Origin of the sequence: Muriventricola aceti, assembly GCF_025567565.1 — a bacterium.
Taxonomy (GTDB): domain Bacteria; phylum Bacillota; class Clostridia; order Oscillospirales; family Oscillospiraceae; genus Lawsonibacter; species Lawsonibacter aceti.
Genome location: NZ_JAOQKF010000010.1, coordinates 30719 through 88389 on the forward strand (window position 1 = coordinate 30719; position 57671 = coordinate 88389).

At 56.0% G+C, this 57671-nt stretch carries 53 protein-coding genes and 2 pseudogenes (1 of these 55 cut by a window edge); 36 read left to right on the plus strand and 19 right to left on the minus strand.

The genetic code is table 11. The features are described from left to right. The 23 genes from OCV64_RS11375 to OCV64_RS11485 all read left to right on the plus strand — a co-directional run. Positions 1-459: hypothetical protein (locus OCV64_RS11375; RefSeq protein WP_262670073.1), on the plus strand; the 459-nt coding region annotated here is incomplete at its 5' end. Between the two features lie 14 nt (positions 460-473). After that, positions 474-884 carry a DUF6966 domain-containing protein gene (locus OCV64_RS11380; RefSeq protein WP_262670074.1) on the plus strand — a complete coding sequence of 137 codons (411 nt, stop codon included), beginning with the start codon at positions 474-476 and terminating at the stop codon, positions 882-884. An 11-nt stretch (positions 885-895) separates the two neighbouring features. After that, a complete protein-coding gene (locus OCV64_RS11385) occupies positions 896-1192 on the plus strand; it encodes a hypothetical protein (RefSeq protein WP_243201020.1) in 297 nt (98 codons plus the stop codon). 672 nt (positions 1193-1864) lie between these two features. Then, a complete protein-coding gene (locus OCV64_RS16205) occupies positions 1865-2839 on the plus strand; it encodes a hypothetical protein (RefSeq protein WP_394803836.1) in 975 nt (324 codons plus the stop codon). A 15-nt stretch (positions 2840-2854) separates the two neighbouring features. Then, the gene (locus OCV64_RS11395; RefSeq protein ID WP_240287984.1) at positions 2855-3223 is read left to right on the plus strand and encodes a hypothetical protein; all 369 of its coding nucleotides are present in this window, start codon (positions 2855-2857) and stop codon (positions 3221-3223) included. A 13-nt stretch (positions 3224-3236) separates the two neighbouring features. Beyond that, complete coding sequence (locus OCV64_RS11400; protein ID WP_262670076.1) at positions 3237-4085, plus strand: hypothetical protein; 849 nt, start codon at positions 3237-3239, stop codon at positions 4083-4085. Between the two features lie 25 nt (positions 4086-4110). After that, positions 4111-4461, plus strand: coding sequence for a DUF6547 family protein (locus OCV64_RS11405; protein ID WP_186853066.1), 351 nt, complete (start codon positions 4111-4113; stop codon positions 4459-4461). Between the two features lie 15 nt (positions 4462-4476). Then, a complete protein-coding gene (locus tag OCV64_RS11410) occupies positions 4477-11703 on the plus strand; it encodes an immunity protein Imm33 domain-containing protein (protein ID WP_262670077.1) in 7227 nt (2408 codons plus the stop codon). Between the two features lie 45 nt (positions 11704-11748). Beyond that, positions 11749-12522: a hypothetical protein gene (locus OCV64_RS11415; RefSeq protein WP_262670078.1), complete on the plus strand. Its 774-nt coding sequence runs from the start codon at positions 11749-11751 to the stop codon at positions 12520-12522. A 73-nt stretch (positions 12523-12595) separates the two neighbouring features. Beyond that, positions 12596-13459 carry a CbrC family protein gene (locus OCV64_RS11420; protein ID WP_262670079.1) on the plus strand — a complete coding sequence of 288 codons (864 nt, stop codon included), beginning with the start codon at positions 12596-12598 and terminating at the stop codon, positions 13457-13459. A 28-nt stretch (positions 13460-13487) separates the two neighbouring features. Beyond that, positions 13488-13766: an Imm32 family immunity protein gene (locus tag OCV64_RS11425; protein WP_262670080.1), complete on the plus strand. Its 279-nt coding sequence runs from the start codon at positions 13488-13490 to the stop codon at positions 13764-13766. Further along, positions 13763-14875 (plus strand): hypothetical protein, encoded by a 1113-nt coding sequence (locus OCV64_RS11430; protein WP_262670081.1) that lies wholly within the window; start codon positions 13763-13765, stop codon positions 14873-14875. Before OCV64_RS11425 ends, OCV64_RS11430 begins: the two co-directional genes overlap by 4 nt. Positions 14876-14891: 16 nt before the next feature. Then, positions 14892-15326 carry a hypothetical protein gene (locus tag OCV64_RS11435; protein ID WP_147571326.1) on the plus strand — a complete coding sequence of 145 codons (435 nt, stop codon included), beginning with the start codon at positions 14892-14894 and terminating at the stop codon, positions 15324-15326. Positions 15327-15351: 25 nt separating this feature from the next. Beyond that, entirely contained in the window at positions 15352-16101 is a 750-nt protein-coding gene (locus tag OCV64_RS11440) for an SMI1/KNR4 family protein (RefSeq protein WP_262670082.1), read from the plus strand. 53 nt (positions 16102-16154) lie between these two features. Beyond that, positions 16155-16505 carry a hypothetical protein gene (locus tag OCV64_RS11445; protein ID WP_147571328.1) on the plus strand — a complete coding sequence of 117 codons (351 nt, stop codon included), beginning with the start codon at positions 16155-16157 and terminating at the stop codon, positions 16503-16505. Between the two features lie 66 nt (positions 16506-16571). Further along, positions 16572-17087: an SF0329 family protein gene (locus OCV64_RS11450; protein ID WP_262670083.1), complete on the plus strand. Its 516-nt coding sequence runs from the start codon at positions 16572-16574 to the stop codon at positions 17085-17087. Between the two features lie 18 nt (positions 17088-17105). Further along, positions 17106-17465 (plus strand): hypothetical protein, encoded by a 360-nt coding sequence (locus OCV64_RS11455; protein ID WP_262670084.1) that lies wholly within the window; start codon positions 17106-17108, stop codon positions 17463-17465. Positions 17466-17516: 51 nt separating this feature from the next. After that, positions 17517-17867, plus strand: a complete 351-nt coding sequence (locus tag OCV64_RS11460) for a hypothetical protein (RefSeq protein WP_147571331.1) — start codon at positions 17517-17519, stop codon at positions 17865-17867. After that, positions 17858-18163 (plus strand): barstar family protein, encoded by a 306-nt coding sequence (locus OCV64_RS11465; protein ID WP_147571332.1) that lies wholly within the window; start codon positions 17858-17860, stop codon positions 18161-18163. The genes OCV64_RS11460 and OCV64_RS11465 overlap by 10 nt, the downstream gene beginning before the upstream one ends. A gap of 24 nt (positions 18164-18187) precedes the next feature. Then, positions 18188-18967 carry a hypothetical protein gene (locus tag OCV64_RS11470; protein WP_262670085.1) on the plus strand — a complete coding sequence of 260 codons (780 nt, stop codon included), beginning with the start codon at positions 18188-18190 and terminating at the stop codon, positions 18965-18967. A gap of 10 nt (positions 18968-18977) precedes the next feature. Then, the gene (locus OCV64_RS11475) at positions 18978-19691 is read left to right on the plus strand and encodes a hypothetical protein (RefSeq protein WP_186853075.1); all 714 of its coding nucleotides are present in this window, start codon (positions 18978-18980) and stop codon (positions 19689-19691) included. Between the two features lie 185 nt (positions 19692-19876). After that, positions 19877-20752: a spondin gene (locus tag OCV64_RS11480; protein ID WP_262670086.1), complete on the plus strand. Its 876-nt coding sequence runs from the start codon at positions 19877-19879 to the stop codon at positions 20750-20752. Continuing rightward, positions 20749-21630 carry a DUF4261 domain-containing protein gene (locus OCV64_RS11485; protein ID WP_262670087.1) on the plus strand — a complete coding sequence of 294 codons (882 nt, stop codon included), beginning with the start codon at positions 20749-20751 and terminating at the stop codon, positions 21628-21630. The genes OCV64_RS11480 and OCV64_RS11485 overlap by 4 nt, the downstream gene beginning before the upstream one ends. 418 nt (positions 21631-22048) lie before the next feature. On the opposite strand, the pseudogene OCV64_RS11490 reads toward OCV64_RS11485, so the two are convergent. Further along, a pseudogene (locus tag OCV64_RS11490) lies at positions 22049-22564 on the minus strand (O-acetyl-ADP-ribose deacetylase); the annotation flags it as partial. A gap of 260 nt (positions 22565-22824) precedes the next feature. Between OCV64_RS11490 and OCV64_RS11495 the strand changes: the two are divergent. From OCV64_RS11495 to OCV64_RS11515, 5 genes are all read left to right on the plus strand, one after another. Then, positions 22825-23493 (plus strand): response regulator transcription factor, encoded by a 669-nt coding sequence (locus tag OCV64_RS11495; protein WP_262670088.1) that lies wholly within the window; start codon positions 22825-22827, stop codon positions 23491-23493. After that, positions 23471-24973: a sensor histidine kinase gene (locus OCV64_RS11500; RefSeq protein WP_262670089.1), complete on the plus strand. Its 1503-nt coding sequence runs from the start codon at positions 23471-23473 to the stop codon at positions 24971-24973. Before OCV64_RS11495 ends, OCV64_RS11500 begins: the two co-directional genes overlap by 23 nt. 393 nt (positions 24974-25366) lie before the next feature. Beyond that, a complete protein-coding gene (locus OCV64_RS16210) occupies positions 25367-26227 on the plus strand; it encodes an ATP-binding cassette domain-containing protein (RefSeq protein WP_394803835.1) in 861 nt (286 codons plus the stop codon). Continuing rightward, positions 26224-28413 carry a M1 aminopeptidase family protein gene (locus tag OCV64_RS11510; protein WP_262670090.1) on the plus strand — a complete coding sequence of 730 codons (2190 nt, stop codon included), beginning with the start codon at positions 26224-26226 and terminating at the stop codon, positions 28411-28413. The genes OCV64_RS16210 and OCV64_RS11510 overlap by 4 nt, the downstream gene beginning before the upstream one ends. Then, the gene (locus OCV64_RS11515) at positions 28406-29119 is read left to right on the plus strand and encodes a hypothetical protein (RefSeq protein WP_262670092.1); all 714 of its coding nucleotides are present in this window, start codon (positions 28406-28408) and stop codon (positions 29117-29119) included. The genes OCV64_RS11510 and OCV64_RS11515 overlap by 8 nt, the downstream gene beginning before the upstream one ends. A gap of 176 nt (positions 29120-29295) precedes the next feature. Here OCV64_RS11515 and purF read toward each other — a convergent pair whose 3' ends face one another. The 8 genes from purF to OCV64_RS11555 form a co-directional block, all read right to left on the minus strand. Beyond that, on the minus strand, positions 29296-30708 hold the full coding sequence (gene purF, locus OCV64_RS11520) for an amidophosphoribosyltransferase (protein ID WP_262670093.1): 1413 nt from the start codon (positions 30706-30708) through the stop codon (positions 29296-29298). A gap of 223 nt (positions 30709-30931) precedes the next feature. Further along, complete coding sequence (locus OCV64_RS11525) at positions 30932-32536, minus strand: CTP synthase (protein ID WP_262670094.1); 1605 nt, start codon at positions 32534-32536, stop codon at positions 30932-30934. A 36-nt stretch (positions 32537-32572) separates the two neighbouring features. Then, a complete protein-coding gene (gene purB, locus OCV64_RS11530; protein WP_262670095.1) occupies positions 32573-33988 on the minus strand; it encodes an adenylosuccinate lyase in 1416 nt (471 codons plus the stop codon). A gap of 12 nt (positions 33989-34000) precedes the next feature. After that, positions 34001-35275: an adenylosuccinate synthase gene (locus tag OCV64_RS11535; protein ID WP_262670096.1), complete on the minus strand. Its 1275-nt coding sequence runs from the start codon at positions 35273-35275 to the stop codon at positions 34001-34003. Between the two features lie 14 nt (positions 35276-35289). Continuing rightward, on the minus strand, positions 35290-36015 hold the full coding sequence (gene purC / locus OCV64_RS11540; RefSeq protein WP_262670097.1) for a phosphoribosylaminoimidazolesuccinocarboxamide synthase: 726 nt from the start codon (positions 36013-36015) through the stop codon (positions 35290-35292). Then, complete coding sequence (locus OCV64_RS11545; RefSeq protein WP_240288911.1) at positions 36008-37096, minus strand: carbamoyl phosphate synthase small subunit; 1089 nt, start codon at positions 37094-37096, stop codon at positions 36008-36010. The genes purC and OCV64_RS11545 overlap by 8 nt, the downstream gene beginning before the upstream one ends. 29 nt (positions 37097-37125) lie before the next feature. Continuing rightward, positions 37126-38709 carry an asparagine synthase B gene (gene asnB / locus OCV64_RS11550; protein ID WP_262670098.1) on the minus strand — a complete coding sequence of 528 codons (1584 nt, stop codon included), beginning with the start codon at positions 38707-38709 and terminating at the stop codon, positions 37126-37128. 67 nt (positions 38710-38776) lie between these two features. Continuing rightward, the gene (locus tag OCV64_RS11555) at positions 38777-40873 is read right to left on the minus strand and encodes a glutamine synthetase III family protein (RefSeq protein ID WP_262670099.1); all 2097 of its coding nucleotides are present in this window, start codon (positions 40871-40873) and stop codon (positions 38777-38779) included. A gap of 357 nt (positions 40874-41230) precedes the next feature. On the opposite strand from OCV64_RS11555, the gene OCV64_RS11560 reads away from it, so the two are divergent. The 4 genes from OCV64_RS11560 (at position 41231) to OCV64_RS11575 (ending at position 46171) form a co-directional block, all read left to right on the plus strand. Next, entirely contained in the window at positions 41231-42445 is a 1215-nt protein-coding gene (locus OCV64_RS11560) for a glutamine synthetase family protein (protein WP_262670100.1), read from the plus strand. A 36-nt stretch (positions 42446-42481) separates the two neighbouring features. Further along, positions 42482-43066, plus strand: a complete 585-nt coding sequence (locus OCV64_RS11565; protein ID WP_147571351.1) for an ANTAR domain-containing response regulator — start codon at positions 42482-42484, stop codon at positions 43064-43066. Between the two features lie 147 nt (positions 43067-43213). After that, positions 43214-44344 carry a DUF362 domain-containing protein gene (locus tag OCV64_RS11570; protein ID WP_262670101.1) on the plus strand — a complete coding sequence of 377 codons (1131 nt, stop codon included), beginning with the start codon at positions 43214-43216 and terminating at the stop codon, positions 44342-44344. A 156-nt stretch (positions 44345-44500) separates the two neighbouring features. Then, a complete protein-coding gene (locus OCV64_RS11575) occupies positions 44501-46171 on the plus strand; it encodes a nucleoside kinase (protein WP_262670102.1) in 1671 nt (556 codons plus the stop codon). 84 nt (positions 46172-46255) lie between these two features. Here the strand turns inward: OCV64_RS11575 and OCV64_RS16215 are convergent. The 9 genes and pseudogenes from OCV64_RS16215 to OCV64_RS11620 form a co-directional block, all read right to left on the minus strand. Continuing rightward, a pseudogene (locus OCV64_RS16215) lies at positions 46256-46399 on the minus strand (thioredoxin family protein); the annotation flags it as partial. 426 nt (positions 46400-46825) lie between these two features. After that, positions 46826-47170, minus strand: coding sequence for a thioredoxin family protein (locus tag OCV64_RS11585; RefSeq protein WP_262670104.1), 345 nt, complete (start codon positions 47168-47170; stop codon positions 46826-46828). A 21-nt stretch (positions 47171-47191) separates the two neighbouring features. Then, entirely contained in the window at positions 47192-48193 is a 1002-nt protein-coding gene (locus OCV64_RS11590; protein WP_262670105.1) for a permease, read from the minus strand. Positions 48194-48311: 118 nt separating this feature from the next. Beyond that, entirely contained in the window at positions 48312-48599 is a 288-nt protein-coding gene (locus OCV64_RS11595; protein ID WP_040646287.1) for an ArsR/SmtB family transcription factor, read from the minus strand. 89 nt (positions 48600-48688) lie between these two features. Beyond that, entirely contained in the window at positions 48689-49852 is a 1164-nt protein-coding gene (locus OCV64_RS11600) for a plasmid recombination protein (RefSeq protein WP_262670150.1), read from the minus strand. A 457-nt stretch (positions 49853-50309) separates the two neighbouring features. After that, positions 50310-51467 carry a helicase RepA family protein gene (locus OCV64_RS11605; RefSeq protein WP_262670106.1) on the minus strand — a complete coding sequence of 386 codons (1158 nt, stop codon included), beginning with the start codon at positions 51465-51467 and terminating at the stop codon, positions 50310-50312. 7 nt (positions 51468-51474) lie between these two features. Further along, positions 51475-51795: a plasmid mobilization protein gene (locus OCV64_RS11610; protein ID WP_262670107.1), complete on the minus strand. Its 321-nt coding sequence runs from the start codon at positions 51793-51795 to the stop codon at positions 51475-51477. After that, on the minus strand, positions 51795-52871 hold the full coding sequence (locus tag OCV64_RS11615) for a site-specific integrase (protein WP_262670108.1): 1077 nt from the start codon (positions 52869-52871) through the stop codon (positions 51795-51797). Before OCV64_RS11615 ends, OCV64_RS11610 begins: the two co-directional genes overlap by 1 nt. Continuing rightward, entirely contained in the window at positions 52858-53061 is a 204-nt protein-coding gene (locus tag OCV64_RS11620; RefSeq protein WP_262670109.1) for a helix-turn-helix transcriptional regulator, read from the minus strand. Before OCV64_RS11620 ends, OCV64_RS11615 begins: the two co-directional genes overlap by 14 nt. 190 nt (positions 53062-53251) lie before the next feature. Between OCV64_RS11620 and OCV64_RS11625 the strand changes: the two genes are divergently transcribed. After that, positions 53252-53782, plus strand: a complete 531-nt coding sequence (locus OCV64_RS11625; protein WP_071428866.1) for a helix-turn-helix domain-containing protein — start codon at positions 53252-53254, stop codon at positions 53780-53782. Positions 53783-53996: 214 nt separating this feature from the next. On the opposite strand, the gene guaA is transcribed toward OCV64_RS11625, so the two are convergent. Continuing rightward, positions 53997-55286: a glutamine-hydrolyzing GMP synthase gene (guaA, locus tag OCV64_RS11630; RefSeq protein WP_262670110.1), complete on the minus strand. Its 1290-nt coding sequence runs from the start codon at positions 55284-55286 to the stop codon at positions 53997-53999. Positions 55287-55502: 216 nt separating this feature from the next. Here guaA and OCV64_RS11635 point away from each other — a divergent pair, with 216 nt between their 5' ends. From OCV64_RS11635 to OCV64_RS11645, 3 genes are all read left to right on the plus strand, one after another. After that, complete coding sequence (locus OCV64_RS11635) at positions 55503-56132, plus strand: ECF transporter S component (protein WP_262670111.1); 630 nt, start codon at positions 55503-55505, stop codon at positions 56130-56132. 13 nt (positions 56133-56145) lie between these two features. Continuing rightward, entirely contained in the window at positions 56146-57108 is a 963-nt protein-coding gene (locus tag OCV64_RS11640) for a P1 family peptidase (RefSeq protein WP_262670112.1), read from the plus strand. Between the two features lie 468 nt (positions 57109-57576). Next, positions 57577-57671, plus strand: partial view of a sugar diacid recognition domain-containing protein gene (locus OCV64_RS11645; RefSeq protein ID WP_262670113.1) — the 5' portion only. The gene runs 1033 nt beyond the window's last position; the window shows 95 of its 1128 coding nt (coding positions 1-95); the start codon lies at positions 57577-57579; its stop codon lies off the right edge, out of view.

The window sequence follows — 57671 nt, forward strand, 5'->3', positions numbered from 1 at the left end:
CCGTACAACGGGCCGCTTCGGGAAGGCGTCAAGCCGGACAGCGCAAATGGATGGTATCCCCGTGAGGACTTTGCAGACGCTGAGGAACGCACCACCTGGTTCTCTCCTGATAAAATCTGGACAAACTGCGGCAACAAAGTTCTGGATGTCAATATTGACGCTGCCAATGTAAGCGAGAGCATCACCCCCAGAGAATACGCAAACTTGCTGTTCGATGGGATTGGGGCAGCATTGGTGTTTAACTTCAAAAGGCTCAAGCGCGAGGAGTTTGATGGGCTGAAACCCAAGATCGACTGGAGCATGGTAGAAAGCTTCCCCTTCCCTGCATCCTTTGAGGAGCAGCAGTACATTGGGGACGAAGGCAAAATTCATGTGTATACCTGGGATGACAGACAGGAAACAACCCTTGTAGGCCCTTATTCCGTGCGGGAATTGTATCTGGAACATTTCGGAAAATAGTTGGGAGGAATCTGATGAAACAGACAGATATTTATACCGAAGCTCTGATCTGTCTGCACTCCATCCTTCTGGCAGATCATCCGGAATTCAAAAACTGGATTGACTGGCTGGAGCGGGATATTGAGGACTGGACCCAGCGGCGGGAGGTCGCCCACCATCTTCAGGCATACGGCGGCATGGGTTCCTTCAACGACCTGCCCAGTATGCGTGGAAATCATGACTATATTTTCGACTTTCTCAAGTCCGTGTGCTATGCCTTCGGCCATCTTTATGGCAAACGGGAAGGCATTTCTCCAGAAGCGTTGATGAAAGAATGTGTCCATGATGCCGAACAAGCATCTTATCACCCCCGTAAAGAGCTGAACCAAGCCATTGCCCAGCACTTGATGCAGGGCGATTTGCAAGAGAATCTGGATCGGATGTAGGAGGACAAACGATGGTTCAAGCGTGGCGCAAGGTGAATTTTGGCACTGGAACAGTCACCTTTTTGGATGACACACAAAAAGAAGATATGCTGCAAGTGGAATATCCAAACGGATTTTTGTTGGATATGGGCTGGTATCAGGACAGATACATCATTTCCATCATTCATAATTTTGATTGGACGCATCCAGTCAAGCGGTATGAAGCGGCAGATAGGGATCAACTTCCTGCGCTGTTGACAGAGGCGGCTCACAGTGTAGAACGGGCATCTCAAAATGACAAAGTGGAGAAATGGCGCAAAGAATCGTGAGGTAAGCATATGGCAAAGGACATCAGGGAGTGCCTGCTGGAGCAGGCAAGAAAATTTCATCAGTGGCAGGAAATCACTTATCCCGGAAAAACCACCGAGGAGATCGGCGGTGCATGGGAGGTCGATTACCCTGCGTGGAATGATATATTTGATGCCTTTTGCCATGTGTTGACCCAAATGGATGCAGAAACAGCAGACAGCGTCCTACTGGATGAGATGGTCTATCTGATCGCCAGGGACAACGAAGCGGAGGGGTTTATACAGGAGACCACTTCCCATCCCCAATGGTTCGAGCGCCTCTGCCGCAGGGTCGCAGCCTCCAATGAGAATGAGGCCAAGTGGCAGTTTGCCGCCTATCTGCCGGAATGTCTATGCAGCCAGGAAGTCAAAGACATGATCCTGGACTTTGCAAAGGACACCAATGAATATGTGAGCCGTCGGGCGCTTTTGGCGATGCCCGCTCTGCGTCCTGACTGTGTGAAACAGTTCGCTCCGCTGTTTTGGGAGCGGAACTGTTACTCTCCTGAACTTCAGGAATACCAGCGGATCGCCGTTCTGGTCTCGCTGGACGCCATCCATTCCGACCTGCTTCCACAATACTTGGAACAGGCCAAGCAGGATGGTCGGCGCTATCTGCTGGAACACGCAAAACGAATCGAAGGAGGACTTGCTATGAACGAAAAACTGTCCCGTCCCCAATTCAATCAAATGAAAACCACCGAGAAGCAGGCGCTGATGGAAAGCCTGGCTGCTCGTTATACTATGACCTTTCTCGGTCTACATACTTTTGACCGCTGGGGCCAGAGCTGCACCACCGGTATCTTCGAGAAAGATGGCCGGGAGTTCGTCTTTGTCCCCGGCGACACCGTCACCCTGGGCTGGGAGCAGTTTGCCGAGGGACTGAATCAGGAGAGCCGGGAGGAATTGGAGTATCTGTTTCGGGAATGGGAAATGGAACCGCAGAACCCGGAGGAGATGATCCGGGAAAGCATGGCCCCTGTTCGGCAGGCGGCCATTGGCCCCATGCTGGTGGGCCGGGAGCTGGAGGAACTCTGCTGGGAGCCGGTCAAGATAGACGATCCCAGACTGACCGCCCACCCTGACTGGCTGAAGGAGTTCCGTGAGTTTGCCTGGAGTGACAGCAGCAGTCTTACCTTGCATCAGTCGGCTCGCATAGAACGGACAGAAGATGGATTTCAGGCCTGGATCTATAACCGCACAGACTACGATGCGCTTCTTGCCGGGCTGGAACAGCAGGGGCTTTCGCTGCCCACGGCGGACGAGTGGGCCTACCTGTGTGGCGGCGGGTGCCGCACCCTGTTCCCCTGGGGGGATGGAATGGACTACTCCATGCACCTGCACCACTTTGAAAGCCCAGAGGATGAGGACAAACCCTTCGATATGGAGGAACCCAACTTCTTCGGAGTGTCCATCGCCTACGATCCCTATATGCGGGAGGTCGTGAAGGCCGAGCAGTTTACCACCTGCGGCGGTGACGGCGGGCGCAGCGTCTGCGGCGGACTTGGAATCTTTCTCGGTTTCCTGCCCTGTTCTCCCCACTGTAAGCCGGAAGTGCAGGAGGACAATGAACTAAACGGAGATTATGACTTTTATCGGCCCATTATCCGGGTGGAGTTTGATGGATAGACCGGAGTGATACGAATGGAAAAAGAGAATCTTGTTTGCCCCTCCTGTGGTCAGTTGGCGGCACAGATGAAGGAGGACGGCAGCATCTCCCACCGCCAATATGACCAACTTCTCCAGAAACTCATGGAACTGGAGCGGCAAGGTGACATGGAACTGTTCGCCGGTGACTGCCCACTGGAGGATACCGGCGCGGTGCTGGACGCTGAACAGCACTATACCGCCTGCCACTATATGCAGTGCCGCAGCTGCGGAGCCCTCTACTTTGTGGGAGCCTGTATCCGGGGTGCGCCGGTCTTTCGGCAGGTGGCAGACATCAGAAAGGAAAAACTGGACACCCGGCTGTGGGGCCGATGTGGAACCTACTACTTACAGAAAAAAGACTGAAGGAGGTATCAACATGGATGTCGTGAAACTTCCCAAGAAAGTCCGCATGGTCTGCTATGAGATCATGGATGGCAAAGAAGGGGCCTTGGACACTCTGGAATCCTTTGCGGATAAATACCCCCATCAGATAGCGGCGGTCAAGGCCGAGGTCGCCTATTTCAACATGGACTATGAAAAGGCGCTGGCTTTGGATCTGACCATCCTTCCCTGGCTGGAGGAGTGGTATTACAGTAATGTGAGCGATGAACACATGATCGCCATGACGGTGGCCGCCATCCAGCTCCACCGGGAGCAGGAGCTGATCGAGGCGCTGACGAAGGAACAGGCGCGCATCCGGGCTGAGAACGGCCTTCCCCAGCGGGTTCGGTTCTGTGACATCCTGATGGATTACCTCAAGCGGGGCGTTATGCCCTTTGCAGACAACGACAAGAACTACCCCTACCATGAACCGGAGGAACCACAGACAAAGGAGCAGCTCTGGGCAAAGCTGGCGGAGCAGCATAAAAAGCTCTCGCCGGACGATCCCGATGCCAGGCGGAAGCTCTATAACTACTGCTGTATGTTCGGAACCGCCAGGGATGCCGTAGATTTCTTTGAGGAGATTCAGGGCGTGCCCCTGGCTGACTCCTCCTATCGGGACGCAATCGCCCGCTATCTCTATCTGGGCGAACGGGAGAAGGCGGTCCAGACAGCGGAGCGGTTGGCAACATCGCGGCTGTGGGCGGTTGCCGGGCCGACCCAGGTGCGTCCTATGTCTTTCTTTGAGGACCCGAACTTGCGGGAGTTCTTGCTGGAACCGGAATCCCTCCGGCGCATCCGGGAGGCTGCAATCATTGATGACGGGAACTTAATCCGAAAGTAAATTACTTGGGAATGGAGGATTTAACATGAGTAAGGAACTTGAACTATATAAAGCATTTATCGACGGTCTTGTGGAGCGGAAGGATAGCATAACGGCCCGGTGGGTCAAGGGGGATGGCTTTCCCAAGACGGAGGACAATAAGACGAAAAACGATTTTTTAGCCACACTGACCCCAGAACAGAAAGGTATAATAACCGAGATGCTTCAGGACGAACATATTGCGGGTATCCACAATACCCTTGCATATATCAATGAGATGATGGATCTGGAGGGGCTGGAGCTTCATCAGGACGGTGAATCCTATCCCAACGACTATTTTGAGAGCCTGCACTATGACTTCATCAGCCGTTGCGACGGCGATGAGTGGCCGGAATAATAGGAGGTGTGACAAATGTATATCAAAAAATACTGGGGCAGCTTTATTGGCGGTTCCGATGACAGTCTGAACCTTGTGGCATTTTTAGAGGACCAGAAAAAGGAGGAGATCCCCCTCAGCGAGATTTTTGCGAAGATCGGTCTGGACAAACAGAACTGGGACTTCCGCCAGACCTTGGAGTATCTGGAGTTCACCCACTCCAATGGCGTAGAGATGGACTTTCACTTCGCCATTGATGTAGTCACCGATCTGGCCGCCGTCCTGCTGGAGTGCAGCATCAGCGGCGGCGTAGACCTCCACGACCTGGATTCGTACCACACCCCCCATCGCCGCATCCGCGTCACCGCCACGCCGGAGGAGCACGACGCCATGAACAAGGCCCTGGCGGATTTTGCGCAGAACCCGCTGGAATATGACCTCAGTGAGATGATGGACGACGAGGAAATCCAGGAGATGGCTCGGGATGTGGAGGCCCTGCGGAAGGAGCTGTATGAGTCCGCCGGCCGCAACCGCAGCTACCATGTGAAAGCGGAGGATGTGAAACATCTGCTTCCCGACTGGGAGGGCGCCGATGGCTGCATCGCCACCAACCGTATCACGGTGGAGGGCTGCAAGGTTGGCTACTGCTACCGTGAGGAGCCGGACGGCGACTGGGACAGCGGCTGGCGCTTCACCGCTGGTGACGAGAGCGAGGCGTACATGGACGACCCCAACAATGCCGGGATCTACAAGCTGAATACGATCTGCAACGACGATCCCGACATCATCCCTCTGCTGAACACCCCCGCTCCCTGCGCCTTTGAGCGGGATGAGCATGGTGTGTTCCAGCAGATCAAAGACTGGAAACCGGATGAGGACAAGGAGGACCCTGATATGGACATTTTGAAGCAGTGCCAGAAGTGGCATGAGGAGGACAAACACCAGAAAATCGTTGACGCGCTGGAGGCCATTCCTGCCGAGGATCGTACCCCGGAAATCGATATGGAGCTGGCGCGAGCCTACAACAATCTGGCGGACCACAGCAAGCCGGAGGGCAGAAAGCTGCTGCAAAAGGCATTGGAACTGATGCGATCCCACGAGGAGGAACTGGGAGATACTTATTCCTGGAATTTCCGCATGGGCTATGCCTATTATTATCTGGATCAGGAGGGCCGTGCTCTGCGGTATTTTGAAAAAGCGCTGGAACTGCATCCCGGTGATGATCCGAAACTCAACACCCGACAGGACATGGAGGAACTGATCAACTCGTGCAAGAAGGGCATCTCTCTGCCGCAGTTTTGGGAGTGCTTCCGGGAGCGGACAGAGGACTGGTGGGAAACCTTTGCCGAGATGGAAGCAGAATTGCGCCAGATGATGGACGAGGACAAAGACCATACCCGCGGCGCAGAACTCGTGGCCCAAATGCAGGAAACCCTGAATTTGGTTTTTGACGAGATTTCCTTCGAGATGGGCTTCAACGGCGAAAAGCATGAGCTGATCCTCACCCCGGAGGGGGATAAGGTCAAGCTGTTTGAGCTGGTCTATTTCCAGAAGCACGCCCCCAAGGAGGTGCTGGAGCACTGGAATATCCTTGTGGGCCGTCAGCCCTTCCAGAACATCGGCCTGCGCACCGAGGATGGCTGGGAGATTTCCGGAGAGGATGTGCAGATCTGGCTGGAGGAGCAGGGTGAAAACAGCTTCGCCATCTCCGCCTACTGTGAAAAGCTGCTGCCTATGCTTCGGGAGGAGGAAGGCCGGGCCTGGTGGATGCTCACCACTCTCACCGATCAGGTGCTGGGCGAGATCCCCCACATGAGATACATAGACAGCTTTGATGTGCTGGAGGAACCCAAGGCAGAGCCGTCCTTCCTCCTGTCCCAGCTGCCCGACAAACTGCGGGAGCAGGGCCTGGAGCTCTCCACCGATCCGGAAGCCTATCTGGAGAGCTATCTTGGCTACGAAATGAAACCCAAGCAGGACCCGGACGCTGACTGGCGGCTGGATGTGATGGCCGGTTCCACCTGCTGTGTGCCCCTGATCAACGGCTATCTGAATGCCGACAATGATTTTATGGACGATCTCCATGCCGACGGCGCGGTGGCGGGCTTCTTCTGCTATCCTCTGGATACCCTGCGGGAGGAGGAAGGAACGGAGAAGATCTTCGACTTCCGGGACAAGCTGGAGGAAGTGCTCACCGCCGGGGACGGCCCGGAGGTGCTCACCCTCACCGGCGGAGCCACCGGCCTCTACTGCGGCTATGTGGACTTCATCGCCTGGGACATCCGAGAGGCACTGAACATGGCGAAAGCGTTCTTTGAGGACAGCGACATCCCCTGGGCCAGCTTCCACACCTTCCGCCGTGAGGCAGGTACAGTGAGCCTGAAAACGCCGCCCGAGGAGCCGGATGACAAGGAAGAGGAGGACGAATTGGACGAAACCCTGACAGGCATGGACTATATCCCTTACACCCCCCAGAACGCCGAAGCATTCTTCACTCAGCTGGAGCAGTGGAACGATGAGGACGAGTACACCCGCTGTATTCAGGCATTGAATGCCATCCCGAAGGACTGGCGGAACTACCGCACCGCCTACGCCCTGGCCCGGGCGCTGGAAAACTATGCCATCATCGGGGACCATGACGAGGGCACCCCCAACTACAAGGGGGACAAGGCCCTGCTGCGGGCCATCGAAGTATTGGAGTCCGTCCGGGAGGAGGGCCAGGACAAGGCGGAGTGGAATATGCGGATGGCCTATGGCTATCAGTATCTCCACGCGTGTGAGGAAAAGGCCATCCCCTACGCCCAGCGTTGGGCGGAGCTGGACCCAGAGGACGAAAATGCCCCGGCGGTGATCCGGGAGTGTAAGGCAGAGATTCGGAAACGCCAGCGCAGCCGGAACAAGAAGGCCAAATTCGTGCCTGGTGATACTCCATTTGAGGGCTTCGACCTCACCAACTTCTGGGATGATAATTGGTATGCACTGAAAGAATATGTCAGTGACCCGCCTTCCGATGAGCTGATTGCCAGCGTGGAGGAGGAACTGGGCTACAAGCTGCCCGCCGCCTACATCTGGCTGATGAAGCAGCACAACGGCGGCATCCCAGTGAACACCTGCTATCCCTGCGATGAGCCCACCTGCTGGGCAGATGACCATGTGGCCATCACCGGCATTTTCGGCATCGGGCGTGAAAAGAGCTGCTCCCTCTGCGGAGAGCTGGGCAGCCAGTTTATGATCGATGAGTGGGAGTATCCCGCCATCGGCGTGGCCATCTGCGACTGTCCCAGCGCCGGACACGATATGATTTTTCTGGACTACCGGGCCTGCGGCCCCCAGGGAGAGCCTGCGGTGGTCCATGTAGATCAGGAAAATGACTATAAAATCACCCATCTGGCAGACAGCTTTGAGGAATTTATCCGGGGCCTGGAACATGAATCCCTGTATGATCCGGATAAAGAAGATACAGACGATCTCGACGAGGAAGATGACGCTGACGGGGAGGAAAACAGCCACACAGGCGTCTTCACCGGCTTTGTCCTCCTGTCCAAGGCAGAATGGGATAAAGAGCAGTTCATCCGGGACATGAAGGAAAAGTGGGACATCACCGTGGATGAATACGACGCCAGCGAGGAAAAGGACGATGACGCCCTGGTGTTTGAAGTAGGCGATATGCTGGCCGCCGTCAGCCTGGCCTCCTCTCCTATCCCCGGTGGTGAGGCTGAGGTAAATGCGGAAAACAACTATATGTGGGAGGATGCAGTCCAAGTGGCCAAGGAACACCGTGGCCACATCATGGTAGCGGTTCTGGGCAAGGAGGAGAAAGTTCTGGAGAAGGGCAAGCTGTTCACCAAGATGGTGGCCGCCTGCTGCCGCCAGAAATATGCCACCGGCATCTACACCAGCGGCGTGGTATTTGAGCCCCGGTTCTATGAGGGTTTTGCCGATATGCTCAAAGAGGACGAACTGCCCATCTTCAACTGGGTCTGGTTCGGTCTGTACCAGAGCGAGGGCGGCTTGAACGGCTACACCTACGGTATGGATGTGTTCGGCAAGGAGGAGATGGAGGTGCTGAATGCCGACGCTGAGCCGGGGGATCTGCGGGACTTTTTGGCCAGCCTTGCCTCCTATGTGCTGGCGTGTGATGTCACGCTGAAGGATGGCGAAACCATCGGCTTTTCCGCGGATGATAAGCACACCATCACCCGCAGCCCCGGAGTCTCTCTGCCGGAGGAGCAGATGACCCTGAAAATCAGCTGGGAGCCGCTGGATGACGGCCCGGATGATGACGGCGGGGACGGTCCGGAGGGTGAAGGACCTCAGGATGAGGAGCCCGGCCAGCCCGAGACAGGTTCCCTCCTTTCAGCGGAGGATATCGAAGTTTTGGAGTCCTTTGATGACGGTGCATCGGGCTATTTCGGGAAAATGATTCAGTGGCTGGATAACTTTATTGAACAAGGCATTCAGGAAGGAAGATTTACAGAACAACAGGCCCGTCAGGATCTTCAAATCGCCCTGTGGTACTCCTTCGCTTACAACAATCTGGACTCCTACCGCTGCTACTGCAAGGCAGCGGAGTGGATGAAGGACTCGGAACAGAACGCCAAAGGCTGTGCCACTTGGTACTACCGCTACTCTGTGGCCCTCATGTTCTGCGGAAGGCTGGAAGAAGCCATGGAATATGCTGAAAAAGGCGCTCGGGAGGAACCAGACTACCCCTGGGTGTGGCTTCAGGTGGGCAAGCTGCGGGCCCACTTTGGAGATAAAGCCGGGGCTTTGGAGGCGGTGGAGCGGGGCCTTGCCATAGAACCCGGAGACCACGAATTTACCGTCTTACGGGAAGAGATCGAAACCGGTGCCACCCTGGAACAGATGGAGTATCACTGGATCAACCCGGATCTGGATCGGAAACTCCAGATGGGGTTGGATGAGGACGCTGATGACAAGCAGCGCTCCATTTCCTGCATCACGGTCAGTCAGAAGGGGCTGGAGGACTTCTGGAAGATATTCGGCCCTAAGCCGGAGGAATACGAACCAAATAATCCCTTCACCCATTTCCCTTACAAGAATATGGATCTGGTATTCCAGATGAACGAGGGCGGCATGTCCAAACTGAGCCCAGAATGGCTGTGGAAACTAAAAGGTTGGCTGGATAGCGGGGACTGGCTGGAGCGAAAACACCCGGACGGCAGGGTTGCCCGCCTGGACACAGTATTGGTTGGGCTGGACTGCCGCATCGGTCTTCTTTACAAGTTGACGGATCAGGAGGAATACTTCCAAATTTTTATCAATCCAGATGGCACGGAGCAGACAGACACCCTCTGGTCCTCGGAAGGAGGCAGCCAGCCCGAGGTCTACACCGAGGAGGAGATGGAGGCCGTCGAGGGGCACATCCAGCAGTATTTCGGCAAGTTCGAGAATGTGTTCCACGAGCTGGTTTCCCCCGACATCCATGTGGACATCTGCGTGGTGCCGCCCTCTGAGGAGCGGGATTACTACACCCTGGTCACCATGGGCATGGGCGCTCACCGGATGAATGTGCCGGAGGAGCTGGCGGAGTACAAGCTGGAGCGGGCGGAGCTGGCCATCGCACTGCCTGCGGACTGGAAACTGGATCAGGAGTCCATGAAAGACGAAAAGTGGTACTGGCCCATCCGTCTGTTAAAATCCCTGGCCCGTCTGCCCATCAACTGTGACAGTTGGTTGGGGCATGGTCATACGGTGGAGAACCGGGAACCATTTGCAGACAACACCAAACTGTGTACTGCTACCCTGATCGGTCCCCAGGGTACGGAGGATGGCTGCGAGGTCTGCACCCTCCCAGGCGGCGAGGAAATCAACTTCTATCAGGTCATCCCGCTTTATGCGGATGAATTGGACTATAAACTGGAACATGATGCAGACGCTCTGCTGAACAAGATGAGGGGGATCAGTTTTGTGGTAAACCCCACCCGCCAGGATGCTGTCACTCGTGGTACCCTTTCCAATAATGATTTTGACGGTGAGATGGACGACGCTTCCTATCACCTTGAGAGCATTGAGGAGAAGGAACTGCCCATTGACCCCATCAATGCTTATAACCACATGGCTATCTACTTGCGCTGGTGCATGGAGCACGACCTGATGGGCGAGGACTTCCTGAAAGAATACAGCGAAGTGGCCAAACAGGTCAAAGCCGACCCTGCTAGCGTGGATCTGCGGGCGTTTATCCGGGATGAGCTGGACGGCTGTCTGTTCTCTGTGCTATTCAATCAGCAAGGCCGCGCCTTTGCGGGCTATTACTACGGAGAGGGCGACAGCCCCTACTATCCCGCCGATGTTGACGACAATGCCCACCGCTTCTTCGGCCCGGAGCGGTATCACTCCGATGAGTTCCGGGATGAAGCCTACCTGTTCATCCCCTTTGATGAGGACTACTACCAGGCTATAGCAGAGGTGATCGAAGAACGCTTCACCAACTGGCAGGGACAGGACTTCGACGAGGACACACTGGAACCCTCCGAACTGGCTGAGGCGTTGATGGAGTATCTGGACTGTGAATGCACCTATTTCCCCTCCATGTCGGACGACGACCCCATCATGTCGGCATACAGTTATGCCAAACGGAAAAGTGTCAAAGAGGGCTTTGTGCCCGTGCTCATCCGGGCGGATGACGAAACGCTGTTGGAGTGCCTGGTGATGAACGCTGACCCGGAGCATGATGCGGATTGCTATGAATTAGACCTCAAAACCGTGGAGGAGTACCGTAAAAAGATGCTCTCCGCCCCCATCAAGGACAGCAAGGCAGTTCTGGAGGAACTGGTCGGCCAGCGTAAAGCGGAGGCCGAGGATGACGATATGGACTGGGATGAGGAAGTCCTGGGCGAGATGGAGGGCGGCTATGACAATGACCGCTTCTCCTGCTATTGGGATTCGGACAGCCACATGACCTATCCTCTCATTCTGGCCAAGATCCCGGTGAAGAACCCCTGGGAGATCTTCGCCTACCTGCCCTTTGGAAACTGGAATGAGTGTCCTGACACCCCGGACCTGATGGCAGTGGCGAAATACTGGTTCGAGCAGCATGGTGCCATCCCAGCCGCCATGAGCCACGATGAACTGGAGTTCCTGCTCCCGGCCCCTGTTTCCCAGGAACAGGCTATGGAAGTTGCCGCAGAGCAGTACGGCTTCTGCCCGGACATCGTGGACCAGGAGCAGGATGACCCCACTGTGGGCAATCTGGCGGATGTCCTGCGGCAGTCCACCGTCTGGTACTTTTGGTGGGATTGATGGGCTGTATCGGAATGACAGAATAGCAACGATAGGAGGAACGTTATGAAAAACTTGCAGATACTGATAATGTGCTGTTTCCTGGTACTGCTGACTGCCTGCGGGCGGGAGGGCGGCGGCACGGCCCAAACCCCTGTTGCTTCAGAGGAGATCACAGAGAGTATCACGCAAATGCCGGATGAACAGGAGAGTGAAGCCATGCCGGAAAATATGGAATTGGGGATCACAGTGAACGACGTCTATTATCCGATTCCGGTTTCTTTGAAGCAGTTAACCGAGGATGGGTGGAAAATCAGCGGGCAGACACCCTATTTCCTGGAGCCGTTTGTGGGTGAAGAGTATTACGAAACGCGGGCAGATTGGTCCCTGACAGAGGATGGGCAGGGGATTTTGCCGGGTGGGTCCATCATCCGGCTCCTGGAAAAAGACGGGGTGTTGTTAGAGGTGACCATTACAAACCAGGTGTCCACAGGGTCGGATACGCCACCTCAAAAAATCGAAGATGGTGTGGTAGATTCTATGGTGGTTTTTTATGATGAGAAACACACCAGCATCAAATTGGATAATCAGGAACTGAACCATGTAACCCAGGATTATTTGATTGAGAGGTATCCTTCCAGTGATGGTTGGACTCATCTTCCCAACACATACAGCGATCATCCAGAGTTTGGGATTTCCACAGAATATACCATCGAAAATGATTTGAACCAGTACAACAACAGTATCGCGATCTATTTCGATTTGGAGAACAGACCGTTCAAAGTAAGTGTATGGAACGAGACCCCTCTGGACCAGGTGGAGCTGCCCCCACAAACATGACGGGCGGACTCATGTTTCCAGAGAGTGGTCTACGGTTTGGTGCTTCTGGTGGGATTGATGGGAGGTACGCCCGATGACAGAATATCAGAAAACCTACATCGAACTAAAAAAGCAGTTCTCCGCAACCGACGGCGGTCCGGACAGTGTCCGCGCTCTCTATGCCTTTAAGGAGGAACTGGAGCAGACCGAGGACCGGCAGGCCAAGGAAGTGCTGGTAGATGTGTATGATCTGCTGGACTTCAAGAAGGATGCCTATGAACTGCTCTGCCAAATCGGCAAGCGCTCCGATAAAAAGACCCTCAAGCGGCTGGGCGTCTTGAAGGACTATGCGGAGAGCTGGGGCAACCACTATGTCATCCCCAAGCCCAAAACACCGGAGGAAAAGCAGAAGGAGAAGGAGCGGCGGGCCCAGCTGGGCCTGCCCACCTTCCGGTATCATCCGGACCCTCTGGAAACCGGCGCTTTTGAGGAGTCCGCAGATGGCGTTGTCTGCGACTGCTGCGGCAAGACGACCCGCATTTTCTATACCAATCCGTTCTTTTCTGTGGAGGAAGTTGCGTATCTGTGTCCGGCGTGTATCGCCAGTGGCGAGGCGGCCCGGAAATATGACGGCAGCTTTCAGGACGATTACTCTGTGGATGATGGTGTAGACGATCCGGAGAAGCTGGACGAGCTGATCCACCGCACCCCCGGCTACTCCGGCTGGCAGCAGGAATATTGGCGCGCCCACTGCGGTGACTACTGCGCCTATCTGGGCCATGTGGGAGCCAGAGAGCTGCGGGCACTGGGTGTGCTGGAGGGGGTGCTGGACGACACCATGTGGGACGAGGAACAGAAGGAACTGATTCAGGAATCCGTCAATGGCGGGCATCTGCAATGCTATCTGTTCCAGTGCCTCCACTGCGGAAAGCACCTGGTCTGGATGGATTTTGATTGAGAAGTTTTCAAAAGGTGGGATACAATCGATGACAACCAAAACACTGACTATTCAATGGAATGAGGAACAACTGCCCATCCTTCCGTTAGAGCCGGAAGCCCACCTCTCCTTTGCCACCCATGATGACGGAAATGAGTTGGAGCTAACAGGAAACCGGGCTAGGCTGCTCCTATTGGCGAAAGCCGCTCTTGGTATGGCGGAAACCATTCGTGAGGATGGATTCCACATCCATCTGGATGACCTGTATAGCATCAACGCCGAGGGAAAAAGCATCCTGATCCGAAAGGAGGAACGGTCAAAGCCATGATGGAAAAAAACTTCCTCAACCCCGCTACAAATAAGCAGTGGCGGATTGAAATTGACGGCCATACCATCCGAACCTGCCCCAATGGCGGGAAGGTCAAGGAGATCCTGTGTGACTCCGCCTTCCAGGTCAAGAGCAAGGCAGCCAGCGCCATGATGGGCCAGATGCGGAAAGGATTCGTCTATCAGAATCCGGACGCCGCTGTTGGGCAGGCGCGGTGCCATCGGTTTGTCGGAAAGGACAGCAACGGCTTCATGCCTCTGGCCGCCGCCCTCACACGGGATGACTTCTTCCTGACGAGGGTGGTGGGAGATTTTGAGGACGAAACCCTCTATCACTTCGACGGCAGCGGAGAGATACTTGAAACGGTCTCTCTGGGTGCCAAGCGGATGACCTATGAGCAGGTCCTCTGCCCCAATGATACTCTGCTGCTGAACAACAGCTATCTTTTGGAGCAGTTCTCCCTCCGCACCCATGCGGTCACCCCCTTTGCCAGCAAGAAAAACAGCATGAAGGCCATGCTGGACCAGAGCGGCGACCTGGCCCTGTGGTACACAGGCGAGGAAATCGTGGTCTTTGACTTTGGCAGCAACACAGAGGTGTGGCGGGAAACGGTAAAATGCAAGAAGTCGAAGAATCCGAATTTTGCCTATTACTGCTTCGGAATGCTCTCGCCCCGTCAAAGCAAAGCGGCCTACCGTGTCACCGAGGGTGAGTATGTGCTGGTCGATTTGAAGTCCGGCCAAAAAGTAGTGATCCCCAATGAGGGCTGGCATCCCTTCTTCTCCCCGGATGACCAGTGCTTCTCGGTGGGCGGCAGGTTCTATCTGACCCAGACCGGAGAGGAGATGACCAATCCTTTCCCGTTTTCTGTCCGGCAAGGGCTGAGTTTTTCAGATACCTGCACGGTGCGGACAAGTGGCAGCCTGATGGCCGTTCAGCAGGAGCGTGGCAGTTCCCCCATAGAGGTGTGGGATACCGGCAGCGGCCAGCTGCTGGCCACCATTGACGACCCCTTTGTGGTGCGGCAGGTGAGTTTTTCCTTTACCAAGAGCGGACTTGTCCTGCACACCGATTATGGGGCCATGAGCATCTATTCCTGCCCCCTCTGAAACGGAGGGATGAACGATGGATCATGAGAGAAAAGAACTTTTGGCACAGAAAAAGGCACAGCTTAAAGTAAAACAGCAAAGAGAAGAGATTCAGCAATACAAAGACCATTTTGCAAAAAGCATCCAACATTTTTCTCAAAAATGCCGGTACGCAGATGAAGCGGAAGCGGTCAAACTTGGAAAATTCATCTCAAAACTCGATTTCGCACAGCCGGGACAACTGTCAATCCAAGAAGTTTGCCCGTACCCCCACGAAAATGTTTACCTGTGCTTTTTGATGGGAACAGAGGCACTGTTTCAAATCTTCATATTCGGAAAATATGATGACATCCTGCGCGATTATGATGAATGGGCGGTTTTCAGCCCCTGCCTGCTGCTTGTGGATGAGGATTTTATTCATTATACTTATATCAACAATGATGGCGAAGTCAAAGAATCACAAGTATCGTGACGGCTGAGAAAGAGAGTATACGCCTATGAACAAAGAAACATTGACGACAAAACTCCTGGACTTGGTCGAGGGGCGGGAAACGCCCGAAAGCTGGCGAGGCTGGTGGGACGAACATGAGACGGAGTTGGAAGCCCTGCTGAGTCGGGGTGAATTTCTGAAGCTGAAGCCCTGCCGGCATGGTTTTCAGTGGGTCCCGGTGTTTGGCAGCCAAAAGGGAGCCATCGCCATTCTGGAAAAGAGCGGCACAGCATTTGAGGCCAGCAATCTCTACCAGGATCGGTATCTGGCTGAGTTGGACGCTTTCTGCAAGGAGCAGGAGCGAGTGCAGCGGGAAAAGCAAAAGGAATTCAAGACCAGCAACCCGGAGCTGTTTCGACGCTACCCCAAGTTCTCCAAGGCGTTGGCAAAGGCGCTGGACCCCTCTGACGAGATCAAGCCCGCCGCCACGGAGGAGCAAATCGGGAATCAAGAAAGCGAGCTGGACTTCACGCTCCCGGCCCAGGTGCGAGAGTTCTTCCTGCTGACCGCTGGCATCCAGGCGTCCGCAGGCGTGACTATTGATTTGTCCGGCCTGTTTGATCTGACCATTCATAGAGAGCGGTATTGCGTGCTGGGCGAGTTCTGGAAAGAAGCGGACGGCGACCAGCTCCTGCTCCGCCCCGGAGAGGAGACTATCTGGTACTACGCCCATGAGCAGGACAAGGTAAAGCGCCTCTGCAATGATATGACAGAACTGCTGGAGAAGAAACTGGCGAGGTATTTCAATGAGCAATAAAAACAGCGCGGTGATTGAGGGCCGAACTGTAAATCAGCGAAGGAAGAATGGAAATGACATTAGAAGAAATGTTCTGTGATCTTTATGATAAATATAGTAAGGATTTTAACTGGTATATGATCCCCTTCACACAGGCGGACGGGGCATTTGTTGCTGAACTAAACAAAGAAATAGGACAAGACCACTTCTTATACGGCAAAAAAATCTGGGCGGTTGCGAAGTGCGAATCCAATGATGATGTGTTATATGTTCTCAGAAACGGAATAGGAAGAGACATTTACTATCTGTTTCATTTGACTTATTCGGCACAAAATGCGGACGGATTTCCCCGGTATGAGGAGTTTGCAGATATATTTGCAGTAAAAGAATTTATAGAACGATCATATATCGAGGATTATATGTAATCTTCAAATTTCAATTTATTGGGAATCTACCTTACCCGCAGCGGCAGCAGAAAGGAGGCGGTCACTATGTCAACTTGGAGCGGAATGCGGAACAAACTGGAAAGTGACTATCTGTGTCCGGCGCTCCGGGGCCACATCCAGTATTTTGCCACCAGTTACAGCAAAAGTGCTGACCATGAGGGCCGGGCAGCCATTCGTGTGGACGGCGTGGAAGTGTTGCGGAGCAACTACTACACCTATTTTGAGAATATGTGGACGAAATTTCATCACCTGCGGTCCACAACGCTGAAAGATTGCGACTCCGCAAAAGAGGCCATCAACCAGGCTCATGCCTATGCGCTGGAGCAGGGCACCTTTGACCAAAAGGTGTTCTATGAGGCGTTTGGTATCTTTGATAACCAGAGCATTGAGAAAAGCCTTGTCAGCGAGAATCCTCTTGTCCGCATCTTTGCCCTTCTGGACCGCAGGCTGGGAAAGCGCCGCCTGCTGGCTTTGGAGGAATCCATGGAGCAGGAACTGGACTGGGTGCGGGCTTTCTATGTGATCCGGATGCAGGCAGAAGGGCTGATGGAAAAAGAATAACATTTAGGAGGAACTGCCATGTCACAGATTGCATCCTTTTATCTTCTCAAAGGCGGCCAGCGGCAGGAATTACCCAACGGTAACTGCTCCGGCTCGGTCTATATGGCCATCTGGGACTGGTGTGAGCGCGAGCTTGATCTGGATGTCCGTTTTCCTGCTCCCCAGACGGAGGACACCCTGGACTGCGCTCTGCTGGAGGGAGAGCTGGCGTCTAAACTGCTGGCAGTTCTGCGGGAGCAGGACCTCCCGGAGCTGACCGCTGAAATTGCCCCAGACTGGGATCTGCCCACCGAGGCGGTGCAAAGCGGACTGGAAACGCTGCGCTCCCATCTGGAGCTGGCGCGGGGCGACGTCGCCCTGCTGTATGAGATGATTTGACGAGACTATACCCATACCAAGGATGCAGGTTAAGAAACGGAGAGAAATACCATGGTGAGAGATGGACTTGTGTTCAAAGATGAGGATGGTCAGGTCATATTCAACCAGTACAGCTTCTGTGAACTGGTGAAGCACCTGCTGGTGGAGCTGGTGGGGATCTCCTATGAGGAAGCCTCCCAGATAGTGGAACACTCACCGCTGGCAGAGCCAGTGGCCGATGCCTTGGGAGTGGCGATATTCAGCCATGACCTGCCTTATTACTGGGCTATGTTTTTCTACTATGGGAACGGTTATTGGCAAAAGGGCATCCCAGCGCAGCCAGAGGATATGGATGCCTATGAAGCTCTGGAAAATAAGATTATGGAGAAATACCACTTAAAGGAGCCATTTATATGGACATGAGAGAGGTGTTCACCATTGACGGTCGCCGCTTTTCCAGCATGGCCGGTTTTTATGACGAGGTGGAGAGGGTGTTTACCTTTGGTTTGGACCAGAAGATTGGTCGGAACCTGAACGCTTTCAACGATATTCTCCGGGGCGGTTTTGGGCGGCATGAGTATGGACAGCCCATCCATATCCAGTGGCTGGCCTATGAAAAAAGTGTCCGTAATCTCGGGAAAGAGACTATGGACACCATTGTAGAAATCATTTTGGATACGGACCATTCCGGGCACGACTGTACCCTGGAAAGGTTTTGATTGAACAGAAACGGAGGCATTGCCATGGGACTTGATATCTACGCCGGAACATTGACCCGGTACTATTCTCACAACTGGAAAACCGTTGTCCAGCAGTGGGCGGAGGAAAACGGATACGCCTTTAACCGGATCACGCCGGATGGAGAACCCGCTGACAACGAGGAGGATCTGTCCCCGGCCGAGGTCCAGGCGGCGGTGGAGAACTGGCGGGATCAGATCTTGAGCGCCATTTCTCAGCCGGACCAGCCCCCCTACACCCCCTGGCCGGAGGATAATGAGAAGCCCTATTACACGGACAAGCCGGATTGGGATGCCTTCGGCGCTATGCTGCTGGTGGCCGCCTGTCGTACATACGAGGAACCGGTGCCACCTACTGTGGAGAAAGACTGGGACTTCATGGAGAACCCTATTATCGCCCGTCTTTCGGCAGATAAAGAACGGGTTTGGTCATTGTTTCGCGGTGCTACATGGTGGATTCCTTTGTCGGCCAGCTTCCTGTTCCAAGGACCGCTTCCTACCAACGATACAGACACAATTGGTACGGTAGGAGGGCTTCGAAAAGAGCTGGAGAAGCTGAACCAGCTGGCGTGGCAGGCCGATGAGGATACCATCCTTGAATGGGCGGATACGGAGGGATACCCGGTAGACGGAACCATAGACGCAGATGGGCAGTACAGCAAGGCGGACATCCCGGAACACACCCAGTATGACACCCAATCCCTGGCCAAGTTCGCCTTCTCCATGTTCTGGCGGGCCATGCGATTTGCCGAGGAACAGCAGGTTCCCATTTTACTGGATTTTTAGGGAGGTTTTTATGGGATACGACGTGAGTTTTCACCCGATTTCGCCGGAAGAAATGCGGGAATGGTATTTTACTCCCCTTACTTGGATACAGCAGGGACAGGAGGAAAAGGTACTGGCACTTGCCGCACGGCATGGAATGGAGGATTTCTATGCGGAAAAGTATCTGGATACCCTGCGGGTCGGGGCGGGGACAGAGCCGGATGAATTGTTTGATAAGAGCCACGGCTTTTATATTGCGGTAATCCAGGGCTTTTTCCGGGATTACTATTACACCAGAGGCAGTGCCTTTTCTTTCTTGGTGGAGCAAAAGCCGGAATATGCCCGGTACTTCACCCCATGGACACAGGTGGTACCAACCTTCTTTCCCAATCCAGCAAAAAATCGGATCATCGAAAACTACTGCTCCGGTGTATACCTGTCTCCGGATCAAGCCGCACAGCTTCTCCGGGATATGAAGCAGGGGCCGAAGGTTCTGGAAGATATGGAGAGGCTTTGGAGCGATGGGCAGCTTGCGGTGCTGAAAAAGGCCCTCACCGCCGCCGTGGAGCTGGGTGCTGGCCTGCTGGAAGCCACTGAGGTAGTGGAGCCCAATCCCATCCGACCCAATGAGAGTACAAGCTATTCCAACCTGTACCACTGCGACCGGGATGGGGTATATCTCTACATAGACATGGCTCTGAAACAGATTAGCCAAACAATGGAGAGGAGTAAAGACCATAGTTGAAAACAGAAAATTGATAAGAAGGAGAAGCGATGGATGAATGGAATCATCCTTTTGGTGGGCGTTTTATTGTTCGCGATACTGATAATGTTGCTTCTTACAAAGCAATGGGGTGGTCTGATCCTCTTTTTCCTTGCCCTGTATTTGATTTTCAAATAGTGGATGAACTTTGCCTGGAGGTGGGTACTATGGAACAAAGACGCCCTGCGGACATCTTTGCGGAGGCCCTGGACTACCTGTGGAATGGGCTGGGCTTGGAGGAAAAGGGCTGGAAGCGGCTGAAAAAGGGCGACTTCAAAAAGAGAACAAAAAACGGCCTGACCTATCAGATCTGGTTTGATAGGAGCCGATACAACTACCTGGACTATGAGATCGGTCATGGAAATGTGGAGGTAGGCTTCACCTGCATCATTAAGCTGGGGGATGACCGCCTCTATTCTTTTAAAATAGAATCCACAACAGGCGGTTCGTTCTTCCGGATGCTGACAGAGGATCTGCGGCTGGACACCGGGCTGCTGGACACCTTCCTGCCCCTGATCAAAGCCCACTACCTCGATTTTATCGACCGCTTTGAGGCGGACCCGGCAGAGGCGCTCCAGCCGGTCTGCGCCCCCTTTATCCAGCCGGAGGACTACATCTGGTGCATCCATGTGGATGAGCAGATGGTGGAACGGTACGGAACACCAGAGCAGCTGGCGGAGTACCGCCATCAGGCGGAATTGCGCGGAACGCCTGAACACAAGGCAAAGAACTGGATGGGTTCGATGTTGTTCCACCTCTCCCACTCCGATGATGTGGATCACGCCTGGGCCTCAAGCCGCACCAGAGCGGAGCTGGACCAGGTGGTGGACCCCTTTGTGCAGGCCAAGCGGCAGACAGGACAGTGGTCGCAGGAGGATGAGGCGGGCTATCAGCTCTACCGGCAGGAGACAGACCCGGAGAAACGCACCTTTCGGGTCTGGTATCTCATCGCCAACCCCCGGGGCCTGCCGAAAGAGTTTGTCCAGAAAGAACTGGAATTCCGGTGGAAGCTGTTCCCTCAAAAGAAGGAGGAGACCAAATGAGCAATAAAGTGTTCCAGCAGAACCTGGATGACAAAAAAGGCCCCCAACCCGGCGGCCCTTATCTCATTCAGATGCTGTTCAAAGAGCCGGCGGATATGCCGGACAAGGATGAAATGACCGCTGTGATGGAAAAGCACATCGGCGCTGTAGAGTGTTTCTGCCGCGACAAAAAGATGGCCGGCTATGCCGCCCTGGATCATATTGCGGAATTTCAGGACGGTAAGTGCCCGGTACAGTTGATGGTGATGAAATGCGACAAGTTCAAGGGCAAAGGCTTTGACGCCTTCCTGATGAGCCAGATGTGGGACTGCCAGGAGGACCGAGAGCGGATCTTCCGGGAGTGTCAGTATCAGGTCGTGGCCACCGATATGCTGGCAGCGGCGCTTCCGGCGCTGGAACGGGCCAACCTGGACGCCGACTTCGTGGAGGCTCTGGCAGAGCTGTATCCCACCTGCGAGGCGTTCTATTTCCAGAACTGCGGCAAGCTCCTGCTGGCGGCGGATGTGCGTTCGCACCAAATCGAAGGCGCGGATCGTTTCATCCGCTTTGGCGTCAATGTCCGCTTTTTCAACATCGAGGGCACCGAGGATATGCTCATCGATACGGTGGGCATGAGCACTTTGTTCCTGCCGGATCTCCAGTACCACTTCCACGGCATGGACCCCAACTGGGTGGTCAATCATGCCTACAATGTAGCGTCATATATTCTGGGGAACGATAATCCTATTAGCAACGGGGAAACCGTAGACGGCGTAGTAGACGGGAGAGTGAGCCGGGAGATCCAGTGGAAGTGCCAGTATGAGGATGCCCTGATCCAGCCGCCCAGAGGGGTACTGGATATCAACATGGGGGAATATGCCTCAGGGGGAGGACGCTGATCTGAGGGGATCTTTGTGTGTGCCAGCGCGCAAAATGGCGCACACAAAACCGCCTGATTATCCCTCTTATAAATTGCCCATTATCTCGGAAACAGACAGCGAAAAACGGTCCGTTAGGGTTTTCCTTCCCTAACGGGCCGTCCTGTTTTATTAGCTCGGTACAGGCTTTCATATTCATGTGCGGTCGGATTCGCAGCGGGGCTGTTTCACTCCTTCCCCGGCCCCAGCCTCTCAGCAAGCTCTGACCAAAAATGGACAGGGCCATGTTGCTTGCATAGAAATTGTAATTCCGGAGTATGAAAAAATAATTTTATGAAGATATTGAATCCGCGCAGAGTCTGGGCAAAACTTGGAATCGATGTTAGTCTTTTTTGTCGTATTGGGGCCTCGCTCATTTATTTTCCGCAACAAGACAATGGTCTTCAGTATCATCGGCAAGGTCCGCAAAAAGCTTCCTGGCGATAGAAAAGGCCGTCCGGTCAAAGATCACCAGATAGACCGTCACGTCGTGGTCCAGCACAAAGTGCCCGATGATGTCCACAGCCACCTTCAGCGCCTGCTCCTTGGGGTAGCCGTACACTCCAGCGGAGATAAGCGGGAAGGCCACCGTCTGGCAGCCATGAGCCAAGGCCAATTCCAGGGAAGAACGGTAGGCAGATTCAAGCAGTTCCCGCTCCCCGTGGCGGCCGCCCCGCCAAATTGGTCCCACCGTGTGAATCACATATTTTGCAGGCAGCCGGTATCCATTCGTGATTTTTGCCTCTCCCGTCTTACAGCCGCCCAAGGCGCGGCACTCGGCCAGCAGTTGAGGCCCGGCGGCACGGTGGATGGCGCCGTCCACACCTCCGCCCCCCAGCAGGCTCTGGTTCGCGGCATTGACGATGGCATCCACCTTCAGCGTCGTAATATCATTTTGTACAATACGCAGGGGCATAGAGGTGCCTCCTTCATTTCTATCAAAATCAAATTTCTGCCCATCCTTCTATTTGACCACAGTATAGCATCCTTCCTATGTTTTGTCGATAGAGGGCCTGGAGTTTGTCTGCCCCTATTATCCCTGGGACGCCTTTGTAAATGTCATGGGGGGCCACCTAAAGTCTGTCATTTTATGGGTCGTTCAAATTGATATGGAAGATAGGCTTCTTCATACGAAATTCATAAACCTGTACTATACTAGTATAGAGGTGATCTCACATGAAAAAAATCTTGGTCGTAGAGGACGAGCCGGACATCCAAGAGCTCCTGGGCGCTTATCTCAGAGACACTGGATATGACGTAGAGATCGTGGGAGATGGGGTTGCGGCTCTGGACCGCTTTCAAGGGGGGACCTTTGATTTGATCCTCCTGGACTTGATGCTGCCAAAAATCGACGGCTTCGGCGTATGTGAATTGATTCGGCGAGAGTCTGATGTGCCCATCCTGATGCTCACCGCCCTGGATGGTGAGGAGGAGCAGTTACGGGGCTTTGGTCTGGATGTGGACGACTATGTGACCAAGCCCTTCTCCATGCCCATCCTTCTGGAGAAGATTCGGGTAATCCTCCGCCGTTTTGACGTTGTGGAGAGTGACAGCCGGCTGCACTACCGGGAGCTGGTGATAGACCCAGATGCCCGCGAGGCCCTTCTGAACGGCCGACCGCTGGAGCTGACCGCACGGGAATTTGAGCTGCTACACACCTTTGCCGCCGCCCCCGGAAGAGTGTTTACCCGGGAAATGTTGCTGGCCAAGCTGTGGGGTTATGACTTTTACGGAGATGAACGGGTGGTGGACAGCCACATCAAAAACCTACGCCACAAGCTGGGGGCCGGCTACATCGAAACGGTAAGGGGGGTGGGCTATCGTGCTGGGAAAACGGCTCGCTGAAAGCCTGACTGTCCGTGTTTTCCTCATTACTGTCCTAATTCTATTCGGTGCGGGGGCAGTGACCTTCGGTCTGATTGCCTGGGCCACCCCCAGCACCTATACCGCTGTTGTCAACGATGACCTGACACGGCAGGTGAAGGCCCTCGCAGTCAAGCTGGAGCAGTCCTCATATAGGGACTGTGGGCCTCTGTTGGACGATTTCATCCGTGCGTCCGGAGCCCAGGCTATGCTGGTCGGTCCGGACGGAGCGCTCGCCGACACTGGTGCCCAGTTGGCCGTCCAACCGCTGTATGAGGACAGCACCATGGTAATCACGGCATCCGGCAACTTGGGAGAGGCGGACGCCGCCATCGCCCGGGCAGAGGGTACCTCTGTGGCCGGTGATATGGTTTCCGTCACCATGTCCGAACAGGACACCATTGTCACCGAAGTACGGTTTTCCGATGGAGAGGATCCCTATTCTCTCTATGTCACCCCGCGGATGGAGGCGGAAAATCTGGCGGTGCGGGCGCTGGTCCAGATGGCCCCGTGGCTGTTGCTGGTGCTGCTGGTCTTTTCCCTTCTGTGCGCCTTTGGATACTCTCGCTATATCACCCGACCTATCGTCCGACTCAGCGGCATCGCCCAAAAAATGGCCGGGCTGGACTTCCACTGGGAGTGCGGAGAGCGGCGCCGGGACGAAATCGGGCAGCTGGGACGCAGCCTGGACCAGATGTCCCATCGGCTGTCCGCCTCCCTGGCTGAACTGGAGGCAGCCAACCAGACCCTGCGCGGAGAGATCGAACGGGAGCGAGAGCGCCAGCGGCAGCGGACGGCCTTCTTTTCCGCCGCCTCCCACGAGCTGAAGACCCCGGTCACCATTCTGAAGGGACAGTTGACCGGGATGCTGGAGGGGGTGGACGTGTACCGGGACCGGGACAAATATCTGCTCCGCTCCCTCCAGGTCACTGGACGGATGGAGAGCCTGATTCAGGAGATGCTGAACATTTCCCGTGTGGAACAGGGGATAGTAACCGTGGAGAGGGAAGCCGTGGGCCTGGCAGCCCTGTTGGAGAAACAACTTTCCCAAGATGCTGGGCTGCTGGAACAGCGGGGGCAGCGGCTCTCCGCCTGTCTGACCACCGAAATCACGGTAGAGGGGGACCCCTCTCTGCTGGGTAAGGCGGTGGGCAATCTTCTCTCCAACGCCGCCCTCTACTCCCCCGAGGGGGCCGAGATTCGGGTGTGGTGTGGCCTCCTGGATGGCTGCCCCGCCCTGACGGTGGAAAATACCGGGGCCCATATTGGGGAGGAGGCTCTCCCCCACCTGTTCGAGGCCTTTTACCGGGCGGAAGCCTCCCGGAACCGGAGCACCGGCGGCAGCGGCCTGGGGCTCTATCTGGTGAAAATGATCCTGGAGCGGCACGGAGCCACCTGCACCATTGAAAACACCCCAGAGGGAGTACGGGCGTCTGTCCGCTTTTTAGAAGAGGTATCATGAGAAAACCATTCCCTTCTCCCCCACTTTTGCCCCCGAATCATAACCACTGGCCGTGCCGGTGATTTCGATTTAAAAAACACAGCTAGAAAAATCCACACATTGGAACGCTGATAGACACAATATGCAGCCTTTTCCCAGCGCGAGAATTGAGCCGCACGTTAATTGTCCCTCTGTTCAGCGAAGACAGCGGGAGAAAGCAGACCGCAAAATCAGGAAACCACCATTTGTCAGGCCTCATCTCCCCAATCTACCGTTGGCGGAAGCATATCACGCTTTGTATACCAAATCCATATTCCCTCTGAATCTCCACACAAAACACACACCCGCTCCAAACCGTCTCCATATGGCGCTGGTATCCTAGCCGCATCCCAAGCAGAAAGGAACCTGACACATATGGAGATCAACATTCAAACCGTCGGCATGACCTATCCCAACGGAAAGCAGGCTCTTAAGGGCCTCTCTCTGGATTTGCGCTCCCCCAGCCTGGTGGGTCTGCTGGGCCCCAACGGGGCGGGCAAATCGACCCTGATGAAGCTGCTGGTGGCCGCCCTGCTCCCCACCACCGGCTCCATTCTGGTGGATGGACAGCCTCTGACCAGGGTGGAGCGGCAACTGAAGGCCCGGCTGGGCTATCTGCCCCAGGACTTCGGACTGTTCGACGAACTCACTGTGGAACAGTTTCTGGACTACATGGCAGCCCTCAAGGGATTGCGGAGCTCCAGAGCCGTCATACGGCAGGTAATCCGCTCCGTCAATCTGGAGGAAAAGGCAAGGGCCAAAATCCGCACCCTGTCCGGCGGGCAGCGCCAGCGGGTGGGCATCGCCCAAGCTCTTTTGGGGGATCCGGAGCTGCTGATTCTGGACGAGCCCACAGTGGGCCTGGATCCAGAAGAGCGTATTCATTTCCGCAATCTCTTTTCCCAGACCGCCCAAGACCGGCTGGTGCTGCTGTCCACCCACATTATCGAGGACATACAGTCCGTGTGTGGGCAGCTTGTGGTCATTGACCGGGGCCAGGTCCTGTTTTCTGGCACCCCAGAGGCGTTGATCCAGACCGCCACCGGTCATGTGGGTATCTTTTGGGAGAAGGATGCTGCCCAGGAGAATGGACTTCACATCACCGCCCGAGTAAATACCGGCCAGGGAGTCCGCTGCCGGGCGGTGGCTGACGTGCTCCCTCCCTTCGCCCAGCCGTCGGACCCCACCCTGGAGGACGCCTACCTCTATCTCATTTCCCAGGAGGCGGTCCAATGAAGCCCCCGCGTCTGTTTTCTCTGGAGCTTGGGCGGCTACTGAAAAGCCGTCTGACCTGGCTGGTCCTGCTGTTGACCGTCCTCTCTCCTGCCGCCGGGTTGGTGCTCTACCGGCCTGCCGCCGCCAGCACCATGCTGTCCACCTATCTGGCCAACCCAGCTCTGGCCGGCGGCGTTGTGGGCGGTGTCCTGTTCGGCCTTCTGGCAGTGTACGAGCTGGACCGGACGGAGCGCGGCCGGGTCAGCCTGCTGGTGGACGGGACGGTCTCTCCCCTGATGATGGCCCTGGTGCGCCTGCCCGCTCTAATGGCAACAGCGGCACTGGGACTGGGCCTTACTGTTGTAGTGTGGTTCCCGGTGAGCCGGCAACTCATCGGCTCTGTCTTTGATGGAGCCGACTACCTGTTGGCCTACGGGCTGCTCATGGGGCTGGCCCTGTGGCTGTCCATTTTGGCGGCAGCATCCGCCTATCAGTTCACCCGGCGGGTGGACCTATCCCTGGTTCTCTTTACCTCCTTTTCCGCTTTAAGTCTTACGGTGTGGGCCGGGGACTGGCAGTTGTGCTGGCTCAACCCCTGTGTGTGGGCCCTGTCCGATGACTTTTCTAACCTTCGTATCTTCCGGTCCGTGGCTTATATGCGCCTGACCTGGCTGGCAGCCCTGGCTGGGATATGGGCTGTTTCCTACCTGTGCGTCCGGCGGTATGAAAAGGGGCTCCTGGGTTCTCTGGCCCAGAATGCCCGGCGGGCCTACCGCCCCGCTGTGGCCCTGCTGCTCCTGATTGGCTCCGGCGCCGCCTATGCCGCCCAGCCCTTCGTAGACCACAGCAACCCGGACCTGATGGCCATGACCTTTTACGAAATTCCCTATGCCGAGGGGGTGGTGTGCACCGGCCGCTCCGCTCAGGTGTTTCCAGATACCGCCTCTGGAACAGTTTTCGGTCGGGCCAGCTATCAGTTTGAAAATACCTCCCAACAGGAACGAACAGCGTCCTTTGGCGTGACCCCTGGCTACACAATCTCTAATGTGCGGGCCAACGGTGTGGAGGCTCCTTTCTCTGTAAGCGACTACCAGGAATATAACGAAGCCCTGCTGGAGGTAACTCTCCCCGCTGATGAGCAGGTGGAGCTAATCATGGAGTACAGCGGCTTTCCCCAAGAGAGCAACGTCATGTCCACGATGCAGGGCAGCGCGGAGATCAGCGGGGAATACCTGTGTCTAGAAAACGCAACCCTGTCTCCCCGGCTGATGAATGTGCTGCCAGGCGAGGCGGGTTATCCCACCACCATGGAGCTCACCCTGCCCTCCTCCATGACGGTCATCCCCTTCGGCTCCAGTGAGGCGGAAGTGGTAGCCCAGCACGACGACGGCACCGCCACCTGGCGCTATCAATTCAGCAGCACCGGCGGAATCGTCTATGCTGGGGACTATATCCGGGAGGACATTCAGGCCGGGGGTATGACCATCCAGTTCTATTACGGCCGTAAGCACCAGGCTGTGATGGCGGAGGCTGGCGCGGCAGATGCGGTAAAGGCGGTGGTGGACTACTGCACAGAGCATTACGGTCCCCTATTTTTTGGCGCCGGGAAAACCCTGAAGCTTGTCCAGAGCCGAGTGTCTGGCGGCGGCTATGCCGCAGACGGGGCCAGCCTGCTGGATGAGGCGGACTTCACCGCCGCCAATCTCAGCGACGGAGGCAAGGGTGCCGCCCCCGGTGAGGTAATGATACACGAATTGGTCCACCAGTGGTGGGGCCTGGGCAATATGTTTGATTTGGCGGCCCCTGCCTCTCCCTGGTCTGCCGAGGGCTTGACCGTGTACACCACCTACCGTATCGTAAAGGAGCTCTACGGCGAAGATTACGCCCAAACACACTATGTAGACCAGTGGAAGCGGGAGGTGGAGGACTACTACCTAGATTTCTATGTCCGCAATCCAGAGTTCTTGGCCAAGTTGCCCCAGGAGGAGCAATTAGCGATCAGCAACAGCCTGTCCTTCATACGTCAGTACCACGAGATGCCCTTGAAGATCTTAAAGGCGGAGAAACTGGTCGGCGGGGAAGAGGCCATGGACCAGGTTCTGTGCGGCCTGTTTACCCGAGAGCTGGACCCCATGTATCCCTATCTCACCTATCAGGAGTTTTTGGATGCCTGCGGGCTGACGGAGGAGGCGTTGGATCTTGGCTAAGATTTTCGGATATGAGTGCAGGCGGCTGCTGTGGAACAAGTTTTTCCTGGGCCTGTTGGCAGTCCTGCTGTTTTACGGGTGGCAGGTCCTGGATCGGGTGACCATCCTGGGGGTGTCCCACACTGCCCCCTTCTCCCCATGGAGCTTTGGGGACTACCTGTGCCGGCTGCTCCCCCTGATGTGGATCGGGGCCCTGTTTTTTCTGACCTTCTTTACTTCGGGAAAGGCCCGGCGGGCAGCGGTGCTCACCGATGCCGCCCCGGCGGAGCCCTATCGATACGCCCTGGCCCGGTGCGCCGCCGCTCTGGTGGGGACGGGGCTGCTGGCCTTGGCCTGCCTGGGCGAAGCGGCGGTGTTTTACGGTCGATACTTCGGCTGGTACCGCTGGGGGGAGCTGGTCCTCCCAGCCCTAACTACCCTGGCCCCTCCTTTGGTGTTTGCCCTGGGAAGTGGCTGGCAGTTGGGGAGAGTACGGCCCTGGCTGACCTTCCTGTGGATGCTCCTTCCCATTCTTCTGACGGCGCTGCCCCTACCTGAATCCCTTGGACTGCTAAATGGCAGTATCTTTGTAAGCCGTCCTCTGGCCCTGGGCGTGCTAGATCCGGCCTTTTCCTTGCCCGTGGGCGCCATTGTGACCCAATGTGTTCTTCTCCTTGCAGGCGTGTTATTCCTGACCATCCGTCCTTCCAAGAGAAAAATACGCTGAACCTGTCCGGTACAGGCAGGATCTTATAAGGGGAGCGATTTCATCTCTCTAATCTAAAAATCTCCCATTTCAATCATTGAAATGGGAGATTTTCCTCTCTGTTTAAATATCTGATTCTTTTCCTTCCAATCTTAGGAGGTGACATCCCTCGATTTACTGTCCGCTGCTGGCACCATCTACTGGGATAGCTTCCGTTCAAAGCGGTCCTTCCTGGTATCCGAGGGTATTGCGGTGGGATATCGGCCGCTGAAACAGGCGTCACAGCAGTTCCCTCCCCCGATAAGTTCCCCCAGCTTGGACAGTGGAAGATACCCCAGCGAATCCGCCCCTATCATGTCTGATATTTCCTCTGGCGTGTGGCTGCAGGCAATCAGATTTTCCTTCGAGTCGATATCTGTGCCATAGTAGCAGGGATTCAAAAAGGGTGGCGCCGAAACACGCACATGGATCTCACAGGCTCCCGCCTCTCGTAGAAGGCTGACAATACGGCCGCTGGTAGTACCCCGGACAATGGAGTCGTCAATGAGGACTACTCGCTTGCCCCGGACGGTCTCTCCGATGGCGCTTAACTTGATCTTCACCTTGTCCAGACGCTGCTCCTGTCCTGGCGAGATAAAGGTGCGCCCAATATACTTGTTTTTGAGCAGTCCAATTCCGTATGGGATACCGGAGGCCTGGCTGAATCCAAGGGCGGCGTCCAGCCCTGAGTCCGGCACCCCTACCACCACGTCCGCTTGAACCGGGTGCTCCTGTGCCAGGATCCTTCCGGCCCGGAGTCGGGCGGCGTGGATGGATACCCCGTCGATGACCGAGTCCGGACGGGCAAAATAGATGTACTCAAAAATACAAGGCCGCCTCGCGGCTTTTCCACAGTGCTCCCTCCGGGCGACCATTCCTTCCGGACTGAATACCAGGATCTCTCCTGGCTCTACATCACGGACGAACCGCGCTCCTACGGCAGTCAGAGCACAGCTCTCTGAGGCTGCCACATAGCCCCCGCCAGGCAGTTGCCCATAACACAGGGGACGGAACCCATAGGGATCTCGGGCGCAGATCAGCTTCCTGGGAGACATGAGTACCAGAGAGTAAGCCCCCTCCAGCTCATCCATGGCCTTGCTCAGAGCTTCCTCAATGGAGGGGCAGGTCAGCCGCTTTCTTGTAATGGTATAGGCAATAATCTCTGTATCGCTGGTGGTATGAAAGATGGCTCCCTTCAGCTCCAGTTGCCCCCGCAGTTGGGCGGCGTTGCTGAGGTTTCCGTTGTGAGCGATGGCCATGTGCCCCTTCACATGGTTGACCTCAATGGGTTGGCAGTTGCCGCGATTTGCGGCCCCGGTAGTGCCGTACCTCACATGGCCCACCGCCATGGTTCCCTTGGGAAATCGGGCCAGCTCCTCCTGAGAAAAGACCTGGCTCAACAGCCCCAGATCCTTTCTTGAGAAGAATACACCGTCGTCGTTGACCACGATGCCGCAGCTCTCCTGTCCCCGGTGCTGGAGGGCATACAGTCCGTAATAGGCCAGACTAGCCGCCTGGATCGGGGCTTGGCTGATGACGCCGAATACACCGCACTCCTCATGGATGCTCATTTCTATTCCTCCCGCTCTGAAGCTGGCGCCGGCCCGCGCGCTTCCTTATTCCCTGTTTTTCTCCTTCGCCGCGAATATAAATTCCCGAAACAGCGGATGTGCCCGGTTGGGCCGGGCGCAAACACGGGCTCCCCCCGTGTTTGTCCCGGTGTTTCAATGCCCTCCGGCTCTCCGCTGCCGCGGAAACCGCCGGAGCTGGCAAAAAGCCGGCCCGCGCACGCTCTTACGCTCCGCTTTTCTCCTTCGCCGCGAATATAAATTCCCGAAACAGCGGATGTGCCCGGTTGGGCCGGCTTTTCAGCTCCGGGTGGAATTGGACACCTACAAACCAGGGATGGAAGGGCAGCTCTACTATCTCCACCAGCCGGCCGTCCGGCGACAAACCAGACAGGCGCAGCCCAGCTTGGGTCAACCGCTGGCGATATTCGTTGTTGAACTCATAGCGGTGCCGGTGCCGCTCCGAGATGTCCGACGTTCTGTAAGCTTGGAACGCCGCTGTGTCTTCCCGGTCAATGCGGCACGGGAAGGCGCCCAGGCGCATGGTGCCTCCCTTGTCGGTCACGCCCCGCTGGCCCTCCATCAGGTCGATGACGGGATAAGGTGTGTCCGGGTCCAGCTCGCTGGAGTGAGCCCCCTTCATGCCGCACACATGGCGGGCAAACTCCACCACCGCCATCTGCATTCCCAGACAGATGCCCAGAAACGGTATTTTATGCTCCCTGGCATAGCGGATGGCGGAGATCTTGCCCTCGATCCCCCGGCTGCCAAAGCCGCCGGGTACCAGGATGCCGTCCACTCCGGCAAGGAGCATCTCCACGTTGCCCTCTGTGACCGCTTCGCTGTCTACCCAGCGGATGTGTACCTTTACCCCGTTCTCGATCCCTCCGTGGGTCAGCGCCTCCACCACAGAGAGGTAGGCGTCATGGAGGGCCACATACTTACCCACCAGTGCGACCTCCACTTCTCCTTTTGGGTGCTTGGCCCGCTGAACCATAGTATCCCACTCGGTCAGGTCCGGAGCGTGGCACTCCAGCCCCAGATGCTTCACCACCACCTGAGCCAGTCCCGCCTTCTCCAGCATCAGCGGGACCTCGTAGAGCAGGTCGGCGGTCAGATTTGGGATGGCGTTTTCCACCGGGATATTGCAGAATAAGGATATCTTTTCCAGGATCTCCTGGGGCACCGCCTCATCACTACGGCACAGGATAACATCGGGCTGGATGCCCAGCGAGAGCAGCTCCTTGGCCGAGTGCTGGGTGGGCTTTGATTTCAGCTCCCCGGTCCCTGGGATGGATACGATGAGGGATACATGGAGAAACATGACGTTTTTTCTCCCCCGCTCGGCGGCCACCTGGCGGATGGCCTCCAGGAACGGCTGGGATTCGATATCGCCTACCGTACCACCGATCTCTACAATGGCTACATCGGTTTCAGGCCCCTCCAAGGTATAAATACACCGCTTGATCTCGTCGGTAATATGGGGGATGATTTGGACCGTTCCACCCAAATAGTCCCCTTTCCGCTCCCGATTCAGTACGTTCCAGTATATCCGGCCCGCTGATACCGAGGAGTTTACTGTCAGATTCTCATCGATGAAACGCTCATAGTGGCCCAGGTCCAGGTCAGTTTCCGCCCCATCATCGGTGACAAAGACCTCCCCGTGCTGATAGGGGGACATGGTCCCTGGGTCCACGTTGAGATATGGGTCCAGCTTCTGGACTTTTACCTTCAGCCCCCTCTGCTTCAGGAGCCGGCCCAAGGACGCCGCTGTGATCCCCTTGCCTAGGCCGGACACCACGCCTCCAGTCACAAAGATATAGTTTGTCATAGCCCCTTCTCTCCCTTCACTGGCCGCAGCCTGTTCTCACAGCTCGATCCGGGCAGTCTCCCGCTCCAGATCCGCAAACAGCGGACGGATGCTCTGGACAAAGTCCTCCACCTGCTGGGCACACCGGCCGGTATACAGCTCCGGGTTCAGCAGCCGCTCCATATCCCCTCGTGACAGGCCGAAGGACGGCTCCCCGGCCAGCCGGTCCAACAGGTCGCAGTCCCCCCCATCTTTCATCCGGGCGGTGGCTGCCATGGAGCAGCGGCGGATGATTTCATGGAGCTCCTGCCGGTCTCCCCCCCGCTTTACCGCCTCCATCATCAGATTTTCCGTGGCGATGAAGGGCAGGTACTCCTTTACCGTTTTCTCAATCACTCTTTCATTGACATGGAGCCCGTTTGTTACATTCTGGGCCAGACGCAGGATAGCGTCAGCGCACAAGAAGCCCTCGGGCAGGGCAATGCGCCGGTTGGCTGAGTCGTCCAGCGTCCGCTCCAGCCACTGGGTCGAGGCGGTCATAGGGGCATTCATAGCGTCGGCCATCAGATAGCGGGCCAGGGAGCAGATTCGCTCACAGCGCATAGGGTTGCGCTTATAGGCCATGGCGGAGGAGCCGATCTGGTCCTTTTCAAAGGGCTCCTCCACCTGCCTGTCGTGCTGGAGCAGGCGGATATCATTGGCCATACGGTAACAGCTCTGGGCGATAGAGGAGAGGCAATTCAAAATGCGGCTGTCCAGCTTTCTGGGGTAGGTCTGGCCGCACACCGGGAAGCACTCCTCAAATCCGAAGTCAGAGGAAATCTTCTGGTTCATTTGACTGATCTTCTCCTGGTCCCCGTCAAACAGGTCCAGGAAGCTGGCTTCAGTGCCGGTAGTCCCACGGCAGCCCAGGAACTTGACGTTCTTCAGGGTGAAGTCCAGTTCGGACAGGTCGGACTCCAAGTCCTGGAGCCAGAGCGCCGCCCGCTTACCTACCGTGACCAGCTGGGCGGGCTGATAGTGAGTGTAGCCCAGGGTAGGCAGGGCCCGATATTGCTGGGCAAAGTCGGCCAGATTGGCCATCACCTGAAGCAGCTGCTGGCGGAGATAGCGCAGCCCATCCCGGTAAAGGATCAGATCGGCGTTGTCTGTGACATAGCAGCTGGTGGCCCCCAGATGGATGATGCCGGCGGCAGAGGGGGCCGCCTGTCCAAAGGCGTAGACATGGGCCATCACGTCGTGGCGCACCTCTTTCTCCCGCCGCCTGACACAGTCATAGTCGATCTCGGAGATGTGGGCCTCCAACTCCTCTACCTGCCCCTGGGTAATGGGCAGGCCCAGTTCCATCTCCGCCCGTGCCAGGGAAACCCACAGCCGCCGCCAGGTCTGATAGCGGGTATCGGCGGAAAAAAGCTGGAGCATATAGGGGGAGGCGTAGCGGGTAGACAGCGGGGATTCATATCGGTCAGTCATTTGTCGTCCTCCTTATACTCTGATGACGCTGTCCCGCTCCGGCCCCACCGAGATATAGGCGATAGGACAGCCGATGGCCCGCTCCACATGGCCCACATACTCCTGGGCCTGGCGGGGCAGATCCTCCCACCTACGGGCCGAGGAGATGTCCTGCTTCCAGCCCGGCAGATACTCGATCTCCGGCAGGGCTTTGCCCAGGGCCGTGGGGAAGGGAAAGCTCTCTGTAGGCTGGCCGTCCAGCCGGTAGCGGACGCACACAGGGATTCGGTCCAGATAGCTGAGTACATCCAGTTTGGTCAGTGCGATCTCTGTGGCCCCCTGGATTTCCACCCCGTACCGGGTGGCCACCAGGTCGATGGGTCCTACCCTCCGCGGCCGGCCGGTCTTGGCGCCGTATTCCGCTCCCGCCTTCCTCAGTTTCTCCGCCTCCGGACCGAACATCTCACAGACAAAGGGCCCCTCCCCTACACAGGTGGAGTATGCCTTTACCACACCTACCACCCGGTCAATTTTGGCGGAGGGCAGGCCGGAACCGATAGGGGCGTAGGCCGCCGTGGTGTTGGATGAGGTGGTGTAGGGGTAGATGCCGAAGTCCAGGTCCCGAAGGGAACCCAGCTGGGCTTCGAAGAGGATGCTCTTTCCCCGGCTCTGGGCCTGCTTCAAATAGGCCCCGCTGTCACAGAGATAGGGCTTGATTTTTTCGCAGCTGTTGGCCAGCCACTCCTCCACTCTCTCCATGGTGAAGGGCTCTGCCCCATACACCTTAGTCAAGGTTAGGTTCTTCCACTCCAGAAGCTGGGCCAGATGGTCCCGTAATTCCTCCGGATAGAACAGCTCTCCGGCCATAATGGTCTTTTTCTGGTACTTATCGGAGTAGAAGGGGGCGATCCCCTGCTTGGTTGAGCCATACTTGTGGTCCTTCAGCCGCTTCTCCTCCAGCTCGTCCAGCTCCCGGTGCCAGGGCAGCAGAAGCGAGGCCCGGTCGCTGATCTTCAGATTCTCCGGGTTGATCTCCACTCCTCTGGACATCACATCCTCTATCTCTGTCCACAGGTTCTCCGGGTCCAGAGCCACCCCGTTCCCCAGGACATTGACGACCCCCGGGCGGAAAATACCCGAGGGAAGAAGATGGAGGGCAAATTTTCCATACTGGTTGATGACGGTGTGTCCGGCGTTGCCGCCCCCCTGGTAGCGGACCACAAGGTCATAGTCCTGGGTGAGCAGATCCACCATCCTTCCCTTGCCCTCGTCCCCCCAGTTGATGCCCACGATGGCGCAGTTTGACATATCGTTCCCTCCGTTTACAGTTGTTGGTTGAGCCGGTCCATGACCTGGCGGTAGGCCGCCTCCACGCCGCCCAGATTCCGGCGGAAGCGGTCCTTGTCCAGTTTGTCCCCAGTCTGACTGTCCCACAGGCGGCAGGTGTCGGGGCTGATCTCATCGGCCAGGATTATGGTACCGTCTGGCAGCCGGCCAAACTCCAGCTTGAAGTCCACCAGTGTGACGCCGCACTGCTTCCAGATCTCCCGGAGCAGCCTGTTGACCTCCAGGGCATAGCGCCGGATGACCGCTACCTCCTCCGGGGAAGCCAGCCCCAGGGCGAGCACATGGTCGTCGTTGAGCAGAGGGTCCCCCAGCTCATCATTCTTATAGGAAAACTCCAGGGTCGGCCGGTAAAAGACCGCTCCTTCGGCCACCCCGTACCGCTTGGAAAAGGAGCCGGCGGCAATGTTGCGCACGATGACCTCCAGGGGGACGATGGCCACCCTCTTTACCAGGGTATCCCGGTCGTTGAGCTCCCGGACCAGGTGGGTGGGGATTCCCTCCCGCTCCAGCCGGGCCATCAGCAGATCGCTCATCCGGTTGTTGATGACACCCTTACCGACGATGGTACCCTTTTTCAGCCCATTGAAGGCGGTGGCGTCATCCTTATAGGATACAATCAGCAGCTCCGGGTCATCTGTGGCGTACACCTTTTTCGCCTTGCCCTCGTAGAGCAGCTCCCGCTTTTGAGGCATTTCACTCATTTGTTTTCCCTCCCATAGACGCTACAAATCGGTCAAACAGATACTCCATATCCCTGGGGCCGGGGTTGGCCTCTGGATGGAACTGTGTGGAAAAGCAGTTGGGGCGGCGGTAGCGCAGTCCCTCGCAGGTTCCGTCGTTGGCATTGATGTGGGACACCTGGGCCACCACCGGGTCCACGGTATCGGCCAGTACCATATAGCCGTGGTTTTGACTGGTGATAAACACCCGGCCCCTCTCTACATCCCGGACCGGGTGGTTCCCGCCCCGGTGGCCATAGTCCATCTTTCCCGTCCTGGCCCCGGTGGCCAGTGCCAGCATCTGGTGGCCCAGACAGATGCCATACAGGGGCAGGCCGCTGTCATAGAGCTTTTTTATCTCCCGGATCATGTCTGTGTTCTCCGCCGGGTCCCCAGGGCCGTTGGACAACAGCACCCCATCATAGCCGCCGGAGAGGACCGTCTCGGCCGGGGTGGAGGCGGGCAGCGCCGTGACGCTGCATCCCCGGCGGCGGAGACAGTCTATCATATTCTGCTTGACTCCGTAGTCCATCATGGCCACATGGTACCGCTCCTCCCCTATGGCGGGAAATTCCTCCGGGGCGGAGCGGGTAACCTTCTGGATCGTATCCCGGACCTTATAGGCGTGCAGCCGCTCCAATACCTGCCCCACATCAAACTGCTGGGCACAGGTCAGCATGGCGTTCATGCTCCCCTGGCTGCGGAGCAACTTGGTCAGGGCACGGGTATCCACCCCCTCGATGCCGGGGATGTCATGCTCCTTCATATAATCCCCCAGGTCCATCTCTCGGCGGAAGTTGCTCCCCCTGGGGGACAGATGGCGAACCACCAGCATCTCCACCCAGGGGCGGCTGGACTCGTTGTCCTCGCTGTTCACCCCGTAGTTGCCGATGAGGGGATAGGACATGACCACGCCCTGTCCGGCATAGGAGGGATCGGTCAGGATCTCCTGGTAGCCAGTCATGGAGGTGTTGAACACCAGCTCGCACACCCGCGCCTCTGTGCTCCCGATGCTGGTACCGGAGAGGACGCTTCCGTTTTCCAAGATCAAAGTCGCTTTCAAACTGCTCACTCGCTTCCTATGTGATGGTCTTAAACTCCGCTCTGGCCGTAGTTGGCCAGCACACGGGCGGAGGGGTCATCCACGTCGCAGCCCTCCCACTCCCGGTTGGGCATCCAGAAATCCAGGACCATCCCGCTCTGCCCCGGATAGTATTTCTCAAATATCTCACGATAGAGCAATGACTCCTTGGTAAAGGGGCGGGCATGGACATACTTCTGCCTCAGCTTCTGGAAATCGTCATCGGTGTAACACTGTTCCGCGTATTCCTTCAGGTCGTCCACCAGTGAGTGGCCCACAGCGTCGGAGAAGGCCGCCTTCTCCCGCCACAGGATATCCTGGGGCAGCCAGCCGCCCTCCTCGAAGGCGTGGCGGAGCAGATACTTGCCCTTTCCATATCGGTTCCGCTTCCGCTCCGGGTCCACCGACATGACATAGCGCACGAACTCCAGGTCTCCGAAGGGGACTCGTGCCTCCAGGGAGTTGACCGAGATACACCGGTCTGCCCGGAGCACATCGTACATGTGCAGCTCTCGGACCCGTTTTTCCGACTCCTCCTGAAACGCTTGGGCAGAAGGGGCGTAGTCTGTATACTTATAGCCGAACAGCTCGTCGGATATCTCGCCAGTGAGCAGCACCCGAATATCGGTCTGCTCGTGAATGGCCTTACAGACCAAGTACATTCCCACGCTGGCCCGAATGGTGGTAATGTCGTACGTGCCCAACAGGTGAATCACCCGCTCCAGGTTGGAGATCACATCCTCCCGTGTGATGATCACCTCCGTGTGGCGGCTGCCGATGTATTCCGCCACCTCCCTGGCGTATTTCAAATCGATGGCGTCGCCGCTCATGCCGATGGCAAAGGTCCGAATCGGGGTCTTGCTCCGCCGGGCGGCGATGGCGCACACCAAGGAGGAGTCAAGCCCTCCGGACAGCAGGAAGCCCACCTTGGCGTCGGCCACCAGCCGCTTTTCCACCCCGGCGATCAGCTTTTCCCGGATGTTCCAGCATACCGTTTCCAGGTCATCCCGGCAGATCCGCTCCACCTGGGTCATATCCCGGTAACAGATAAATCTGCCGTCCTTATAGTAATGTCCAGGGGGGAAGGGCAGTATTTCTCCCGCCGCCAGGCCCAGCAGGTTCTGGGGCTCGCTGGCAAAGAGGATAACTCCTTGGCTGTCATATCCGTAATAGAGGGGGCGGATGCCGATGGGATCACGGGCGGCGATGTACTCCTGTCTCTCACCGTCATAGAGGATGCAGGCGAATTCCGCATCCAGCATCCGGAACATCTCCACCCCGTATTCCCGGTACAGAGGGAGCAGCAGCTCACAGTCAGAGTCGCTGGCAAAGGTATATTTTTCTTCCAGTCGCTTTTTTAGCTTTTCAAAGCCGTATATCTCGCCGTTGCACACCACGAAGCTGCCGTCCAGCGCAAAGGGCTGCATCCCGGCAGAAGTCAGGCCCATAATGGACAGCCGGTGGAATCCCAGCAGGCCCTTTCCTGTGTCAACGATCCGGCTGTCATCCGGCCCCCGACTGACCGTGCGCTGAAAGCCGGCCTGAAATGCCTCCAGGTCGAACACTGGGCCGCAATATCCCATAATGGAACACATAAACGCTCCTCCAATCTATATTGGGCCCCGGTCCGAATGGAGGCCGGGGCCAGAAGGGATCTGGTCGTTACCGCACGCCAAACAGCAGGTCGCCGTAAGTGGGAAACGGCCAATACTTTTTGGGGGTCAGGGTCTCCGCCTCGTCGCAGGCCAGGCGCAGCTGCCCCATTTTACACAGGATCACATCCCGGACAGCGGCGGCCTCCTGGGCGATATCCCCGGCGGAGGACACCTCCAGCACCGCCTGCTCCAGCTCCGCGGTTTTGGCCGCCATCTGATCCGTGAGAGCAGACAGCTTTTTTACCAGCTCGGACTCATACCCGCAGGGGCAGCCAGGGACCAGTTCCCGCTTGGCGGCCGCCCCTCTGGCGGTGTCCAGCGCAAAGGACTCCACGGCTGGCAGGATCTCCGTTCTGGCCATATCCACCATGGTGTTGGCCTCGATCAGAATGGTTTTGCAGTAGTTCTCCATCATGACCTCATACCGGGAGGTAAGTTCCTCCAAGGTCAGCACGCCGTGGGAGGTGAGGAGCCTGACATTCTTCTCATCCAGCAGATGGGGGACGCAGTCCGGGGTGGTGCGGTAGTTGAGCAGGCCCCGCTTCTCTGTGGCCTCAGTGATCCAGGCATCATCGTAGCCGTTTCCGTTGAAGATGATGCGCTTGTGCTCCCGGATAGTCTGCCGGAGCAGCTCCTGCAGGGCGGCGGGGAAGTTCTCGGCCCCCTCCAGGCGGTCGGCATAGAGCTTGAGGCTCTCAGCCACAGCGGTGTTGATCATGATGTTGGCACAGGCGATAGAGTCGGAGGAGCCCACCATGCGGAACTCAAACTTGTTGCCAGTGAAGGCGAAGGGGGAGGTGCGGTTCCGGTCGGTGGTATCCTTGCTGAATTTGGGCAGGATATCCACCCCAAGCTTCATCTTGGTCCGGGCAGCTCCCTGATAGGGGGTCTCATGGTCAATGGCCTCCAGCACACCGTTCAGCTCATCTCCCAGGAAGATGGATACCACAGCGGGAGGCGCCTCGTTGGCTCCTAGGCGGTGGTCGTTGCCGGCCGTGGCCACCGAGATGCGCAGCAGGTCCTGATAGTCGTCCACCGCCTTGATGACGGCGCACAGAAACAGCAGGAACTGGGCGTTCTCATAGGGCGTATCACCGGGAGAGAGCAGGTTGACGCCAGCGTCGGTGGAGATAGACCAGTTGTTGTGCTTACCCGATCCGTTCACTCCTACAAAGGGCTTCTCATGGAGCAGACAGACCAGCCCGTGCCGGGCGGCCACCTTCTGCATGATCTCCATGGTCAGTTGGTTGTGGTCAGTGGCAATGTTGGTGGTGGTATAGATAGGGGCCAGCTCGTGCTGGGCTGGGGCCACCTCGTTATGCTGGGTCTTGGCCAGGACACCCAGCTTCCACAGCTCCTCATTCAGGTCCTCCATAAAGGCGGCCACCCTGGGTTTAATCACGCCGAAATAGTGGTCATCCATCTCCTGGCCCTTGGGGGGCTTGGCGCCGAACAGAGTTCGGCCGGTAAACCGAAGATCCCGGCGCCGCTCATACATTTTGGCATCCACCAGGAAATACTCCTGTTCTGGACCCACCGCGGTGGACACCCGTTTCACCGTGTCATTTCCAAACAGCCGCAGGATGCGGAGGGCTTGTCGGTTCAGGGCCTCCATGGAGCGCAGCAAGGGGGTCTTTTTGTCCAGCGCCTCGCCGCTGTAAGAGCAAAAGGCCGTGGGGATGCACAGCGTTTTCCCCTTGATAAAGGCATAGGAGGTGGGGTCCCAGGCAGTGTAGCCTCTTGCTTCAAAGGTAGCCCGCAGCCCCCCGGAGGGAAACGAGGAGGCGTCCGGCTCCCCTCGGATCAGCTCCCTGCCTGAGAATTCCATGATAACCCCTCCATCTGGAGAGGGGGTGATAAAGCTGTCGTGCTTCTCGGCGGTGATGCCGGTGAGTGGCTGGAACCAGTGGGTAAAGTGGGTGGCCCCCTGGGCTACGGCCCAGTCCTTCATGGCGGCTGCCACAGCGTTGGCCACACCCAAATTCAATTTAGCCCCCTCGTCGATGGTCTTCTTTAAAGACTGGTATACGTCAGCGGATAAATTTGCCTTCATCACCCTGTCGTCGAACACCATGCTTCCAAAATACTCCGGAACAGCTGCCATTGTCTTTCACCCTTTCTACTTCTAAAAAAATGCAAAAAAGGCGAAGGCGCCTCTAAGGAAAATCCTTAAAGACGCCTTTGCCTTTATGTGCCGCATTATAGCCCCGTGGCAGCCGTTTGTCAATGAGATTTTGGACTGTTTAGTACATTCTGTAACAGTTTCCAAAAACATTTCGCCCTATTTTTCCTGTTTCTGTCTGGACCGCCAAAATTTTTTCCCATAGGAGACAACACTGGAAAATCCATTTTTACCGGTGCTATAATAGCAGCGGATCCCGTTCCACCAGGCTGCCAGCCGGCTTTGCGGCCTTCGCATATGCCCGGCGACGCAAAAATATCCATGAAAGTTGGTGTGACCGTGAAATATTCCAAGCGCGAGGTCATGCAGTATGTTCAGGAGGAGGAGATCAAGTTCATCCGCCTCGCCTTTTGTGACGTATTCGGCCGGCAGAAAAACATCTCCATCGTGGCCACCGAGCTGCCCCGGGCCTTTGAGTACGGCATCGCCATTGACGCCTCCGCCATCGCCGGCTTTGGGGACGTAGCCCATTCCGACCTGCTCCTCCGGCCTGACCCAGAGACGCTGATGCTCCTCCCCTGGCGCCCGGAGCATGGGCGGGTGGTGCGGATGTTCTGCTCCATTGTCTATCCCGACGGCCAGCCCTTCCCCTGTGATTGCCGAGCCCTGCTCAAGCAGGCTGTGGCCCGCGCTGAGGAGAGGGGGCTTCAGTTTCTCTTTGGCGCGGAGCAGGAATTCTACCTGTTCCGGCGGGATGAAAACGGTGAGCCCACCAAGATCCCCCACGACAGGGCCAACTATATGGATACGGCCCCAGAGGACAAGGGGGAAAACATCCGCCGTGAGATCTGCCTCACTCTGGAGCAAATGGGCATCTGGCCTGAGTGTGCCCACCACGAGGAGGGGCCCGGCCAGAACGAGATCGACTTCCGCTACTCCGACCCTCTCACTGCCGCCGACAATGCCATGACTTTACAGGCCATCGTGAAAATCATTGCCGAGCGGAATGGGCTGTGCGCGGACTTCAGCCCCAAGCCCCTGGAGGGGAAACCGGGCAACGGCTTCCACATCAATATGTCAGTGAAGTCAACGGATGGACTGGACCACCTGCCCGAGATGGTAGCCGGTGTGCTGGACAAGGTGGGGGAGATGACCGCCTTTTTGAACCCTACCCGAGAGTCCTATTCCCGTCTGGGCGGCTATAAGGCCCCAGATTACATCTCCTGGTCCAAGGGGAACCGTTCCCAGCTGATCCGGATCCCAGCGGCGGCTGGTGAGTACCGTCGAGCGGAGCTGCGCTCTCCCGATCCTATGGCCAACCCATACCTGGCCTTCGCACTGATGATCTATGCCGGCCTGTACGGCATTGAGCGGCATCTGGAGATGCCTCATCCCGCCGAGGTGGACCTCTACCAAGCGGACGCAGAGACGCTGGTAAAATTCCGTCGGCTGCCTCAGAACCTCCAGTCCGCCTGCGCCACCGCCGCAGACAGCCCCTTTATCCAGACCTATATCCCGGAAGCCATCCTGGCGGAATACCGCAAGCGGGCCTGAAGCCCGTCTGCATAACAGGGAAAGGAGTGGGAAGCCATGAGCCTGAAGGAGCAGGTATACAGCGTTCTTTTTGTATCATCGGCGGAGCGGTTCAACATCGGCTTTTCCGCCGTCCTTCAGGAAACTCCCTGTGAGCCGGTGGTCACAGTGTCTAGCGTAAGCGCCGCCGAGCAGACCCTAACCCAGCGGTCCTTTGATTTTATCTTCATCAACTCTCCCCTTCCGGATGACTCCGGCGTTCGGTTCGCCGTTGACAGTTGCCGTCTGAGGGGGACTGTCATCCTTTTACTTGTCCCCAGCGACCTCCATGACGAGGTCTATGACCGAGTGGCAGAGCACGGAGTATTCACCTTGCCCAAGCCCTTTTCCCGGACCATGCTCCTCCGGGCGGTCAGCTGGATGGTCAGCACCCGGGAGCGGCTCCGGAGGCTGGAAAAGCGCGTCCTGCCTCTGGAAGAGAAGATGGAGGAGATCCGCCTGGTCAACCGGGCCAAATGGTTACTCATCAGTGAATTGAAGATGACCGAGCCGGATGCCCACCACTATATCGAGCATCAGGCGATGGACCGCTGTGTGTCCAAAAGATCCGTTGCGGAGGATATTATCCGTCTTTATACATAGCGGTCCCAAAAGGCCGGAGGGCGCTCCTCTTACCCCACCTGTGGCCCGCGTTCAAATCTCCTCTTGACATGGAGTGTACTCCAACCTTTATAATAGGACAAGTGAAAGTAGTTTTTGAGAATCATATTGTTCAGGAGGGAACCGATCATGGCAGAGTCCAAGGTCTATTTTACCGATTTTCGCACGATCGCCTTTGGCGATAGCCTGCCTATCAAACTGAAGAAACTCATCCGCAAGGCGGGCATCGGCCAAATCGACATGGATGGCAAGTTTGTGGCCATTAAGATGCACTTCGGAGAGCTGGGCAACATCAGCTATCTCCGCCCCAATTACGCCAAGGCGGTAGCCGACGTAGTAAAGGAGCTGGGCGGCAAGCCCTTCCTTACCGACTGCAACACCATGTACCCCGGCAGCCGTAAAAACGCTCTGGAGCACCTGGAGTGCGCTTGGGAAAATGGTTTCACGCCCCTCTCTGTGGGCTGCCCTGTTATTATCGGCGATGGACTGAAGGGGACTGACGATGTGGCTGTCCCCGTGGTGGGCGGTGAGTATGTGAAGGAGGCGAAGATCGGCCGTGCTGTGATGGACGCCGACGTTTTCATCAGCCTGACCCACTTCAAGGGACATGAGATGACCGGCTTCGGCGGGGCCATTAAGAACATCGGCATGGGCTGCGGCTCCCGGGCCGGTAAAACCGAGCAGCACAGCAGTGGAAAGCCCAGCATCTCCCCTGATCGGTGCCGGGGCTGCCTGCGCTGCCAGCGGGAGTGCGCCAACGGCGGACTGGTCTTTGACCAGCAGACACGGAAGATGCATGTGGACCACGACCACTGTGTAGGCTGCGGGCGCTGTCTGGGAGCCTGTAACTTTGACGCTATCTCCTTTGACAACGACAACGCCAACGAAGTCCTCAACTGCCGCATGGCGGAGTACACCAAAGCCGTGGTGGACGGCCGTCCCTCCTTCCACATCTCTTTGGTGGTGGATGTTTCTCCCAACTGCGACTGCCATTGTGAGAATGACGCCCCCATCCTGCCCGACCTGGGGATGTTTGCCTCCTTTGATCCCCTGGCGCTGGACCAGGCCTGCGTAGACGCCTGTCTGGCTGCTACCCCCATGCCCAACAGCCAGTTGTCCGACCATCTGGCCGACCCCGGCTTCCACGACCACCACGATCACTTCACCAACTCCTCCCCTGAGTCCGAGTGGCGCACCTGCCTGGAACACGCCGAGAAGATCGGTCTGGGGAGCCGGAAATACGAATTGATTCGCGTCTAATCCCGCGCACATGAATCATCCTCCCGCCTTACCAGCGGGAGGATGGTTTTTTCTGTTCCGCTGACTGGTTGATTTCCCATGCCCCCGGTGATACAATGATATTTGACCGTCGTCTTTCAATCCATCCGGCCGCGTTGACCTGAGGAAGGAGTTTTTATGGAACAGACCAAGCTGTGCGCCGTAACTGTGGGCGAGACTGCGCGCGCCTACCCCTATGGGACCACTTATCAAACCATTGCCGCTGACTTTCAGGAGAAATATGAAAACGATATTCTGCTGGTCAGCCGAAACGGGAAGCTCTGTGAGCTGAATAAAACATTGGACCGGGACTGCACCCTGGACATAATCACAGCAAAGGACAAGCCCGGCATCCAAACCTACGAGCGAAGCGCGGTCTTTCTGATGCTCAAGGCCTTTTATGATGTGGCAGGCAGCGAAAACGTGGAGCGAATTTCTGTGGAATACTCTATTGGCCCAGGGCTGTTTATTCGGGCCAAGGGCAGCTTTGTCCTCAACCAGTCCCTCTTGGATCAGGTCGGCGAGCGGATGCGGCTGCTTGTAAATCAGGCAATCCCCATTCAAAAACACTCTATCAGCACGGACGACGCTGTGGAGCTGTTTCAGAAAAATCGGATGTACGACAAGTCCCGGCTGTTTGAGTTTCGGATCAATTCCCATGTCAATATCTATTCTCTAGATGGCTTTTCAGACTATTTTTATGGATACATGGTTCCGGACACCAGCTATCTCAAATGGTTTGATCTTCAACTGTTCCAGGAAGGCTTTGTCCTTCTTCTGCCCAGCCAGAAAAACCCCCACGCGCTGGCGGAATTCCACCCCTCTGTCAAGGTCTTTCAGGCCCTTTATGATGCCACGCTTAGGTCCGAGAAGCTTGGCATTTCCAACGTGGCGGAGATGAATGAGACGATTGCCAGCGGCGGCGCCACCCAGATGATCCTGACCCAGGAGGCCATGATGGAGAAGCAGATTGGCGACATCGCCGAAGAGATCTCCCGACGGAAAGATGTCCGGTTTATCATGATCGCCGGCCCCTCCTCCTCTGGTAAGACCACCTTCTCTCACCGCCTGTCCACACAGCTGCTGGCCTGTGGGATGCGCCCCCACCCCATCGCCACAGACAACTATTTTAAAAACCGCGCAGATACTCCCCGCGACGAGAATGGGCAGTATGATTTTGAAAGTCTGGGGGCCATGGATGTCGAACTGTTTAATCAGGATATGACCAGGCTTCTGCGGGGGGAGAGCGTTGAGATTCCTCAATTCAACTTCAAAAAGGGGACGCGGGAATATAATGGCGACTACCTCACCCTCGGCCCCCAGGATATTCTCGTCATCGAGGGCATCCACTGCCTGAATGACCAGTTTTCCTATTCGCTCCCCACGGCAAGCAAGTATAAAATCTATATTAGCTGTCTGACTACACTGAATATCGATGACCACAACCGCATCCCCACCACGGACGCCCGCCTCCTCCGCCGGATCGAGCGGGACGCCAGGACTCGGGGGTACAGCGCAAGAGCCACGATCCAGATGTGGCCGTCTGTCAGGCGGGGGGAGGAGCGTTATATCTTCCCCTATCAGGACAGCGCGGATGTGATCTTCAATTCTGCCCTGATTTATGAAACGGCGCTGCTGAAGCCATATATCGAGTCTTTGCTCTTTGCCGTGCCCAAAGACTGTGGCGAGTACACAGAGGCCAAACGTCTTTTGAAGTTCCTGAACTACTTTTTACCTATTCCCTCCGACGATGTTCCGAAGACCTCCCTGATGCGGGAGTTTATCGGCGGCGGCTGTTACAGGGTCTGAAGACAGGCCCTGCCGCCTGTGTTTTTTGGAATAAATATAGAGCCTGTGACTTTTGTCACAGGCTTTTTCTATTAAAAAAGGAAGTTAGAAAGCATGATATAATTTGATATTTTTTATCGCCTTGCCATCCACCACCAGCGCCGGGGTCGTCATAACCCCATAGGCGGCGATTTGCGTGAAGTCCGTTACATGGTCGATAGTAGTGTCCATTCCCAGCGCCGCCAGGGCAGATCCCAAGAGGTGAGGAGGGACAAACTCTCAGAAATAGAGAAAACAGGGTGCCCCTCTGATTTCAACCGTCAGACGGGCACCCTGTTTTTTCAACCATAAACCATTGGTACCAAATCGTTGCCACAGAAGGCCTTAATCCCTCAAAACCCAGTCATATCGGGCTTTTTGGACCTCTGAAATCATTCCCACTCATTGCTGGGTATCATATTTTAACGGATTTTGCTTTAGAAATATGATACCCAATTCTTTTGATTATTTGATATATCCATATTATCCAGCCTATACGATGGGCTGTTATCAAATTGTTATCAGCCATGATAACGGGAGGGAGGGGCTTACTATTTGTTCTGCTGGTTTACGAGTGTAACTATACCACAAAAAGCGGGGAAATGCAACCACATTCCCCCGCCACAGATTTACTTTTTACCCTCTTACTTTCTGGATTAGCTCTTTCGCTTCTTCTTTCTTTAATACCTTGCCATAGGACACCACTTTTCCATCCACCACCAGCGCCGGCGTGGTCATGACCCCGTAGGCGGCGATCTGCGTGAAGTCCGTCACATGGTCAATCGTAGTATCCATCCCCAGTTCTGTGAGAGCGGCACGAACAGCATTTTCCAGGGCGTTGCATTTGACGCACCCGGTTCCCAGTACCTTAACCCCAGCAGCGGCTTTTGCCGCCTCTGCCTGTGCCATTGTTTCCGGGGTGCAGTTACCGCCACAGCAGCAGGATTTTGTTTCTTCTTTCTTCTTACTGAACAGTCCCATAATTGATTCCTCCTATAAAATTCATATCAGCAAAAATTGGAACGCATTGAACAGATAACCGACAATGATAATGCCAATGGTGCAGACGCTAATGAACAGTGCCAGCAGCTTCGGCTTCACGGCCTTGCGGAGCATAATCAAGGACGGCAGACTCAGTGTTGTGACAGCCATCATAAAAGACAGAATTGTGCCAAGCTGTGCGCCCTTATAGAGCAGGGCCTCCGCCACCGGGATAGTGCCGAAAATATCCGCATACATGGGTACACCCACCAGCGTGGCAAGGACAACCCCAAACGGATTGTTGCCGCCTAACACCGCCTCAATCCAGCTTTCTGGAATCCAGTTGTGAATGAATGCACCAATACCCACGCCGACCAGGATATAAGGGAATACTTTCTTGAATGTGGAAACGACCTGTTCTTTGGCAAACTGAACTCGTTCCCGTTTGGTCAGTGTTGGGGATTCAATGTCCACGCCGCCAGCATTGCGGATAAATTCCTCTACATAAGGCTCCATGTGAAGCTTCTCAATCAGGGTGCCGCCTACCACAGCGATCAACAAGCCGACTACCACATAGATAATTGCAACTTTAGCACCGAAAATGCTTATTAGGAGGATAAGGCTGCCCAGGTCTACCATTGGAGAGGAAATCAGGAACGAGAATGTAACCCCCAGCGGCAGCCCGGCGCTGGTAAAGCCGATAAACAGCGGGATGGACGAGCAAGAGCAAAAGGGCGTCACCGTACCCAGCAACGCAGAGATGATGTTTGCCCCAATGCCATGGAACCGCCCCAATATCCGCTTACTGCGCTCCGGCGGGAAATAACTTTGGATGTAGGAAATCACGAAAATCAAGAAGCACAGCAGAACTGTGATTTTCAGCGTGTCATAGAGGAAAAATTGAATACTGCCCCCTACACGTTCTCCTATGTCCAGGCTCAGTAGGGAAAGGCCCTTGCCAATCAGCTCATTCAGCCATTTCATGCCTAAAACTTGGTCTTGGATAAACTGCCATACGCCCATAAAAAAACCTCACTTTCAAATTGTTGGACAACATATCAAAAATTTTTGATGTTATGTGTTTAAGATAAACGCCATCTCACTATGATGGCGTTTATCTATCACATAAAAAACATCTGCCCTACTGGACTACATCTGGTGTAGTAATGGCCAGTAGCAACTTCACAGCTTTGTCCCTGCCAGTCTCACTCAAACGGTAATGCGTCCATTTGCCCTCCTGACGGCTTACAACAAGTCCAGAATCACATAAGACTTTCATGTGATAGGACAGGCCAGATTGCGTCAAGTCCATTGGTTCCTGCAAAACACAGGCGCATTTTTCACCGCTTCGCAGTTGTTCCAGAATGGCAAGACGTTTTGGGTCGCATAGGGCTTTGAATACTTTTGCGTTTTCCTGGTGCGTTCCCATGTGACCACCTCAAATCAAAAATTATTGATATGTGTAGTATATGCACAAGAATCTGTTTTGTCAATAGCCTTACAAAAATATTTTCCGATTTACCTTGCTCCCCGGCTAAATTTCCGTTTTGCTTTTCTCTGCTCTTTCTCTGCCACCTCTCGCCGTTTAGCGTCCTCCACGGCCCTTTCTACTTCCTCCGGGCCGAAAGCCCGCTTGACCCGCTCAAAGTCGGCAACTGTCCCCCGCAGGGCCTTGTTCTCCATCTTCACCTCCTGCAAGCGTTCGGACAGGTTGGCGTTGCCCTCCCTTGCCCGTCCATAATCCCCCTGCAAACGCTCATACTTCCCTTTCAACTCGACATAGGCCCGGTACAGGGAGCGTAGCACCTTGACGATCTTGGCAAGCAGGGGCTTGGCCTTTTTCTCCCGGTAGGACTTGGCGCTCTCCAACGGCCCCGGCTCCGGCAATATCCGCTCCGGGTCATCAGAGAACTGCGCCGCCAACTGCTCCATGTTCCTTACAGCCGGAGCCAGTTCCTTTAGACGCTGCTCCTGCTGTTCCACCTGTCCCTGCTTCTTGGCCTTGACCGCCTCCAGCTCGGCAATCTCTTTCGCCCTCTGCTCCTTTTTGAAGTCCAGCACAGACAGGTGCTTATCATGAGTGCCCTTGTCCTCCCACTCTATCTCGTGGCGCTCCATCACGGCGGCAAGCTGTTCCTTTTCGGAGCGTACCCACTGGCTCCACTCCGTATCGCCCCTGGTGCCGCCCTTGAAACCCTGGGCCGCTAACGCCTGTTTGAGAGATACCCTTGTGTCCAGGCCCCGCTTGCTCCCGGTGGTGAACGGTACAAAGTCGATGTGCAGATGGGGCGTGGCCTCGTCCATGTGGAGGTGGGCGGAGAACACCCGGAGCTGGGGGTTGCGCTCCTGGAAGCCCCTCATGTACTCGTCCAGCACCGCCGCCGCAAGTTGGCCGTCCTCGCCCTCTGCGCTCATATCGTCCTTATTGCCCACTTGCAGGATGATTTCATGGAACGGTTTTTCCTGCTTGCTGGAACGTATCTTTTCATAGTAGTCCTCAATTTTGCGGTCTGCCCTGGTCTGTTTGTCGTTGTACCGTTTGAGAGCCTCGTCGAAAAGCTCATGGAAAACTGTCTTGATATTTTCGTGGCAGTAGGTTATATTCAAGTGAGAACGTTCCGGGTCGGTGTTCTTGGCGTTGAACGCCCTGCTGTTGTGGTTCACCGAACCCTGCCCCACCATCGCACTAATCGTCCTTTTCAAATCAACACTCCTTTCGCCGCGCCAGCGGCGGCCTTTGTTACTTTCTGCGAAAGTAACGCAAAAGCACTTTTGACAGCCTTGCGGCCATCAAAAGCGCATTTGCGCCCTACGGGGTGGAGTGGGGGCGTTGCCCCCGCCGTCTGCGGACGGCTCCCCCAGCAGGGCCGCCCTTTGAAAAGGGCACCCTGCACCCCGCCTAAACTTTGACACTCGCCGTTGGGCAGGGGGGAAAGGCACAGCCTTTCCCCCCTCCCGGCCAGTGTTCTCCGTGGGCCAAAAGTCAAGGGGTTCGGGTTGTATTGCCTTGCGGCAATCTCCACCCGCAGGTATGCCCCCTTGACTTTTGACCCCGCTCCCCGTGACGGCCGTGACGACCGTGACGATGTTTTACACACCGCCCCCGCTCTCAAAAAAGCCGTCACGGTCGTCACGGTCGTCACGCCTGGGGTGATTCCAGGGTGAGGGTGATACTTCTCCCGGCGTGGCTCCTGCTGTTCTCATAGCGGATGTGGTACTCCGCCGCAAGCCTCCCGGCCCGGACATTCAGCCGCATAGCCAGGGCGTTGGGCTTCATATCGGTTTGGAGCGCCGCCGCCAGCTCCGTGGCCGTACCGCCCCAGGCAGGTTTGTCCGCTGTCACAAGGGCGGCAACGGCCTCCAATACCGGGTCGGGCGGTTCCACCCACGGCTCCGTTTCCAGCCGCTCCAGCTCCCACACAAGGCGCTCCCTGTCCTTGATGAGATACATCCGCTGGTCTTGCTGGTCACGCCCGGCCACGTCCAGAATGGCGCTGCCGTCCGTCCGCTTCTCCTTTTGAAGAAGAAAGGCCCCATCCGCAGCTCCCAACAGGCCGTTGGTGCCGGAAATCATGTCAAACTTATCGTCTGCCTGTTGCTTCCGGGTGTGGTGTACCAGCAGGAGACAGATACCGCAATCATCGGCAAGGCGTTTCAACGTGCCCACCACCTCGTAATCGTTGGCATAGCTGTACTTGTCTCCGCCAGCCTCCCGGACTTTTTGGAGGGTGTCAATGATAATCAGCTTGGTATCGGGGTGTTCCCGGACGAACATTTTGAGCTGTCCCTCCAGGCCAACGCCGAGCTGTTTGGCGTGGATTGCAAAGAGCAGGTCGTTGGTGCCATCCATGCCGAACATCCGATACAGCCGCCCCTGCAATCGGCGGTGGTCGTCCTCCAACGCCAGATAGAGGACGGTGCCCTTGTGGACGGGGTAGCCCCACAGGGGGAGGCCCATGCTCACATGATAGGCAAGCTGGGCCATCAGGAACGACTTGCCCACCTTGGGTGCTCCCGCAAAGAGGTACGTCCCAGGGTAGAGCAGACCGTCAATGATTGGCGGTCTGCCCTGATAGACATTCTGGTAAAGCTCACTCATGGAAATGGTGGGGAGATAGGCCGGGTCGGTCATGCGGCGCATTTCCAGAAGCCTTTCCTCCAAACTTTTCTCCTGGGGGTTGTTTTCGGTAGCCGCTTCTGATATACTGTCTGTGGTACATATTTGTGAATTGGGCTGTTCCCCGCCTGCGCCAACAGACGGATATGGGACAGTCCTTTTCGTTTCCCTGGAATCCATCAATCTATCAATCCTCCCTCATGCCGTCCAGCGTCACGGTGATAAGGCGGATGGTGGCGAGAAGTTCATCATCCACCCCGCCCCCGGCCTCCATGCGTCGCAGCTCACCCAGGACGGCGGCGAGCTGGTCACGCAGGGCCTTGTAGACCCTGGGATTGCCCTGCACCACAATGTCCCGGTTGAGCAGCCGCCGGGTGATGTAGTCCTGCTTGGTCAGCCCAGACAGGCGGACGGCAATTTCAAGCTGTTCGTCCTCCTCCGGGGACACCCGGAATGCCACGGCCTTGTTCCGCCAGCGGTTGTGATTGTCCAAATTCTTAGCCGACATTATGCTCCCGTCCTTTCAAAGTCCAGCTTATCCGCCATCTCCGTCTGCTTGGACGGAAACAGGTGGGCGTAGCGGTAAGTGATTTCGATACTCTCATGGCCTACCCGGTCGGCAATCGCCACAGCGGAGAAGCCCATGTCAATTAGAAGTGAAATGTGCGAATGTCTGAGGTCGTGGATTCTGATACGTTTTACCCCCGCCTCTTTCGCCCCTCTGTCCATTTCATGGTGGAGATAGCTTTTTGTAACGGTGAAAATGCGGTCTTTCTTCTTGACCCCGTAGAGCATTCCCAGGTAGTCCCGCATTTCGTCACAGAGGAAATTGGGCATTTTGATGGTACGATTGCTTTTCTTGGTTTTCGGGGTGGTAATCACATCCTCGCCGTGGAGCCGCTGGTAGGACTTGCTGATTTTCACCGTCCCGGCCTCAAAGTCGAAGTCCGCCGGGGTGAGTGCCAGCAGCTCCCCCTCCCGAATACCGCACCAGTAGAGCATTTCAAAGGCGTAGTAAGAGAGGGGCTTGTCCATCATAGCCTCCGCAAACCGCTGATACTCCGCCTTTGTCCAGAACAGCATTTCCTTTCGTTCCTCTGTCCCCATGTTCCCGGCTTTGGCGGCGGGGTTGGAGCGAAGCTCATAGAAGCGGACAGCGTGGTTGAAAATGGCGCTAAGCTGGTTGTGCAGGGTTTTGAGGTAGGTCTGGGAGTAGGGCTTGCGCTGTTCGTCCCGATAGGCCAGCAGTTCATTCTGCCATGCGATCACGTCCTTGGTGGTGATCTCGCTGATCTTCCGCTTGCCGAAGTAGGGCAGAATCTTCTTCTGGATGATGTTCTCCTTGGTCAGCCAGGTGTTTTCTTTCAGCCGGGGCCGCACGTCCTTGGTGTAAAGCTCCACAAAGGCTTCAAAGGTCATATCCATGTCGGCGGCGGTCTGCATTTGAAAGCTGCGCTCCCAGTCCTGGGCCTCCCGCTTGGTGGGAAAGCCCCGCTTGCACTTCTGCTTACGCTCCCCTGTCCAGTCCCGATACCACGCCATGACGTACCATGTGCCCCGCTTTTCGTCCTTAAATACCGGCATTTTCGTTCACTTCCTTTCCGGCCCCGTAGAGCCGTTCGTTGAAATACTGGCGGTTGACCCGCCCCGCAATGGTGATGAAGCCTTTTTCTTTCAGTTCCTCGTTGAGCTGCCGAATGAGCTTGTAGGCGTAGGGCCTCGACACGCCCAGCTCGTCCGCTACCTCGTCCACCCGGATAAACTTGTTCTCCATGCTGGTTCCTCCTTTCTTGAATGATAACGCTATTTGTTTAACGTTGACCCTATTATACTAACTCTATTCCGTTATGTCAAGGCTTTCCAAGAAGAAAATATAAACAAATTTATTTATATTTCGCTTGACAGTTCTAAACATATCTGTTATACTCCAAGTGTCCCCATTACATAGATTGGAGTTGGCAGTTATGGCAATCGGTGAACGTATTCGCTTTTTCCGCAACAAGAAAGGTGTCACGCAGAAGTATCTCGGTCAGGTGGTGGGATTCCCGGAACGCTCCGCCGATGTGCGTATGGCGCAGTATGAAACCGGGAGCCGCACCCCCAAGGCCGACCTGACCAGGACGCTGGCGGGCTTCTTTGAAGTCTCCACCGACGCCTTGACCGTTCCTGACATAGACAGCGACATTGGCCTCATGCACACCCTCTTTGCACTGGAGGACATACGGGGCCTTACCATCGGAGAGATTGACGGCGAAATCTGTCTGAAGCTGGACAAGTCCAAAGGCAAGACCTATGTTGATATGCTTGAAATGCTGTCCGCCTGGGCGGAGCAGGCCAAGAAGTTGGAGGCCGGGGAGATCACCAGGGAGGACTATGACCGCTGGCGCTACAACTACCCCAAGTACGACACCACCCGGAAATGGGTCAAAGTCCCCTCCAAGGAATTGAGCGACTTCCTTGTAGAAGCGTTCAAGGACAGGCTGGGAAAGGATTGACAGACGGCAAAAAGCCCTTACCGATGTTGCCATCGGTAAGGGCTTTGTAATATGGTTTTTGTCACCCACAAGCTGCAAAGGAACACTTTTCACCTGCAATCCATCGGGGATGCAGAATAACGCGGCCTGGGGGGAGCGTTATCAAATCGTTGTCAAAAGAGGGACAGAAAATTGCCTATCCGTTGTGCCGCAACGGGTTCGTAGTTTCAAAAACTCATTCCCACTCTATGGTGCCAGTAGGCTTTGGTGTCAGGTCAAACAGCACTCGATTGACTCCCTTTACCTCGCTGGTAATGCGGGCTGTGATATGCTGGAGCAAGTCGAAGGGCACATTCTCCACTGTGGCGGTCATGGCGTCCACGGTATTGACAGCCCGGATAATGACGCACCACTCGTCGGCCCGCTTGTTCTCCCGGATGCCCACGCTCTTCAGGTCGGGAATGGCGGTAAAGTACTGCCATACCTTCCCCTCCAAGCCGTTTTTGGCGAACTCCTCCCGAAGAATGGCATCCGACTCCCGGACAGCCTCCAGGCGATCTCGAGTAATCGCGCCCAGGCAGCGCACTCCCAGGCCAGGACCGGGGAAGGGCTGGCGGTACACCATGGAATCGGGTAGGCCCAGAGCCTTACCACAGGCCCGCACCTCATCCTTGAACAGCATCTTTAGCGGCTCTACCAGCGCAAAGTTCAGATCCTCCGGCAGACCGCCCACGTTGTGGTGGCTCTTGACCGCCTTGACGGTTTTGGTTCCGCTCTCGATGATATCAGGGTAGATGGTCCCCTGACCCAGGAATTGGATACCCTCCAATTTTCGGGCCTCCTCCTCAAAGACGCGGATGAACTCCGCTCCAATGATCTTACGCTTCTGTTCCGGATCAGCTACCCCGGCCAGCTTGTCCAGGAAGCGGTCCACCGCGTCCACGTAGACCAGATTGGCGCCCAGTTCCTCACGGAAGACCTTGACCACCTGTTCGGGCTCCCCCTTACGCAGCAGGCCGTGGTTCACATGCACACAGGTGAGCTGTTTGCCGATGGCCTTAATGAGCAGAGCGGCCACCACAGAGGAGTCCACTCCTCCGGACAGGGCCAGCAGCACCTTTTTATCGCCCACCTGCTGGCGGATGAGCTCCACCTGGTCTGCAATAAAGTTCTCCATATTCCAGTTGGCTTCTGCCCCACAGATGGTAAAAATAAAGTTGGACAGAGCCTGCTTGCGTTCCTCTGCATTCTCCGGCCAAGGGGAATCTCCCTTGTGGTCCACCAGCAGCGCAGGGATATCGCAGTTGTAGATGTCCTGGGACACGTCAATCTCCAGACCATCCACCACCCGGTTGGGGCCCCCGTTCAGGATGATACCCTTGACATTGGGCAGGGCTCTCAGCTCGGCCAGCGTGATGTCGTGGGGGTGTATCTCACTGTACACGCCAAGGGCACGGATTTCACGGGCCAGTCTAGGATTTTCCTCACTGCCCAGATCCAGAATGACGATCATATCCTGTTTCATTGGCAAATGCCTCCTTATTTTTCTCTCTCAAATATCCTATCATGCCGCGTCCCTTCCCGCAAGAGTAAATCGTAAAAAGGTCCCTCGCCCCTTGCAAAAGAGTACAAAGTAGGGTATACTGCCCTTGGCATTCCAGTGTTCTTCTTGATATGAAGAACGCCCAAAAAATTGCGCTGCATCCGCAATATGGCGGAGCGGCAGCAGGAGGAACTGAATATGGAAAAGGCAAAAACCAATCTCACGTACCTGATCGAATTGGCCCTGCTCGTCGGGATCCTGCTGATGATGAACATTACAGGACTGGCGATGATCCCTCTACCTGGACAGTACGCGTCGATCATGACTGTACCAGTGGCTGTGGGCGCGATGATGCTTGGGCCTTTAGCTGGGGGAGTTCTGGGCGGTGTGATGGGCTGTATCAGCTTCTATACCGCCATCAAAACTGGGTTCAGCACCCTGTTCCTTGCGGGCTACACCGGCGGTATAGTGGTAGTTCTCAGCTTCGTCAATACTGTTATTCCTCGCATCCTGATGGGTATCTGCGTGGGCTGGGTATACCGGGCCGCCAGCAGACTGGACCGGGGAAACACGATTTCCTATTACATCGGCGGCATTGCGGCGGCGTTGCTGAACACCCTTTTCTACATGACGGTGCTGGTCCTGATCTTTTTGAACGCCCCCACCCTCCAAGATCTTCTGGGCGAGGAGCTGATGGCTAAGTTCCAGGATAACATCCTGTTATTTGTGGCCGCTTATGTGGGTGTCCAGGCCCTAATCGAAGCCGCGCTGGGCTGCGTCATCAGCGGATCTGTCTGTAAGGCCCTGCGCGTCGTGCTGAAACAGTGAAGGGGGAGAGGTCATGCAAGAGATTGGGATTATGGATGTGGGCGGCTTTCAGGTCGGTCACGCCCAAGATTTGGAGGGAGCCACTGGATGCACTGTCATCCTCTGTGACCGGATGAGCCCCGCCGGACTGGATGTCCGGGGCGGCGGACCGGCATCCCGCGAGTCCCAAATATTGAATCCTGTGGCTGCCGCCGAGGGGATCAACGCGGTACTGCTGTCCGGTGGCAGCGCCTTTGGTCTGGATGCCGCCGGCGGAGTCCAGCGGTATCTGGAGGAGCGAGGCATCGGCTTTGACACAGGGGTGGCCAAAGTCCCCCTGGTAAGTCAGTCTTGCCTGTTTGACCTGGGTGTTGGCAGCAAGGAGGTGCGGCCCACTGCGGACATGGCCTATCAGGCCTGTGAGAACGCCAGCCGATCCGCCCCCGCCCTTGGGAATGTGGGCGCCGGCACCGGCTGCTCCATTGGAAAGTACCGTGGAATAGACAGGGCGATGAAATCAGGTTTCGGCACCTTTGCCCTTCAGGCCGGCCCTGTTAAGGTGGGCGCCCTGGTGGCGGTGAATGCGCTGGGTGATGTGTATAGCCCCGACGGAAAAGTGGTCGCCGGGCTGCTTGATAAGAAGAAATCAGGGCTGTCCTGCACCTTGGATGAGCTGTTTTCCGATGCTTCTCCAACCGGGAATCTGTTTACTGGCAATACTACATTAGGCGTCATCGTCACCAACGCACAATTTTCCAAAACCCCTCTGACCAAGATTGCCGGTATGGCCCACAACGGCTATGCCAGGGCCATTCGCCCGGTTCACACCACCGCTGACGGAGACAGCATCTATGCTCTCTCCGTGGGCTCTGTTCCGGGTGACATCAATCTGGTGGGTGCCCTGGCCGCTCAGGCCATGGAGATGGCGATCCTTCGAGCTGTCCAGACGGCGAAATCCGCCTATGGACTGATTGGTTTGCCTGACCTTTCCCACTGACCATGGGGCCTCCCTTCTGTATTTCCACCAGGGAAATGGCTCTTTTAGGAGAGGATTGCCGCTATTCCCAGAGATATAAGTTTTTTGAGAGTAAGTAAGCACGGCTGAAGTCTGTCGAGTGGAAAGCGCAGCAGGAACAGGACAAAGCGAAAAAGGACTAACGTACAAGGCGGGGACATCTATAACGATGTCCCCGCCCTGATTATGTCAGTTATCAATCAAAATATATTATCATCATCAAAATCTTCTATAATTTTTTCAAACGCGACAATGTAAGATATATTAAGCAACAAGTAAAAGCACTCCCCCGTCTGCGGAAAAGCTTGCGCCATGGTTGACTGAGTCGTCACAGACCATGAAACTTTTACCAGCCCTTCACGGTTTGACAAAGCGGCTTTGACAGCTTATATTTATGATGTCGAGCGGAATCCGCCATTTTACTGTGTACAGAAAAAACGAGGGTTTGATATGATAAGCCGGAAAGTAGCAGAACAGCTTGTGGCAAAGTTGCGTGAGGGCACCAATCTGTTTGTGGATGTCATAGACCAAAAGGGCGTGATTCA

Coding starts and splice junctions, on each gene's coding strand:
- OCV64_RS11625 (WP_071428866.1), top strand. CDS start 53,252: ATGGCAATCGGTGAACGTATTCGCTTTTTCCGCAACAAGAAAGGTGTC.
- OCV64_RS11480 (WP_262670086.1), top strand. CDS start 19,877: ATGGAACAAAGACGCCCTGCGGACATCTTTGCGGAGGCCCTGGACTAC.
- asnB (WP_262670098.1), bottom strand. CDS start 38,709: ATGTGTTCCATTATGGGATATTGCGGCCCAGTGTTCGACCTGGAGGCA.
- OCV64_RS11465 (WP_147571332.1), top strand. CDS start 17,858: ATGGACATGAGAGAGGTGTTCACCATTGACGGTCGCCGCTTTTCCAGC.
- OCV64_RS11460 (WP_147571331.1), top strand. CDS start 17,517: ATGGTGAGAGATGGACTTGTGTTCAAAGATGAGGATGGTCAGGTCATA.
- OCV64_RS11445 (WP_147571328.1), top strand. CDS start 16,155: ATGACATTAGAAGAAATGTTCTGTGATCTTTATGATAAATATAGTAAG.
- OCV64_RS11565 (WP_147571351.1), top strand. CDS start 42,482: ATGAGCCTGAAGGAGCAGGTATACAGCGTTCTTTTTGTATCATCGGCG.
- OCV64_RS11590 (WP_262670105.1), bottom strand. CDS start 48,193: ATGGGCGTATGGCAGTTTATCCAAGACCAAGTTTTAGGCATGAAATGG.
- OCV64_RS11610 (WP_262670107.1), bottom strand. CDS start 51,795: ATGTCGGCTAAGAATTTGGACAATCACAACCGCTGGCGGAACAAGGCC.
- guaA (WP_262670110.1), bottom strand. CDS start 55,286: ATGAAACAGGATATGATCGTCATTCTGGATCTGGGCAGTGAGGAAAAT.
- OCV64_RS11600 (WP_262670150.1), bottom strand. CDS start 49,852: ATGGTGGGGCAGGGTTCGGTGAACCACAACAGCAGGGCGTTCAACGCC.
- OCV64_RS11475 (WP_186853075.1), top strand. CDS start 18,978: ATGGGATACGACGTGAGTTTTCACCCGATTTCGCCGGAAGAAATGCGG.
- OCV64_RS11425 (WP_262670080.1), top strand. CDS start 13,488: ATGACAACCAAAACACTGACTATTCAATGGAATGAGGAACAACTGCCC.
- OCV64_RS16210 (WP_394803835.1), top strand. CDS start 25,367: ATGGAGATCAACATTCAAACCGTCGGCATGACCTATCCCAACGGAAAG.
- OCV64_RS11485 (WP_262670087.1), top strand. CDS start 20,749: ATGAGCAATAAAGTGTTCCAGCAGAACCTGGATGACAAAAAAGGCCCC.
- OCV64_RS11525 (WP_262670094.1), bottom strand. CDS start 32,536: ATGACAAACTATATCTTTGTGACTGGAGGCGTGGTGTCCGGCCTAGGC.
- OCV64_RS11595 (WP_040646287.1), bottom strand. CDS start 48,599: ATGGGAACGCACCAGGAAAACGCAAAAGTATTCAAAGCCCTATGCGAC.
- OCV64_RS11430 (WP_262670081.1), top strand. CDS start 13,763: ATGATGGAAAAAAACTTCCTCAACCCCGCTACAAATAAGCAGTGGCGG.
- OCV64_RS11415 (WP_262670078.1), top strand. CDS start 11,749: ATGAAAAACTTGCAGATACTGATAATGTGCTGTTTCCTGGTACTGCTG.
- OCV64_RS11420 (WP_262670079.1), top strand. CDS start 12,596: ATGACAGAATATCAGAAAACCTACATCGAACTAAAAAAGCAGTTCTCC.
- OCV64_RS11405 (WP_186853066.1), top strand. CDS start 4,111: ATGAGTAAGGAACTTGAACTATATAAAGCATTTATCGACGGTCTTGTG.
- OCV64_RS11435 (WP_147571326.1), top strand. CDS start 14,892: ATGGATCATGAGAGAAAAGAACTTTTGGCACAGAAAAAGGCACAGCTT.
- OCV64_RS11635 (WP_262670111.1), top strand. CDS start 55,503: ATGGAAAAGGCAAAAACCAATCTCACGTACCTGATCGAATTGGCCCTG.
- OCV64_RS11570 (WP_262670101.1), top strand. CDS start 43,214: ATGGCAGAGTCCAAGGTCTATTTTACCGATTTTCGCACGATCGCCTTT.
- OCV64_RS11410 (WP_262670077.1), top strand. CDS start 4,477: ATGTATATCAAAAAATACTGGGGCAGCTTTATTGGCGGTTCCGATGAC.
- OCV64_RS11495 (WP_262670088.1), top strand. CDS start 22,825: ATGAAAAAAATCTTGGTCGTAGAGGACGAGCCGGACATCCAAGAGCTC.
- OCV64_RS11605 (WP_262670106.1), bottom strand. CDS start 51,467: ATGGATTCCAGGGAAACGAAAAGGACTGTCCCATATCCGTCTGTTGGC.
- OCV64_RS11440 (WP_262670082.1), top strand. CDS start 15,352: ATGAACAAAGAAACATTGACGACAAAACTCCTGGACTTGGTCGAGGGG.
- purF (WP_262670093.1), bottom strand. CDS start 30,708: ATGAGCATCCATGAGGAGTGCGGTGTATTCGGCGTCATCAGCCAAGCC.
- OCV64_RS11535 (WP_262670096.1), bottom strand. CDS start 35,275: ATGTCAAACTGCGCCATCGTGGGCATCAACTGGGGGGACGAGGGCAAG.
- OCV64_RS11585 (WP_262670104.1), bottom strand. CDS start 47,170: ATGGGACTGTTCAGTAAGAAGAAAGAAGAAACAAAATCCTGCTGCTGT.
- OCV64_RS11455 (WP_262670084.1), top strand. CDS start 17,106: ATGTCACAGATTGCATCCTTTTATCTTCTCAAAGGCGGCCAGCGGCAG.
- OCV64_RS11615 (WP_262670108.1), bottom strand. CDS start 52,871: ATGCCGGTATTTAAGGACGAAAAGCGGGGCACATGGTACGTCATGGCG.
- OCV64_RS11385 (WP_243201020.1), top strand. CDS start 896: ATGGTTCAAGCGTGGCGCAAGGTGAATTTTGGCACTGGAACAGTCACC.
- purC (WP_262670097.1), bottom strand. CDS start 36,015: ATGAGTGAAATGCCTCAAAAGCGGGAGCTGCTCTACGAGGGCAAGGCG.
- OCV64_RS16205 (WP_394803836.1), top strand. CDS start 1,865: ATGAACGAAAAACTGTCCCGTCCCCAATTCAATCAAATGAAAACCACC.
- purB (WP_262670095.1), bottom strand. CDS start 33,988: ATGACTGACCGATATGAATCCCCGCTGTCTACCCGCTACGCCTCCCCC.
- OCV64_RS11640 (WP_262670112.1), top strand. CDS start 56,146: ATGCAAGAGATTGGGATTATGGATGTGGGCGGCTTTCAGGTCGGTCAC.
- OCV64_RS11470 (WP_262670085.1), top strand. CDS start 18,188: ATGGGACTTGATATCTACGCCGGAACATTGACCCGGTACTATTCTCAC.
- OCV64_RS11510 (WP_262670090.1), top strand. CDS start 26,224: ATGAAGCCCCCGCGTCTGTTTTCTCTGGAGCTTGGGCGGCTACTGAAA.
- OCV64_RS11575 (WP_262670102.1), top strand. CDS start 44,501: ATGGAACAGACCAAGCTGTGCGCCGTAACTGTGGGCGAGACTGCGCGC.
- OCV64_RS11380 (WP_262670074.1), top strand. CDS start 474: ATGAAACAGACAGATATTTATACCGAAGCTCTGATCTGTCTGCACTCC.
- OCV64_RS11620 (WP_262670109.1), bottom strand. CDS start 53,061: ATGGAGAACAAGTTTATCCGGGTGGACGAGGTAGCGGACGAGCTGGGC.
- OCV64_RS11400 (WP_262670076.1), top strand. CDS start 3,237: ATGGATGTCGTGAAACTTCCCAAGAAAGTCCGCATGGTCTGCTATGAG.
- OCV64_RS11450 (WP_262670083.1), top strand. CDS start 16,572: ATGTCAACTTGGAGCGGAATGCGGAACAAACTGGAAAGTGACTATCTG.
- OCV64_RS11555 (WP_262670099.1), bottom strand. CDS start 40,873: ATGGCAGCTGTTCCGGAGTATTTTGGAAGCATGGTGTTCGACGACAGG.
- OCV64_RS11395 (WP_240287984.1), top strand. CDS start 2,855: ATGGAAAAAGAGAATCTTGTTTGCCCCTCCTGTGGTCAGTTGGCGGCA.